Origin of the sequence: Streptomyces sp. NPDC026589 (genome assembly GCF_040638385.1) — a bacterium.
Taxonomy (GTDB): domain Bacteria; phylum Actinomycetota; class Actinomycetes; order Streptomycetales; family Streptomycetaceae; genus Streptomyces.
Genome location: NZ_JBEZYG010000009.1, coordinates 1 through 56983, shown reverse-complemented (window position 1 = coordinate 56983; position 56983 = coordinate 1). Strand labels below are relative to the sequence as shown.

Below are 56983 nucleotides of genomic sequence, written 5' to 3'. Positions count from 1 at the left end.
TAGACGATCGAGCCGTCGTCGATCTCGGGGCCGATCGCTCCGGTGCCCGCGATCACGCCGATCAGCGGCACCATCGTGGCGATGGCGAAACCGCCGAGGACGTCCGAGGCGACCTGGTCATCGGCTCCGGCGAACATGCGCACGGCCGCGGCGATGAGCAGCAGCAGTGCGGGCAGGACGAACAGGATGGCGGCCCGGCGCCGGCCGAGCAGGGCCCGGTAGGTGAGCCGGGCGACTGTGGGGTCGTACATGACGGTGCACAGCTCCTTTCAGGCCACTACTCAGGCCGCTACGAGGTAGGAAAAGACCGATTCGAGGGACTCGTCGGACGGCGAGACGGTCAGCAGCCGGATGGACTGCTCACGGGCCACCCTCGGCAGGAGTTCGGTGAACCGCCCGAAGTCGACGGCCTGGATCCGCAGTGCCTTCTCGGTCACGTCGACCTCGATGCCCGCCGTGGACGGGTCGGCGATGAGCGCGGCCGCGAGGGCCCGGTCGTCGCTGGAGCGCACCAGATAGCGGTGCGGGCGGTCCGTCATCAGCCGGCGGATCTTCCGGAAGTCCCCGGACGCGGCGTGACGTCCGGCCACGATCACCTCGATGTGCGAGGCCAACTGCTCGACCTCTTCGAGGATGTGGGAGGAGAACAGGACCGTGCGCCCCTCGTCCCCCATCCGCCGCAGCAGTTCCATCAGCTGCATCCGCTGGCGCGGGTCCATCCCGTTGAACGGCTCGTCCAGGAGCAGCACCGAGGGCTCGTGGACCAGCGCGGACGCCATCTTCACGCGCTGGCGCATGCCCTTGCTGTACGTGGAGATCTTGCGGTCCTGCGCGTACTCCATCTGGACCGTGGCGAGCGCCTTCTGCGCCTCGGCCCCGCCCAGGCCCTGGAGTTCGGCGTTGGCGACGACGAATTCCTTGCCGGTGAGGAAGTCGTACATCCCCTCCCGCTCCGGGACGATGCCGATCTTCTTGTAGACGGCTTCGTTGCGCCAGATCGGCCGGCCGTCGAGCGTGACCTTCCCCGTCGAGGGGGCGAGGAATCCGCCCATCATGTTGATGAGGGTGGACTTTCCGGCGCCGTTCGGGCCGAGAAGTCCGGTGACGCCGGGCCCCACGGTCATGGAGACGTCGTTGACGGCGACGACGTTGCCGAACCAGCGCGAGGTGTGGTCGATCTCGATGGTGGTCACAGCCCGACCCTCCGGTAGCGGCGCATCAGAACGGCGTACGAGCCGGCGACGAGCGCGAGAACAACGAACAGGTAGACCACGCCGGCGCCGGCACCCGGGCCTTCCCCTCCGGGGAAGGCGGAGGTAGCGCCGAGGAACGCGGTCTGGACGCCGTCGATCAGCGTGATCGGCGAGAAGAGGCCCAGCCACTGCACGGCCCCCTCCGACCCGGTCTCCCAGGCGATGGCCTGGATCGTGGAGACGGCGCCGTAGGTGATGGTCAGGAGGGCGATCACCGCGGCGACGCCGAAGCCGCGCCGCGGGGTCAGGGCTGCCATCACGAGACCGAGGCCGGCGAACAGCACGGACAGCAGCGCCACCGACACCAGTCCCTGGCCGAACCACTTGGTCTGATCCGCGAAGTCGAACTTCGCGAGCAGAGAGCCCACATAGAGGACGAGCAGCGGCGCGCCGGTGAGGATGAAGAGCGCGGCGGCGGTGGCGGCGAACTTCGCCCCCACGTAGTCGGCGCGTTCGATCGGCCGCGAGAAGTACAGGGGGACGCTCTTGAACCGGAGGTCCCTGGACACCGCCTGCGGTGCCTGGGCGGCGATGAACAGGCCGATGACGGCCTGGAGGTAGATCGCGTACGAGGTGTACTCGACGACCAGCTTGCTGGCGTCCGGGGCGGCCATGGAGACCGCCACCAGGATCGCCGCGACCAGCGTCATCACGCCGAACAGCAGCATGGGGAGCACCTTGGACTTGGCGGAACGGCCCAGTCCGAAGGAGCCCCGCAGCGTCTGCGAGAACAGGGAGCGGCGGGCGTAGGCCCGGCCGAGCCGCGGTCCGTCGTAGGAGCGGTAGCCGATGTTGTGGATCCGGGAGGCGTCGCGCCCGGCCGCGGTCCCGGTCTCAGTGCTCATCGCGACCGCTTCCCTTCTGCTGTACGGCCCCGGCGGTGGCGGCCGCGGCCGGGGCGGCGGTGCTGTGCGCCCCGCCCTGTTCGGTACGGAAGACCTCGGCGATGTGGTGGCGGCGCTGTTCCATGCGGACCAGGCCGAGCCCGAGCCCGGCGACGCTGTCGCGGACCAGGTCGTACGTGTCCTCGTCGGCCGCCTCGATCAGCAGGATGTGGCCCGCGCCCGGCAGCCCCTCCGTGTCGATCCCGTCGTGGCCGATGAGGGTGATCCCGGCGTCGGTGAGGATCTCGCGCAGCGCGCCGGTGCCGTCGGGGTGGGTGTCGCTGTCGGTCACCTCGACCGCGAGGGTCGCGGTGGTCTGCGTGAAGTCGCTGGTGGAGCTGGAGCGCAGGAGCGTGCCGCCGTCGATGACGACGACGTGGTCGCAGGTGCGTTCCAGTTCGCCCAGGAGGTGCGAGGTCACCAGCACGGAGATGCCGAAGTCGGTGTGGATGCGGCGGATCAGGCCGAGCATCTCGTCACGGCCGACCGGGTCCAGACCGTTGGTCGGCTCGTCGAGGAGGACCAGCTGGGGGTCGTGGACGAGGGCCTGGGCCAGCTTGACCCGCTGCTTCATGCCGGTCGAGTAGCCGCCGATGGGCCGGTAGCGCTCCTCGTAGAGGCCGACGTGGCGCAGGGTGTCGGCCGTGCGCTCGCGGGCCGCCGTGGGCGGCAGCCCCGACATGCGGGCCATGTGCACGACGAACTCGGTCGCCGACACGTCGGGCGGCAGGCAGTCGTGCTCGGGCATGTACCCCACCCGTTCCCGGATGGCGGCGCCGCTGGTCGCGACATCGAGCCCGAGCACTGCGGCCCGGCCTTCGGTGGCGGGGGAGAGACCCAGCAGGATCTTGATCAGTGTGGACTTGCCGGCTCCGTTGGAACCCACCAGACCGGTCACACCCGGTCCGATGTCCAACGTGAGCCGGTCAAGCGCGGTCACCCGGGGGAACCGCATGCTCAGGGCTTCGGTAGCGATAACGGCTGTCACGGAGACGACGTTAGTGGCGCGGGCCACAGGGGTCGTCAGCCCTGATGGCTGGATCCACGTCAGACTCCAGGCGTACGCGCCCGTAGGGGGACCCCGCGAAGGGCGAGGCCCGGTCTCCGGGACGGGTGGCGCGACCGGGGTCCACCGGGTGCCATCGGCCCGGGCTCCCACGGGCGGGGCGGAGTTTTCCACAGACGGGGCACCCGGGGCCCGTGCTTGTCCACAGGACGTGCAGCCCCCTTGACGCAGCCGCCGGACATGGTCACATTCATCAGTGTCACGTTACGGACGCGTACCGCACACGGCAGGGAACGGACGGTGGCATGACCGGCATGAACACGGCAGTGCAGTATCGAAGCACCCCGGAGCTACGGGGGTTCAGAGAAGTCCAGCGTCTGGCCTATGCCTGCGCGGAGGCGGTCGCCGGTCAGCTGCGGTCGGGGGTAACCGAGCGCGAGGCGGCCCGGATGCAGCGCACGTGGCTGCGCGAGCGGGGCGTGCGCGACTGGTTCCACCTCCCGTTCGCCTGGTTCGGCGACCGTACGGCGTTCGCCGGGTTCAAGGTGCCGCTGCAGTTCTTCCCGACCGACCGGAAGCTGGAGCCGGGGATGCCGTTCATCCTCGACATGGCCCCGGTCCACAAGGGTTTCACCGCCGATGTCGGGTATGCGGGGTGCCTCGGCCTCAATCCACTGCACGACATGCTGCTGGCCGATCTGGAGGCCCACCGCGAGCTGATCCTGCGGGAGGTGCGCGAGCGCCGTTCGCTGCGCGAGATATACGAGGACGTCGAACGCCTCATGACCGCGCAGGGATACGCGAACAGGCACCGGGCCTACCCCTTCGGCGTGATCGCCCACAAGATCGACCGTGTCGCCGAACGCCGGTGGTCGCCCCAGGTGTTCGGCTTCGGCACCCAGGCCCTCAAGGGACTGCTGAGCGACGCGCTGCACGGCCACCGGGACGGCTGGTCGCCGCTGTGGAGCCCCTACCGCTTCTCCGACCACCCGCCGCAGCCGGGCCTGTGGGCGGTCGAACCCCACCTCGGATTCCGGGGTACGGGCGCGAAGTTCGAGGAGATCTTGGTGGTCACCGACTCCAAGGACCCCGAGCAGAGCGCCTTCTGGCTGGACGACGATCTGCCGCACGTGCGGCGCTGGGCCGAGGAGAAGGTGGCGGCGTGAATCTGTCTCAGGCACGTGAGCGACGCGTGGCCACGGGAGGCGTCGAGCTGTGCGTCGCCGAACTGGGCGACGCGGGCCGGCCGACCGTGGTGCTGGTCCACGGCTATCCGGACAGCAAGGAAGTCTGGTCGGACGTCGCCGTCCGGCTGGCCGAGCACTGGCATGTGGTGCTCTACGACGTGCGGGGGCACGGCAGGTCCACCGCCCCGAAGCCGCTGCGCGGCGGCTTCACCCTGGAGAAGCTGACCGACGACTTCCTGGCCGTGATCGACACGGTCAGCCCGGACCGGCCGGTGCACGTGGTCGGTCACGACTGGGGATCCGTTCAGGCCTGGGAGTTCGTCACGGTCGGCAGGACCGAGGGCCGGATCGCCTCCTTCACCTCGATGTCCGGTCCGTCCCTGGACCACTTCGGGCACTGGATCAAGCGCCGGGCCGCCCGCCCCACCCCGCGCCGGGTCGGTCAGCTGCTCGGCCAGGGCGCGAAGTCCTGGTATGTGTACATGCTCCACACCCCGGTCCTGCCGGAGCTCGCCTGGCGCGGCCCGCTCGGGAAGCGGTGGCCCCGGATCCTGGAGCGCCTGGAGAAGGTACCCCCGGGCGATTACCCCACCGCCTCCTTGCCGGACGACGCGGCGCACGGCGCCTGGCTCTACCGCGACAACGTCCGCTCCCGGCTCAGCAGGCCCCGCGCGGACGCCTATGCCCACGCACCCGTCCAGCTGATCACGCCGACCGGCGACTCGTTCCTCTCCGAGCGGCTCTACGACGGGCTGGAGGACTGGGTCCCCACCCTGGTGCGCCGCTCGCTCCCGGCCAAGCACTGGGTGCCCCGCACCCGACCGGACCAGCTGGCCTCCTGGGTCGACGAGTTCGTCACCGTGCACGAGTCCGCCGGGCGGGAGGGCGCGCCCGCGCAGCGGACGGCCGCGCAGGGACCCTACGCGCAGCGGTTCGGCGGTCAGCTGGTCCTGGTGACGGGCGCGGCTTCCGGGATCGGGCGGGCCACCGCGTTCGCGTTCGCCGAGGCGGGCGCCCAGGTCGTGGCCGTGGACCGGGACGCGGAGGGAGCCGCCCGGACCGCGGAGATGGCGCGGCTGATCGGGGCGCCCGCGGCCTGGGGCGAGGCGGTCGACGTCAGCGACGAGGCCGCGATGGAGAAGCTCGCCGCCCGGGTCGCCGCCGAGTACGGCATCGTCGACGTCCTGGTCAACAACGCCGGGATCGGGCTGTCCGGCTCCTTCCTGGAGACCACGAGCGAGGAGTGGAAGAAGGTCCTCGACGTCAATCTGTGGGGGGTCATCCACGGCTGCCGGATCTTCGGCACCCAGATGGCGGACCGGGGCCAGGGCGGCCACATCGTCAACACGGCGTCGGCCGCGGCTTACCAGCCATCCCGGGTGCTGCCCGCGTACAGCACGTCGAAGGCGGCCGTGCTGATGCTCAGCGAATGTCTGCGGGCCGAACTGGCGGAGAAGTCGATCGGGGTGAGCGCGATATGCCCCGGCATCGTCAACACCAACATCACCGCCACCACACGTTTCGCGGGGGCCGACGCGGCGGAGGAGGCGCGGCTCCAGAAGCGGACGAGCCGTCTCTACGGGCGGCGCAACTACCCGCCGGAGAGGGTCGCCGACGCGATCCTCCGGGCGGTCGTGCGCAACCAGGCTGTGGTGCCGGTGACCCCCGAGGCGCGTGGCGCGCGGCTGCTGTCCCGGCTGAGCCCCGGGGCCCTGCGCTCCGTCGCCCGGCTGAAGCCTCCGCTGTGACCGGGGCCGGCGCCCGGGCCGCCGAGTACCGGATCGAGGACCTGGCCCACGCCAGCGGGGCCACGGTGCGCACGATCCGCGCCTACCAGGACCGGGGGCTGCTCCCGACGCCCGAGCGGCGCGGCCGGGCCAATGTGTACCGGGAGACCCATCTGGCCCGGCTGCGGCAGATCGCGGACCTGCTCGACCGGGGATACACCCTTGCCAGCATCAAGGAGTTGCTGGAGGCGTGGGACGCGGGGCGGGGGCTCGGCGGGGTGCTCGGGCTGGTCGCCGAGGTGCACGGCCCGTGGACGGACGAGGAGGCCGACCGGATCACCCGCCGGGAGCTGGACGCGAGGTTCGGCGGCCGACAGGACGACGAGGCCATCGCCGAGGCGGTGGAGCTCGGCGTGCTGGAGCGGGTGCCCGGCCGGGACGACGAATTCCTCGTACCCAGCCCGCAAGAGCTGGCGGTGGCCGTCGAGTTGTACGGGGCCGGGGTCCCGCTGCCCGCGATCTCCGGCCATCTACGGGAACTTCGCGGTCAGGTGGAGCACATAGCCTCCCGCTTCCTTGAGTTCACCACCGAGCACGTCTTCGCCCGCTATCTGGGCCATCGGCCTCCCACCGACTCCGACGCGGCCGAGGCGGCGTCGCTCGTACGGCGTCTGCGTCCCCTCGCCCAGCAGACGGTGGACGCGGAACTGGCCCGTGCCATGCGCACGTTCGCGACACGTCATCTGCACCACCACCTCCGCGCGGAGGAGACGGCGATCTCCGAGGACGCGAAGCGCCCCGTGCTGCTTCCGGCCCGTACAACACGAGCTGTGCAGGAGTTGGTTGGCGCGGAGCGGGTGGCCGCCTTCGTCGCGGCGGCCACCGAACGGGAGCTGCAGGCACGCACCTTGGACTACCTGAGCGCAACTCACCTCAAAGAGCACGAAATCAACGAAAGCACCTAAATCCCAGAGAGGTTGTCCACAGAACCGCCAAATAACCTGTGGATAACCTGAGTTGGCTGTGGATCAAACCTGTCTGAGGAGAATGGCCGAAGAACCGCGGAAGAACGAAGAACCGACGAGACGACGAGGTGAGAAGCCTACGAGCCGAAATGCGGATGCACGGGCAAGCCCGCCACAGGCACTCTGACGCCATGGACGAACGTCGCACCGTCAAGGTGTCCACATACCTCTCGAAGCATCTGCGGCATCAGCCGGAACGTATCGGCCTCACCCTCGACGAGAACGGCTGGGTAGCGGTCGAGGAGCTGCTGCGCGCCGCGGCTCGGCACGGATTCACCCTCTCCCGCGCCGAGCTGGACCACGTCGTCGCCGCCAACGACAAGCGGCGCTTCACCATCGAGAACGGTGCCGGGAGCAGCGTGGCGAGCAGCGTCCAGGGCGGCATCGAAGGCGACCGCATCCGCGCCAATCAGGGCCACACCGTCGCCATCGACCTGGACCTGCCGCCGGCCGAACCGCCCGCGTACCTCTACCACGGCACGATCGCCCGAGTGATGGACGCGATCCGGACCGAGGGCCTGCGCCCCATGGCCCGCCACCACGTCCACCTGTCCTCCGACCGGGAGACGGCCACCCGGGTCGGCGCCCGTCGCGGGCGCCCCCTCGTCCTCACCGTGGACGCGGGCGCGATGCACCGCGCCGGCCATGTCTTCCGGGTCAGCGCCAACGGCGTCTGGCTCGCCGACGCCGTACCCCCTCAGTTCCTGCGCCTGCGCGACTGAAGGTCCCCGGTCGCTACGCCACTACGCCAGCTGCGCGGGCGCCTCGGTCGCGATGCGCTCGAAGACCTTCGGGTCGACGTCGAAGACCGAATCGGGGATCGGGGCGTGGATGACGATCTCGGTGAAGCCCAGTTCGGCGTGGCGCCCCGCGAAGTCGACGAACGCGTCCACGGACTCCAACGGGCCGTTGCGGTCCGGTGTGAAGGCGGTGAGCAGGACCCGGTCCAGCTCGGATGCGTCCCGGCCGATCTCCGCGCAGGCCGCCGTGAGCCTCTCGTTCTGCCCCCGCAGCGCGGCCCGTGACTCCTCCGGGGTGCCGTTCTCGTACAGCTTCGGGTCACCGGTGGTGACCCAGGCCTGCCCGTGCCGGGCGGCGAGCTTCAGGCCGCGCGGTCCGGTCGCGGCGACCGCGAAGGGCAGTCGGGGCCGCTGGACACAGCCGGGGATGTTGCGGGCCTCCTCCGCGGCGTAGTACTTCCCGTGCTGGGTCACCGCGTCCTCGGTGAGAAGCCGGTCCAGGAGCGGGACGAACTCGGCGAAGCGGTCGGCGCGTTCGCGCGGGGTCCAGGCGTCCTGGCCCAGGGCCGTGGCGTCGAAGCCACTGCCGCCGGCGCCGATGCCGAGGGTGACCCGGCCGCCCGAGATGTCGTCCAGGGAGATCAGCTCCTTGGCCAGCGTGACCGGGTGGCGGAAGTTCGGCGAGGTCACGAGGGTGCCCAGCCGCAGGCGTTCGGTGGCCGCCGCCGCGGCGGTGAGCGTGGGCAGCGCCCCGAACCACGGGCCGTCCCGGAACGTCCGCCAGGACAGGTGGTCATAGGTGTAGGCGGTGTTGAAGCCCAGCTCCTCCGCGCGCTGCCAGCGGTCGCGCCCGCCCTCGTGCCAGCGGTGGACGGGGAGGATCACGGTGCTCAGGCGAGGGCTCATGCCCCTGAGCCTACGACCGTGCGCACGCCTGACGGCCACCCGATGGCGTTGGCATATGCCAAAGGACTTTTCCGCAGATCAACGCTTTACCCACTCAGATGTGCGCCCCTCCGCACGCACGTGCACCGTTGTGGGCGAGAATGGACCGGTGACCTCAGTGACCGATACGCCTCTTCCCGCCGTGACCCGGCTGATCGCCACCGACCTCGACGGCACCCTGCTGCGCGACGACAAGACGCTGTCCGCGCGTACGGTCGCGGCCCTCGCGGCGGCCGAGGAGGCCGGGATCGAGGTCTTCTTCGTCACCGGCAGGCCGGCCCGCTGGATGGACGTCGTGCGGGAGCACGTCCAGAGCCACGGTACGGCGATCTGCGCGAACGGCGCCGTGGTCACCGACCTGCGGACGGACGGCGAGCTGCTCTCCGTACGGCCGCTGGAGCGCACAGCCGCCCTGCACGTCGTGCGCGCCGTGCGCGAGACGGCCCCCGGCACCTCCTTCGCCGTCGAGATGACCACCGGCATCAACTACGAACCGGCCTACCCGCCCTTCCACCTGGACCCGGGCGCGGCCGTGGCCGTCGCCGAGAAGCTGCTGCACGAGGACGCCCCGGGCACCGGCGCACCGGTGATCAAGCTGCTGGCCCACCACACCGAGCTGTCCCCCGACGCCTTCCTCACCCTGGCCCGTACGGCCGCCGGCGACCGGGCCGCCATCACCCGATCCAGCCCCTCCGCGCTCCTGGAGGTCAGCGGGCTCGGCGTCTCCAAGGCCACCACGCTCGCCGCCTGTTGCGCCGAGCGCGGCATCTCGCCCGCCGAGGTGGTCGCCTTCGGCGACATGCCCAACGACATCGAGATGCTCAGCTGGGCCGGCGCGTCCTTCGCGATGGGCAACGCCCACCCGGACGCGGTGGCCGCCGCCTCGGGCCGGACCGCGACCAATCAGGAGGACGGGGTGGCGGTCGTCATCGAGCGGATCCTCGCCGCCCGCGCAGAGACTCGCTGAAACCTTTCGGCACACCGGTCCGCCAGCCCGCCGGCACACCAGCACGCCAACACACCGGCCCGCCAGCACACCGGCACACCTCGCGGGCCCGGCACACCGCCTCACGGGCCTGGCAGGCCCATGAGGCCAGCCCCGCCCGCCCCGCCGGGCCACCGTCGCGCCGCCCTCACAGCGGCGCCTCCCACACCACCGTCGTACCGCCGCCGTCCTCCCCGATCCCCGGTTCGATCCGGCTCGATCCGCCCAGGGACTCGGCCCGCCGGGCCAGGTTGCGCAGCCCGCTGCGGCGGCCGCCCTCCGGGATGCCCACCCCGTCGTCGGCGACCGAGAGGCGTACCGCCGCCCGCCCGTCCGGGAGGGTCACCGTCGCGTCGACGACCACATCGATCAGCGACGCCCCCGCGTGCCGGAACGCGTTGGAGAGGGCCTCGCGCAGCGCGGCGACCAGGTTCTTGCCGGTCAGCTCCCCGACGAGCGAGTCCACCGGGCCGAGAAAGCGGTGCGAGGGCTTGAAGCCCAGCGGGACGGCCGCCATGTTGATCTCCCGCAGCACGCGGGTGCGCAGCCCCGACGGGGCTGCGGCCGGTTCCTGCTGGAGCGCGAAGATGGCCGTGCGGATCTCCTGGATCGTCACATCCAGTTCGTCCACAGCCCGGCCGACGCCGGTCCGCACCTCGGGCACCACCGAACGGCGCTGGGCGCTCTCCAGCATCATCCCGGTGGCGAACAGCCGCTGGATCACCAGGTCGTGGAGGTCGCGGGCGATCCGGTCACGGTCCTCGTACACCGCGAGCCGCTCCCGGTCCCGCTGCGCCTCGGCCATCATCAGCGCGAGCGCCGCCTGGGAGGCGAACTGGGTGGCGAGCGTCCGCTCGGTCTCCGTGAACGGGCGCGCGCCCCGCGCCCGGGGAGTGGCCAGCGCACCGAGCACCCTGCCGCCGCTGTGGAGCGGCAGCATCATGCTGGGGCCGAACCGGTCGGCCAGCCTGGTGACCATCCGGCTGTCGGTGGCGGAGTCGTCGATGAACACCGCCTCGCCCGCCAGGAGTTTCGCCACCACCGCGCTCCGGGGCGGGATGATCACGCCGAGCGAGGACGCGGGGTCGTCGGACGAGACGGCGACGATCTCCAGGCCGCCCTCCTCGGCGGGCAGCAGCACGATCCCGGCGGCGGAGTCGGCGAGCCGGCGGGCCTGTTCGGCGACCACGGACAGCGCCTCGTCGGCGTCCCCGCCCGACAGGAGGGCCGTGGTGACCGCGACCGAACCGTCGATCCAGTGCTCCCGCTGCCGCGCCGCCTCGTACAGCCGGGCGTTGCCGATGGCGATCCCGGCCTCGGTGGCGAGCACCCTGACCATGTGAAGGTCGTAGTCGCTGAATTCGGCGCCATCCCGCTTCTCGGCCAGGTAGAGGTTGCCGAAGACATCTCCCTGGACCCGGATGGGCACCCCCAGGAAGGTCCGCATCGAGGGGTGCCCCGGCGGGAAGCCCGCGGACCGCGGATCGGTGGACAGATCGGCCAGCCGGACCGGGGCGGGGTCGTGGATCAGCGCGCCGAGGAGACCCCGGTGGCCGTCGGGGCGTCGCCCGATCGCCTCGGCCACCTCCTGCGGAACGCCGTACGTCACGAAGTCCGACAGCCCCTCACCCAGCTCGTCGACGACGCCGATGGCGGCGTACCGGGCGTGGGCGAGCTCGGCCGCCGTCTCGCAGATCCGGTCCAGGGTGGAGTGCAGTTCCAGCCCCGCGCCGACGGAACGCATCGCCTCCAGGAGCTGCGGCACCCGCGCGGTCAGCTCGGTGGACAGACCCTGGAGGCTGCGGGTGGCCCGGGTGGCGGCGTCCAGGGAGTCCTGCGGGTCGGGCTCTGCCATGGCCTGAGCCTAGTTAGTACCGATAGAGGGCGAAAGTCGAGAATGTACTCGACGGGCGTAGGGCGCCGGGCGCCCGGGGCCGGCTCGGTGTCGCCGCCGCTATCGGGCCCCTGCCCCGACCGTCTCCCGCTCGCGCTCCAGCATGCGGCGCAGCGGCCCGTCCTCGGCGGCGAGTTCGGCGTACGGTCCGCGCTGCACGACCCGGCCCGCGTCCAGCACCAGCACCTCGTCGACGGTGTCGAGGCCGGTCAGCCGATGGGTGATCAGTACGGTCGCACGCCCCCGGGTCGCGTCCAGCAGGTCGGCGGTGAGGGCGTCGGCGGTCGGCAGGTCGAGGTGTTCGGCCGGCTCGTCCAGGACGAGTACGGGGAAGCCCGCCAGCAGCGCGCGGGCCAGCGCGAGGCGCTGGCGCTGACCGCCGGAGAGCCGCGCGCCGTGCTCGCCCACCGGGGTGTCGAGCTCCTCCGGCAGGGCCAGCACCCAGTCCAGGAGCCGGGCCCGGGAGAGCGCGTCACGCAGTTCGGCGTCGGTCGCCCCGGGGCGGGCCAGCCGCAGGTTCTCGCGGATCGTGCTGTCGAAGACGTGCGCGTCCTGGGCGCACAGCCCGACCGAGCGCCGGACCGTCTCCGATTCCAGCGCGGACGCCTCGACGCCGCCCAGCCGGTACGTCCCCGACGAGGCGTCCAGGAAGCGCAGCAGGACCTGGGCGAGCGTCGTCTTGCCCGAGCCGGAGGGGCCCACGACCGCGATGCGCCGACCGGGCGTCAGCGTCAGGTCGAGCGAGGCCAGCGCGTCGTGCCGGGCCCCCGGGTAGCGGGCGCTCAGCCCCCGCACCTCCAGCGGGAAGGGCGACGCGGGCTCCTCGGCGGGGGCCTCGGGCTCCCGTACGGGCACGGGGGCGTCCAGCACCTCGAACACCCGCTCGGCGCTCCGGGCGACGCGCTGGCGGTACTGCACCGCGAGCGGCAGCCCGGTGACGGCCTCGAAGGCGGCGAGCGGGGTCAGCACCACCACGGCGAGCGCGACACCGGACAGTCGTCCGTCCTGCACGGCGGGGACGGCGACCGCCGCGGCGGCCACCACGGTGAGCCCGCAGACCAGGGCGGACAGCCCGCCGCCCAGTGCCGTCGCGGCGGCGGCGCGCGAGGCGATCCGGGTCAGCAGCGTGTCGGCCGCGCGCAGCCGCGTCTGCCGGGCGGGCAGCGCGCCCGCGACGGTCAGTTCGGCGGTGGCGCCCAGGAGGTCGGTGACCCGGGTGGCCAGGGCGGCGCGAGCGGGTGCGAGCTGGCGCTCCGTACGGCGGGCACAGGCGCCGCTGACGAGCGGTACGCCGACCCCGGCGACCAGCAGCCCCACGGCGAGGATCACGCCCGCCTCCGGGAGCAGCCAGCCGGTGAACCCGGCGGCCCCGGCCCCCACCACGACGGCGGTGCCGACGGGCAGCAGCCAGCGCAGCCAGTAGTCCTGGAGCGCGTCCACATCGGCGACGAGCCGGGACAGCAGGTCCCCGCGCCGCGTGGTGCGCAGGCCCCCGGGGGCGATGCGTTCGAGACCCCGGTAGACGGAGACCCGCAGGTCGGCGAGGAGCTTCAGGACGGCGTCGTGCGAGACGAGCCGCTCGGCGTAGCGGAAGACCGCCCGGCCTATGCCGAAGGCGCGGGTCGCGGTGACCGCCATCATCAAGTACATGACCGGCGGCTCTTCGGAAGCGCGGGAGATCAACCAGCCGGAGACCGCCATGAGCCCCACGGCCGACCCGACCGCCAGGCTGCCGAGCAGCAGGGCCAGGGTCAGTCGTCCGCGCTGCGTCCCGGCGGACTCGCGGACCCGGGCGAGCATCCGTCCGGAGCGGGCACCGTTCTTCCGCGGTCCGCCGTCGGCCGCGCGCAGCTCCTCCGCCCGGTGGGAGTCCAGGAGTTCGCCCCCGGCGAGCGGCTGGGGGACGGCAGGTCCGGCGGCGACGGCACGCGTACCCGGGCTCCCGTCCTCGGTCCGCTCCCGCACGTCGGTACGCGGCTCCAGGGTCACCACGCGGTCGGCGACCGCCAGCAGGGCGGGACGGTGGACGACCAGCAGCACGGTCCGCCCGGCGGCCAGCCTCCGTACCGCGTCGACGATGCCCGCCTCGCTCTCGCCGTCCAGGCTCGCGGTCGGCTCGTCCAGCAGCAGGAGCGGCCGGTCGGCGAGGAACGCCCGGGCGAGGGCGAGGCGCTGGCGCTGGCCCGCGGAGAGCCCGGCGCCGTCCTCCCCCAGAACCGTCCGCATCCCGTCGGGCAGTGCCGCGACGAAGTCGTACGCGCCCGCGTCCCGCAGCGCCGCGAGGACCGCCTCGTCGCCGGCGTCGGGCCGCGCGAGGCGCACGTTCTCGGCGATGGTGTCCGCGAAGAGGTGGGGGCGCTGGGGGACCCAGGCGATACGGCTCCGCCAGCGTGCGAGGTCCAGGTCCCCGAGGTCCCGGCCGCCGACCCGGACGCGCCCCTCGTCGGGTACGGCGAACCCGAGGAGCACGTTCAGCAGGGTGGACTTGCCGACCCCGCTCGGGCCGACCAGAGCGACGGTCTCCCCCGGCTCCACGGTGAGCGACGCGGCGTCCAGCGAGGGTTCGACGCGGCCCTCGTGGCGTACGGTCACATCCGCCAGTTCCAGGCGCGGCGCGTCCGGGACGTCCTCGGTGCCCGAGGCCCGGGGCTCGGTCTCCAGGACCGTGAAGATCTCCTCGGCGGCCGACAGCCCCTCGGCCGCCGCGTGGTACTGCGCTCCGACCTGGCGGATCGGCAGATACGCCTCCGGGGCCAGGATCAGGACCACCAGCCCGGTGTAGAGGTCGAGTTCGCCGTGGACGAGCCGCATGCCGATCGTGACGGCGACAAGGGCCACCGACAGGGTCGCCAGCAGCTCCAGGGCGAACGAGGACAGGAAGGCGATCCGCAGGGTGCGGAGGGTGGCCCGCCGGTAGTCGGAGGTGATCGTGCGGATCGATTCGGCCTGAGCCTTGGCCCGCCCGAAGACCTTCAGGGTCGGCAGGCCGGCGACGACGTCCAGGAAGTGCCCGGAGAGCCGGGACAGCAGCTGCCACTGGCGGTCCATCTGCGACTGGGTGGCCCAGCCGATCAGGATCATGAAGAGCGGGATGAGCGGCAGTGTGACAACGATGATCGCCGCCGACACCCAGTCCTCGGTGACGATCCGGGCGAGCACCGCCACGGGCACCACGACGGCGAGTCCGAGCTGCGGGAGATAGCGGGCGAAGTAGTCGTCGAGCGCGTCGATGCCCCGGGTCGCCAGCGCGACGAGCGAACCGGTGCGCTGCCCGCTCAGCCAGTCGGGGCCCAGTCGGGCGGCCCGCTCCAGGAGCCGGCCGCGCAGTTCGGACTTGACGGCCGCGCTGGCGCGATGGGCCGCCAGTTCGGTGAGCCAGGCGACGAAGGCCCGACCGAGGGCGACCGCGGCGAGCAGGAGAAGGGGGGTGCGCAGCGCGGTGACCGTGAGTCCGCCCTCGAAACCGCCCACCACGATCTCGGCGATGAGCATCGCCTGGGCGATCACCAGCAGGGCGCCGACCAGGCCGAGGGCCACCACGGCCGCCAGGAAGAGACGGGTGGCGCGTGCGTGGTGGAGCAGACGCGGATCGATCGGTTTCACGTGAAACATCCCCCCGGCGGGGTCGGTGAACTCTGCGGGACGGTGAGCTGCCGCGGGGCCCGCGGCAGCTCACCGGAGTCAGTGCGGGTCGGCGATGTGCTGGGTGCCGATGCGCTTGCGGAAGACCCAGTAGGTCCAGCCCTGGTAGAGCAGCACGACGGGCGTGGCGATACCCGCACACCAGGTCATGATCTTGAGCGTGTACGGGCTGGACGAGGCGTTGGTGACCGTGAGGTTCCAGGCGTCGTTGAGCGAGGACGGCATGACGTTCGGGAAGAGCGTCAGGAAGAGCATCGCGACCGCCGCCGCGATCGTCACGCCCGAGAACGCGAACGACCAGCCCTCGCGGCCCTTGGCGATGGCCCCGATCGCGGCGAGGAGCGCCACCACCGCCACGATCATGGCCCCCAGGCTCCAGGCGTCCCCGTTGTCCGCCTGCGTCCAGACCAGGAAGCCCAGGGCGAGCACCGCGGTGACCGGCCCGAGCTTCAGCGCCAGTGCGCGGGCCCGGGACCGGATGTCGCCCGCCGTCTTGAGGCCGGCGAAGACCGCCCCGTGGAAGGTGAAGAGCGTGAGGGTGACGAGACCGCCGAGGATCGCGTACGGGTTGAGGAGGTCCCAGAGACTGCCGACGTACTCCATGTCGGCGTCGATCTTCACGCCCCGCACGATGTTCCCGAACGCCACGCCCCACAGCACCGCGGGGATCAGGGAGGTCCAGAAGATCGCGGTCTCCCAGTTCGTCTGCCACCGCTCCTCGGGCCGCTTGGCGCGGTACTCGAAGGCGACGCCTCGGACGATCAGGCAGAACAGGATGATCAGCAGCGGCAGGTAGAAGCCGGAGAAGAGCGTGGCGTACCACTCGGGGAAGGCGGCGAAGGTGGCGCCGCCCGCGCTGAGCAGCCAGACCTCGTTGCCGTCCCAGACGGGCCCGATCGTGTTGATCAGGACCCGGCGCTCCTTGCGGTCACGGGCCAGCAGCTTGGTGAGGACCCCGATGCCGAAGTCGAATCCCTCCAGGAAGAAGTAGCCGGTCCAGAGGACGGCGATGAGCACGAACCAGACGTCGTGGAGTTCCATCTCTCAGCTCCTGTGCTCAGTACGAGAAGGCCATCGGCCGGTCGGCGTCTTCTTCGTCGTGGCCGCCGATCTTGGTGGGCGGGTTGAGGTCGTCCTCGGTGAGTTCCGGGGGGCCTGCCTTGATGTACTTCACGAGCAGCTTCACCTCGATCACGGCGAGCACCGCGTACAGCAGGGTGAAGACGACCATCGAGGTGATGACCTCGCCCTGCGAGACACCGGGGGAGACCCCTGCACGGGTCTGGAGCACCCCGTAGACGACCCACGGCTGGCGGCCCATCTCGGTGAAGATCCAGCCCCAGGAGTTGGCGATCAGCGGGAAGAGCAGCGTCCAGAGCGCGACGACCCAGTAGAGCTTGGTGAGTCTCGGGCTCAGCGCCTTGTTCTTGAAGAGGACCAGATGGGGCACCTCGTCCTCACCGGTCCGCAGCGCCGGTGGCAGCAGGAACTTCCTCCGGGTCAGCCAGAGCCCCAGGAGGCCGAGGCCGAAGGAGGCCATGCCGAAGCCGATCATCCACCGGAAGCTCCAGAACGCGACCGGGATGTTGGGGCGGTAGTCGCCGGGCCCGTACTTCTCCTCCATGCTCTTGTTGATGTCGTTGATGCCGGGGACGTGCGAGTTCGGGTCGTTGTTGGCGAGGAAGGAGAGCACACCGGGGATCGAGATCTCGACCGAGTTGTGGCCCTTGCTGACATCCCCGTACGCGAAGATCGAGAACGGCGCCCCGTCCTGTCCGTCCCAGAGGGCCTCGGCGGCGGCCATCTTCATCGGCTGCTGCCGGAACATGACCTTGGCGAGGCTGTCACCGCTGACGGCGGTGAGCATCCCGGCGACCACGACGGTGATCAGGCCCAGGCGCAGCGAGGTCCGCATCACCGGGATGTGCTTCTTGCGCGCCAGGTGGAACGCGGCGATGCCGACCATGAAGGCTCCGCCGACCAGGAACGCCGCCGTGATGGTGTGGAAGAACTGGGTGACCGCGGTGTCCTGGGTGAGCACCCGCCAGAAGTCGGTGAGCTCGGCGCGGCCGCGCTCCTCGTTGATCCGGTAGCCGACCGGGTGCTGCATCCAGGAGTTGGCCGCCAGGATGAAGTAGGCGGAGAGGACCGTGCCGAGCGAGACCATCCAGATGCAGGCGAGGTGGATCTTCTTCGGCAGCTTGTCCCAGCCGAAGATCCACAGACCGATGAAGGTGGACTCGAAGAAGAAGGCGATCAGCGCCTCGAAGGCGAGCGGAGCGCCGAAGACGTCACCGACGAAGCGCGAGTAGTCGGACCAGTTCATGCCGAACTGGAACTCCTGGACGATGCCCGTGACGACGCCCATGGCGATGTTGATCAGGAACAGCTTGCCCCAGAACTTGGTCGCCCTGAGGTACTTCTCGTTCTCCGTCCGCACCCAGGCGGTCTGCAGGCCCGCGGTGAGCGCGGCGAGCGAGATCGTCAGGGGGACGAAGAGGAAGTGGTAGACGGTGGTGATGCCGAACTGCCATCGCGCCAGGGTCTCCGGCGCCAGAGCGAGGTCCACGTCGTCAGTCTCCTTACATCGCCGTGGTCGTACCGGCACTACGCCCCTTTGATCCCTCCGATTACGGGAGAAAGCAGGCGAGCTTGTGAACGCGTTCACATTCACAAGCAATTATGGCGCACACACTTTCGGACCCTTCGCCGGGGGTACCCCTTTTCGGTCCCCGCCCCACGAACCCGGCCCCCGCCCCACGCAAAAAGGGCCCCGGACCTCGCGATCGAGGTCCGGGGCCGCCCGGCCGCACAGGCGCGTGCGGGTCTACAGCTCCGCGCGGAACGCCTCCGCCGTCTTCAGGAAGAGGTCGTTGCCCTCGTTCTCGCCGATCGAGACCCGGACGCCCTCGCCCTTGAAGGGCCGCACGACCACCCCGGCCCGCTCGCAGGCCCCGGCGAAGTCGAGGGTCCGCTCACCGAGCCGCAGCCAGACGAAGTTCGCCTGCGACTCCGGCACCGTCCAGCCCTGGCGCACCAGCTCCGCGCTCACCCGGGTGCGCTCGGCGACCAGCGAGCCCACCCGGCCCAGCAGCTCGTCCTCCGCGCGGAGCGAGGCCACCGCCGCGTCCTGGGCGAGCTGGCTCACCCCGAAGGGGACCGCGGTCTTGCGCAGCGCCGCGGCCACCGGCTCGTGGGCCACCGCGAAGCCGACCCGCAGCCCGGCCAGACCGTACGCCTTGGAGAAGGTCCGCAGCACCGCCACGTTGGGCCGGTCCCGGTAGATCTCGATGCCGTCCGGCACCTCGGCGTCGCGGATGAACTCCTTGTACGCCTCGTCGAGCACCACCAGCACATCGCTCGGCACCCGGTCGAGGAACCGTTCCAGCTCGGCCCGGCGCACCACCGTGCCGGTGGGGTTGTTGGGATTGCAGACGAAGATCAGCCGGGTCCGGTCGGTGATCGCCTCCGCCATCGCGTCGAGGTCGTGCACCTCGCCGTCGGTCAGCGGGACCTTCACCGAGGTCGCGCCGCTGACCTGCGTGATGATCGGGTACGCCTCGAAGGACCGCCAGGCGTAGATGACCTCGTCGCCGGGTCCGGAGGTGGCCTGAAGCAGCTGCTGGGCCACCCCCACCGACCCGGTGCCGGTGGCGAGATGCGCCAGGGGCACACCGAAGCGGTCGGCCAGCTCGTTCATCAGGCCGGTGCACGCCATGTCCGGGTAGCGGTTGAAGTTCCCCGCGGCGGCGAGCGCCGACTCCAGCACCCCCGGCAGCGGCGGAAAGGGGTTCTCGTTGGAGGACAGCTTGTACGCGACCGGTCCGCCGGCCGCCGCCGGCTTCCCCGGCACATAGGCGGGAACGCCGTCCAGCTCGGCGCGCAGCTTGGGGCTCGTCTCGCTCACCGCAGGTCCTCCTCGACCGTCTGTTCACAGCAATACTGCACACCTTAAGAGGATTGGGCCCCGCTGCGAATGGCCCGAGCGGGAAATCGACCGCAGTGCCCGGGAATGGGGCGTCATGCGGGGCCGGTCCGAGCCCCTCCCGAGGGGGGAGCGTTTCGCGTTCCGGCGCGCGCTGGTGGCTCGCGCCGTGGCGCGCGTCCCCCGAAGTGGTGAGTTGAGACCTCTTCGAGACATCGCACATACAGCAGGCTGCCGCCCTCCAGTACCTGAAACAGCTATGCAAGAGCAGCCAACTCCCTTGCATTACAAGGATTCTGATGGGCTGTGACCTTGCAGAAACGTGCCTGTCAACGTGTGCATATGCGACCGGACCGACCACCCCTCGGAGCCCTACTATCGGCTCGCCATGACAGCAGCAGGGAAGCACCAGGTGAGCCGGACGGAGACCCCCCGGCGCAGCGGCCGGCCAGGACGGGCGGGGATCCGTGATGTGGCCGCCGCGGCCGGAGTCTCGATCACGACCGTCTCCGACGCGCTCAACGGCAAGGGCAGGCTCCCGGACGCCACCCGCCGCCATGTCCGCGAGGTCGCCGAGCGCCTGGGCTACCGCCCTTCCGCCGCGGCCCGAACCCTCCGTACGGGCAAGTCCGGCCTGATCGGCCTGACCGTGACCACGTACGGGAATGAACCTTTCACCTTCACCGAATTCGCGTACTTCGCGGAGATGGCGAGAGCCGCGACCTCCGCGGCGCTCGCCCGCGGCTACGCCCTCGTCATCCTCCCCGCCACCTCCCGGCACGACGTCTGGTCGAACGTCGCGCTCGACGGGACCGTCGTCATCGACCCCTCCGACCAGGACCCGGTCGTCACCGAACTCGTCCGCCAGGGACTGCCCGTGGTCTCGGACGGCCGCCCGGCCGGGACGCTCCCCGTCACCGCCTGGGTCGACAACGACCACCGGGCCGCCGTGCTCGACCTCCTCGACCATCTCGCCGCCGCCGGAGCCCGCCGTATCGGCCTGCTGACCGGCAACACCACCGACACGTACACCCGGTTGTCCACCACCGCCTACCTCCACTGGTGCGAGCGGGTCGGCCAGGATCCCGTCTACGAGTCCTACCCGGCCCACGACCCCTGCGCGGGAGCGGTCGCCGCCGACCGGCTGCTCGCCCGCCCGGACCGCCCCGACGCGGTCTACGGGCTCTTCGACCCCAATGGGACCGACCTCCTCGCCGCGGCCCGCCGCTACGGACTGCGGGTCCCCGAGGACCTGCTGCTGGTCTGCTGCAGCGAGTCCACCGTGTACGCGGCCACCGAGCCGCCCATCACGACGCTCTCGCTGAAGCCCCGCCGCATCGGCACGGCCGTCGTCCAGCTCCTCATCGACGCCATCGAAGGGGTCGAGCACGACGGGCCGGTGGAGCAGGTCATACCGACGGAGCTCATCGTCCGGACCTCCTCGCAACGACGTCCACCGCGCACCACGGTCAGCGCGCCACGCTCCCCCAGCGGGGACTGATCATCTCTTTTCGGACTAATCAGCCGGTGAACCGAGCGTGCGCCCGGATTCACCACCCCTGGTGCGTCACACAGGTCGATCCGCATTCCTATGATGGGCGCACGACACCGCGGACCACCTCTACCAGGCAAGGCCCGTCAGGTGTACGGCGGCGCGACGGTGGTGGAGGGGTCGATGACTCAGGGGGCCGGTCAGGAACCCGTGGTGCGGACGGCGACGTTGCGTGACTTCCGGGTTCCGCCGTATGCGCAGACGCCCGTGCCACCGCAAGCGCAGGCGGCGCCTCCTTCCCCGGTGCCACCGCGGGCGCCGGAACCGAACCCTCCGGCGCCCGGCGCCTCCGTGCCCCCGGCAGTGCCGCCGCGCGCTCCCGCCCCGCCCCGGCCGCCGCATCCCGGCAACGCCGTCGTGGGCGGCGAGCAGCCGGAGGGCTACACCCCGACCGAGCGGGACCTCCCGGTCATCCGTCGCGGCGACACGGTCCAGGTGCAGACCGTTCCCGAGCCGCGCCCCGTGGCCGAGGACAGCCGCGGCCCGCTCTTCGTCGTCGGCGACGTCCACGGCTACCTCGACGAGCTGATCGCCGCCCTCGGCGCGCAGGGCCTCATCGACGCCGACGGGAACTGGGCCGCGGGCAACGCCCGTCTGTGGTTCCTCGGCGACTTCACCGACCGCGGGCCCGACGGCATCGGAGTCATCGACCTCGTCATGCGGCTCTCCGCCGAGGCGGCGGCGGCCGGCGGCTACTGCAAGGCCCTGATGGGCAACCACGAACTGCTGCTGATCGGCGCCAAGCGGTTCGCCGACACTCCCGTCAACTCCGGGGCGGGCACCGCCACCTTCCAGGCCGCCTGGCTGCTCAACGGCGGCCAGAAGACCGACATGGAGCGCCTCCAGGACGTCCACCTCCAGTGGATGTCCCGGCTCGACGCGGTCGTCGAGGAGGACGGCCATCTGCTGATGCACTCCGACACGACGGCCTACCTCGACTACGGGTCCACCATCGAGGACGTCAATGACACGATCACGGCCATTCTCACGCGCAACGACGCCGACGAGTGCTGGGACCTCTTCCGCAAGCTCACCAAGCGGTTCGCCTTCCGGGACGAGGGCGGCGCCCAGGCGGTGCGCGAGCTGCTGACGACGTACGGCGGACAGCGCGTCGTCCATGGTCACAGCCCCATTCCCTACCTCCTGGGCGAGGTCGGCACCGAGGACGGCGAGGACGGCGCGGGGCCCGTGATCAACGGCCCGCACGTGTACGCGGACGACCTCGCCATCGCCATGGACGGCGGAGTGACCATGGCCGGAAAGCTGTTGGTGGTTCAACTCCCGCTGCATGACTGACCGTCGGCGGGGAAGGCGCTTCAGGTTCCGCCTGCGCCGACCTCGCCGATCGACGGGCCCGTCACCGGGCCCAATTCTGGAAACACCCTGTCACCCCGTGCCGTGAGCGCTCTACCATCGGCGTATCAGTGGCAGGCTCTCCTCCGTTTCCGCCCGATCGCCCGGTCTCCACGCGGGCAGCCGGGCACCGACGGAGCATCGGGGGATGCAGATGACAAGCGCTCCGCACCTGCTGGCCGAGGACGGACCCGAGTACGAGCGGATCCTGGGCGACGCACTGCGCCACGCTCATGAACGCCCGGACCTGGAGGGCGTCGGGGACCGGCTCAACACCGAACAACTGCGCACCATGGCGCTCAGCGCCACGGCGCTGATCACCGCGGCCGCGGCCACCGAGTACGAGCACTACGTGAAGGCCCGCGGCGAACTGCGCCGCGCGGCGGCCGCGGAGGGGATCGACGGCGGCCCGGCCACGGACGGGCCGCAGAGCACGGCGGCCGGCTCGGGCGCCGGCATAGGCGCGGTCATCACCGTCCTGACCCCGCTGCTGGCCGGCTCCGCGGCCGTCATCTTCCTGCTCGTCGGCTATCTGGTGAAGGCGGTCGGCCCGTCGGTGACCTTCGGCGGCACGATGGTCGCGGCCGGGTGGTTCTTCGCCGCGGTCGCCGCCGCGGCGATCCTGGTCGCGGCCGTCGGGCTGCTCGTCACCGCGCTCCGCAACGGTGCGACGTCGCTGGCCGCCGAGGACGAGGAGCAGGAGCTACCGGAGGACGTCGCACGGGCCAGGGAGGCGTGGCGCCACGCCCTGCTGGAGCGCGGCATCCTCCCGTTCCTCCGGGACGCCCTGGCCGACCCGACCGCGGGGCCCGCCGCACGGACCCCGCACCGTTCGCCCAACCGCATCCCGAAGGTCGGGTACAGCAGGCCGGACTTCTCCGGCCCGGACGACGGGCCGGCGGCCGGTCCCCGGCCGACCTTCACCAGCCCCGACTTCTCGAGCCCGGACTTCGGCGGACCGGAGCACCGGCCGGAGTGAGGTCCGGGTACGGCGAAGGCCGGGGCGGCTGTGTGCCGCGCCCGGCCTCGCGGTGCTCCGGAACGTACCGGAGCTGTCGGTCAGACGGCCGGAGCCAGCTTCGGGTTGGCACCGTGCTGGTTCGCCTCCGGCTTGCCCTCCGAGGCGAGGAAGACGAGCAGGATGATGGCGCCGACCAGCGGGACGAACGAGATGAAGAACCACCAGCCCGAGCGGCCGGTGTCGTGCAGACGACGCACCATGACCGCCAGCGACGGAACGATGACCGCGGCGAGGTAGAGGTAGTACGGGATCTGCGTGTCGATCGCCATGCCGAGCACCGACAGCACCACGCCGATGATGAAGTTGAAGAGCACGAACATCCAGTACTCCTTGCGGCGCGCGCGTCCGCTGAAGCCTGCGTAGTTCTTGAGTACGTCCAGGTACCAGTTCACTGTGATTCCCTCCCCGGCCCCCGATCCGAGGGGGCGCCAATTTCAAGCCAAGCAAGCCGGAAAGTAAGCCACAGATAAGGAAAGGGTCAAGCGCAGGTGAGCTGCGGGCCAAACGTACATACAGCTGCCACACGACTGTATCCATACTGTCGCTTGACAAGGTAACCAACCGGGGCAAAACAGCCTGAAGTGGCCGTAGTTGCTCGGTAAGCCATAGAACACCCATACGCTCCTGGCCGGATCCGGCCTCGGTCCCGCGGAGAAGCCGACCGCCGGGGAAGGCCCGGCGGCCGGCCCGCGTCAGTCGGCGATGGGCAGGTAGACCCGGTTGCCGGCGGCCGCGAACTCCTTCGACTTCTCGGCCATGCCCTCCTCGATCTCCTCCTGCGAACCACCGTGCTGACGCCGGATGTCCTGGGAGATCTTCATCGAGCAGAACTTCGGCCCGCACATCGAGCAGAAGTGCGCCGTCTTCGCCGGTTCGGCGGGCAGCGTCTCGTCATGGAACTCCCGCGCCGTGTCCGGGTCGAGGGCCAGGTTGAACTGGTCCTCCCAGCGGAACTCGAACCGCGCGTCGGAGAGGGCGTCGTCCCACTCCTGCGCACCCGGGTGCCCCTTGGCCAGGTCGGCCGCGTGGGCAGCGATCTTGTAGGTGATGACGCCCGTCTTCACGTCGTCCCGGTTCGGCAGTCCCAGGTGCTCCTTGGGCGTGACGTAGCAGAGCATCGCCGTGCCCCACCAGGCGATCATCGCGGCGCCGATGCCGGAGGTGATGTGGTCGTAGGCGGGCGCGACGTCCGTGGTCAGCGGGCCGAGCGTGTAGAACGGCGCCTCCTCGCAGATCTCCTGCTGGAGGTCGATGTTCTCCTTGATCTTGTGCATCGGGACATGCCCGGGGCCCTCGATCATGGTCTGGACGCCGAACCGCTTGGCGATCGTGTTCAGCTCGCCCAGCGTGCGCAACTCGGCGAACTGCGCCTCGTCGTTGGCGTCCGCGATCGACCCGGGCCGCAGTCCGTCGCCCAGGGAGTAGGTGACGTCGTACGTCGCGAGGATCTCGCAGAGCTCCTCGAAGTGCTCGTAGAGGAACGACTCCTTGTGGTGGGCGAGACACCAGGCCGCCATGATCGAGCCGCCGCGCGAGACGATGCCGGTCTTACGGCGGGCCGTCAGCGGAACGTACGGCAGGCGCACACCGGCGTGCACCGTCATGTAGTCCACGCCCTGCTCGGCCTGTTCGATGACGGTGTCCTTGTAGATCTCCCAGGTCAGCTCCTCGGCCCGGCCGTCGACCTTCTCCAGGGCCTGGTAGAGCGGGACGGTGCCGATCGGCACGGGGGAGTTGCGCAGCACCCATTCGCGGGTGGTGTGGATATTGCGGCCGGTGGACAGGTCCATGACCGTGTCGGCGCCCCACTTCGTCGCCCAGGTCATCTTGTCCACCTCCTCCTCGATGGAGGAGGTGACGGCCGAGTTGCCGATGTTGGCGTTGACCTTCACCAGGAACCGCTTGCCGATGATCATCGGCTCGATCTCGGGATGGTTGACGTTGGCCGGCAGCACCGCCCGGCCCTGCGCGATCTCCTCGCGGACGACCTCGGGCTCCACGTTCTCCCGGATCGCCACGTACTCCATCTCCGGGGTGATCTCCCCCCGTCGGGCGTACGCGAGCTGGGTGACGGGGCGTCCGTCGCGGCTGCGGCGCGGCTGGCGCGGGCGGCCGGGGAAGACGGCGTCGAGGTTGCGCAGTCCGCCGCGCGGCGAGGTGTGCTTGAGCCCGTCGTCCTCGGGGCGGGCCGGCCGGCCCGCGTACTCCTCGGTGTCGCCGCGGGCGATGATCCAGTTCTCCCGCAGGGGCGCGAGGCCCCGGCGGACATCGGTGTCGATGGAGGGATCGGTGTACGGCCCGGACGTGTCGTACAGCGTCACGTCCTTGCCGTTGGTGAGGTGCACCTGTCGAACCGGCACCCGGAGGTCCGGGCGCGAGCCCTGGACGTACCCCTTGTGCCAGCCGATGGACTTCCCGGCCTCGTTGTTCGGCGTCCCGTCGCCCGGCGTCGTGCCGCCCGGCGTCGTGCCGTCCGGCGTTCCGTCGTTCTGTTTCGAGGCAGGCGTGCGTGCGTCCGCTGTGGTCATGAGACCTACTCCCTACGCCGGCATTACCCGGTAACAGGTTCGGCGGTCGGCGCAGCGTGTTCCCGTACGGATGTACGGCGATCAGCGCCCTCTCAGCCCGGTGCTCCGAGCTCCCGCGTGTGCAAAGGTGCCTCCACGCTAGCGTCCTTTCGGGCGAGCTGACCAGAGGGGCCTCCCGTTCTTGCGATGATCGCCCCGTGACCTCCCCCCAAAGCGACCCCGCACCCCAGCCGCCCCAGGGCCACAGCCACGGCCACACCCACAGCCACGGGCCGGCCGCTCCGGTCTCCCGGCACCTGCGCAAGGTGATCGCCGCCGTGCTGATCCCGTTCGCGACGGCGGTCGTCGTCGGCCTGATCGCGTTCTGGCCCGGCGGCGCGCCCGACCACGAGCGCACCGGCGTCGGATTCGACCGGCAGACCCAGGACGGCAAGGTCGTCCAGGTCGTGAAGGTCGACTGCGCGGACGTCAACGCCGCGCAGGTGCCCCCGACCGGTGACACCTCCACGCCCTCGGGACGCGAGGCCGTCAACGAGCAGGAGGGGGAGTGCGCGAAGGCCACCATCGAGGTGACCAGCGGCGACGACAAGGGCCGGAAGTTCGTCGAGGTGGTCCAGCCGGACGCTCCCCGACAGCTGAAGGAGGGTCAGGGCGTGGTCGTCGCGTACGCCCCCGACGCGCCGCGCGACCTCCAGTACTCGGTGACCGACGTGGACCGGAAGGTCCCGATGGCGGTGCTGGCCGGGATCTTCGCGCTGGCGGTGGTCCTGGTGGGCAGGATGCGCGGAGTGATGGCGCTGGTGGCGCTGGTCGTGTCGTTCGCCGTGCTGACCCTGTTCATCCTGCCGGCGATCCTGCAGGGCTCGAACCCGCTGGTCGTGGCGGTGATCGGGGCCAGCGCGATCATGCTGGCGGCCCTCTATCTGTGCCACGGGGTCACGGCCCGTACGTCGGTCGCGGTCGTCGGCACGCTGATCTCGCTGCTGCTGATCGGGCTGCTGGGCTCCCTGTTCATCGGCTGGGCGAACCTGAGCGGCAACACCGACGACAACACCGGCCTCATCCACGGCCTCTACCCGGACATCGATATGAGCGGTCTGCTGCTGGCCGGTGTCATCATCGGTTCGCTCGGGGTGCTCGACGATGTGACGGTCACCCAGACCTCCGCCGTCTGGGAACTTCACCAGGCGGACCCGCGGATGGGTTGGAAGGGTCTGTACCGGGCAGGTATCCGGATCGGAAGGGACCACATCGCCTCGGTGGTCAACACCCTGGTGCTGGCGTACGCGGGCGCGGCGCTGCCGCTGCTGCTGCTCTTCTCCATCGCCCAGAGCAGTGTGGGGACGGTGGCCAACAGCGAGCTGGTCGCCGAGGAGATCGTCCGCACACTGGTCGGATCGATCGGCCTGGTCGCCTCGGTGCCGGTGACCACGGTGCTCGCCGCGCTGGTCGTCTCCGCGGACCGCCCGGGATCCGGTGGCGCACAGGCGGCTACGGCCGCACCCGCGCGGACGGGTCGGGGCCGTCGTCGTAAGTCGGGGTGACGGGGCATCGGGGGCACGTGCGGTCAGCCCGCGTTCTGCTCCTCGGCGAGGATGCGGCCGAGCGCGTCCTCCAGATTCCCGTCGAAGTCACCCAGAGTGTGCTCCTGGCCGAGCGGCACGAGCTTGTCCGTCCGGTCGAGAAACGCCACCAGTGGCGCCGTCCCCGCCCGGAACAGCGCACGGTCCGCGCCGACCTGGAGCCGGATGTGCACATCGCCGAGGCCCTCGGGCTCGGTCGGGCCGATGTGCACATCTCCGTCGCCGCTCGGGCTGTTGAGCCCGTCCAGCAGCAGTTCACGGCCGAACGCCCAGGTCACAGGGGCATCGCCGGGAAGGTGGAACGTCATCCGGATGGCATACGGATCGCCGACCTCGTACCGGAGCTCCACCGGAATACGAAAAGAGAGCTCCTCGGAGACGAGGAAGCTCATCATGACCTCTGCTTGAACCGACTCGCGCATCGTTCAACCCCGCAGTAGATGAATCTGGCCAGGAATGATCCCCCATGGCCCTATTGACGCCATCGTGGTGCACGCGATAGCAGATCACAAGGAGTGATTTTTCAGATACTGATAGAGAACACGAACGAACGCAAGAGGCTGGCGACTTCGCCACGTAACTGTTCGACTGCGGGCAGCAACCGATCTTCCCGGTCCAGGGGTACGGAAATGGCCATCGCCGCAATGGTGGCACCGGCCGTGACGGGAATCGCGGCGCACACGGTCCCCAGTGCGTACTCCTGGCGTTCGATGACCGGTTCACCTCGACGGAGGGTGCGCAGCCGTTCCAGAAGTGTGGCGCGATCTCGCACTGAGTAACGGGTGAGAGGGCGCACGGGGTGTCGGTCGAGGTGGTCCTCGCGGGCTCGCTCGTCGAGTTGGGCGAGCAGACACTGGCCGATGGCGTGCGCGTGCGCGGTTTCCCGGAACGAGGCCCACTCCTCCACGGCCGGGGTGTCGGGGGCGTCCGCGACCGCGATGAGATCGATCTCGCCGTCGCAGTAGACGGCGCAGTACACCGGGGCTCCGATGACGTCCCGCCAGCGGCCGAGGGAGTCGGCGACGGAGGCGGGGCGCGGGCGGCTCCGGACCCCGGGGGCGACGGTCAGGTTCTCGGCGGCCGCGCCGAAGAGGAAGACACCGTTCTCGCGGCGGAGATAGCCCTCATGGGTGAGGGTGCGCAGCAAGTGGTAGGCGGTCGGGAGCGGAAGCCCCGCCTCACGTGCCAGTTGCTTGGCGGGCGCCCCGTCCCGATGGGTGCCCACAGCCTCCAGCAACCTCAACGCCCGCTGAACCGAACCGATCAAGGTCGGCACAGCGGTGCTAGATGCCGTGGTCAAGGGCCACCCCCAGGCATGGTGACGGGCCGTCGGCCCTCCCGTGGGGGCCGCCCCCACGGGCCTGCCGCGATCCCGAGGACCGGAGATCCGGCCCGTGACCGGCGAGGACCGGTCCGGGCGCCGACGATCGAAGGCCAACGACCGGACTGTCGTACCCAGGACCGATCAGGCGATCGATATGGTGACGGAAGGTCACATTCCGGATGGCGGCAGTGGTTTGTCACTGTATCGGCCGCCTGTGGCAGACGGGTGGTTTCCTCCGGGACTTAGCTCTGCTGGGCTAATCTCGCGCGCCGGCGCTGACCTCACCTCGTCCTGCGGGCCCGGGACGAACAGACCGGACGGCCCCCGTGCCGACCCGTGTTCCGTGTACTACCAGTCACCACGCGAGGGCGACGACGACATGAACTTGCGGACGACGAAGATCAGCCCGCCGACCACGACGACGAAGACCAGTGCCTTGAAGAGCAGGCTGATCACGAAGCCGACGACGCTGGCGATCAGCCCGCCGAACACGAAGATCGCAATGACGGGCACCGCGATCCACTTCACCCACCAGGGCATTCCCGCGAATATCTCCCGCACGGCCATCGCCTCTACCTCGTCTCTCTGAGTCCTTGCCTCGATGCTAAAGGCGCGAAGGCCTCCCGCGGGGGCCGGGCAGCCCTTGAAGACCCCTGATCGAGCCCCTAGGGATCCCTGGCGCGGGCGCATCGGATTCCCGGGGAAGCTCCACTCCCGGGCGCGGGAATCAGCCCTCGGGCGGCGAGAAGACGACCATCACCCGCAGGTCCTCGGTGATGTGGTGGAACTTGTGGGCCACGCCCGCGGGTACGTAGACGACGCTCCCCCTGCCGACCTGCGTCGTCTCCGTCCCCACCGTGATCGACGCCCGCCCGCTGACGACGAAGTAGACCTCGTCCTGCTGGTGCGGCTGCTGCGGATCGAGCTCTCCCGCGTCCAGGGCGTACAGGCCGACCGACATATTGCGTTCCCGCACGAACTGCAGGTAGGCGCCTTCGTTGGCGGCCCGCTCCGCCTCGAGCTCGTCCAGTCTGAATGCCTTCATGGCCCGTCCCGCCCCTTGTACCCACGCTGTCGGCTGTGCCCGCGCTGCCGGTGTCCACCACCGATCATGTCTGCCACGATCAGACACATGAAGAATTTCGTAGTCAAGACGATCGCCAACGCGGGTGCGCTGGCCGTTGCCATCTGGCTCATCGGCAACATCACGTTGGAGGGCGGCAGCACGGGCCGCAAGGCCCTCACCCTGATCCTGGTCGCGCTGATCTTCGGCCTGGTGAACTTCCTGGTGAAGCCGGTGGTCCAGCTGCTGACGTTCCCGTTGTTCATCCTGACGCTGGGGTTGATCACCCTGGTGGTCAACGCCCTGATGCTGATGCTGACCTCCTGGCTGGCCGGCGTGTTCGATCTCAGCTTCCACGTCGAGGGCTTCTGGACGGCGGTGCTCGGCGGGCTGATCATCTCGGTCGTGTCCTGGGCGCTCAACGTCGTCCTGCCCGACGAGAACTGATTCCGGTATTCGGTATCCCGGACCTCCGGGGAAGGCTGCTCCGGGAACTTCTGGAAGAGTGCGGGGGACACCGGTCCACCACCGGGAGAGCAGCGAAGGAGCAGGCATGAGCACCATGGGCGACGGAACGCGCGCGGTACGCGCCGGGCTTCCCGAACCGGAGCAGTTCGGTCCCACCCTCCCCGGCCCGGTCTTCGCCGCGCACTTCCACCTCTCCGGCGAACCGGTGGGTCCCTACACCTACGGCCGGGAGGCCAACCCGACCTGGACCCACCTGGAGCGGGCCATCGGTGAGCTGGAGGCTCCCGGTGAGGACGTGGGCACGACCGTGTTCGCCTCGGGCATGGCGGCGGTCACCGCGGTACTGCTCTCCCAGGTCCGTTCGGGCGACGCCGTGGTCCTGCCCGACGACGGCTACCAGGCACTGCCGCTCGTACGGGAGCAACTGGAGGCGTACGGGGTCGAGGTCCGGACCGCGCCGACCGGCGGCGACGCCCAGTCGGCCCTGCTGGCCGGGGCGAAGCTGCTCTGGATCGAGAGCCCGTCCAACCCGGGCCTGGACGTCTGCGACATCCGGCGGCTGGTCGAGGCCGCGCACGCGGCGGGCGCGCTGGTCGCCGTCGACAACACCCTGGCCACCCCGATCGGTCAGCGCCCGCTGGAGCTGGGCGCCGATTTCTCGGTCGCCAGCGACACCAAGGGCATGACCGGGCACGGCGACATCCTGCTCGGCCACGTGACCTGCCGCGATCCCCGGCTGACGGCGGACGTACGGCGCTGGCGCAAGGTCGTCGGGGCGATTCCGGGGCCGATGGAGGCCTGGCTGGCGCACCGCTCGCTGGCCACACTCCACCTGCGCATCGACCGGCAGTGCACCACCGCTCTCGCTCTCGCCGAGGCGCTGACGAAGCGTGCGGAGGTCACCGGGCTGCGGTATCCGGGACTGCCCACCGACCCGTCGCACGTCGTCGCGGCGCGCCAGATGCGGCGCTTCGGATCCGTGGTGTCCTTCGAGCTGGCCGACCGGGAGACCGCGGAGCGCTTCCTGTCCGCGCTGCGCCTGGTCGACGACGCGACGAGCTTCGGCGGCGTCCGGTCCACCGCGGAGCGCCGGGGCCGCTGGGGCGGCGACGCCGTGGCGGAGGGCTTCATCCGTTTCTCGGTCGGCGCGGAGGACCCCGAGGACCTGCTCGCCGACGTCGAACAGGCGCTGAACACGGCGGTCCGGTAGGCCGGGAGAGTTTCAGACGGTCCCGCACGGGCCACTCTCTTGCCATGACCGAACGTCCTGTGGTCAAGCGCACCGCACGCGCCGTCCTGCTCGACGGCGACGACCTCATTTTGATCAAGCGCACGAAGCCGGGAGTCGATCCTTACTGGCTCACGCCCGGCGGCGGGGTCGAGCCGGAGGACGCCACCGTCGTCGAAGCACTGCACCGCGAGGTCGACGAGGAGCTGGGCGCCAAGATCGTCGACGTGGTCCCGTGCTTCGTCGACACCGTGGAACACATCGCGGACGGCGGCGTGACGGGAGTGAAGGTCCAGCACTTCTTCGTCTGCCGACTGGCGTCGATGGACGTCTCCCTGCGGCACGGCCCGGAGATCGACGAGCCCACCGGGGAGTACGAGATCGTCCGGGTGCCGTTCAGCCGGGTCGGGATCGCGGCCGTGCACCTCGTTCCGCTGTCACTGCGGCACTACCTCGACGGCAACATCGAAGGCGTACGGGCGATGCACGCCCCCGACCTGGGCTGACACCTCCCACCGCGGGCACGCGCCCCGGCCCCGGGGCGCGTACTCCCCAGCGGGTACCCATGGATACTCCCGCTGCCAGACGCCCCGGGAAGCCCCTCGCGCCATCGTGTTTCACGTGAAACCACTCAAGCGCCCCGTACGCCGAGGAATCCTCGTCGCCCATGTCGCCGTCTCCGTCAGCTGGCTCGGCCTGACCGTCGGCCTGCTGACGCTCGGCATCACCGCGTTCGCCACCGGAGATCCGGCCACCGCGTAGGCCGCCACCCGGTCCATGAAGATCTACGGGGACTGGCTGGTGGTCCCGGTGGCCCTGCTCGCCCTGGTGAGCGGCCTGGTGCTGTCGCTGGGCACTCCGTGGGGCCTGGCCCGGCACCGCTGGGTGTGGATCAAGTTCTGGCTGACTCTGGTCACGACAGGCCTGTCGATCTTCTCCCTGCGCCCCGGCATCAACGCCGCGGTCGCCGACGGAGCGGTGGACATCGACCTCGTGATCGCGCCGTCGGTGGCGACGGCGGCCTACCTCTTCATCACCGCGACCTCGGTGCTCAAGCCCTGGGGGCTCACCCGGCGCGGCAGGCGGCTGCGGATCTCGGCCAGTTCCGCGAAATCGGTGGACGCGCGATCATCCCGTCAGACAGCCTGACCCCATGCACAGCCCAACACCCCTCTCCCTCGTCGAGCTGCCCATCCGGCGCCTGAACCGGGGAGACCTGGTCCCGTGCGCCGATCTCTGCGAGGACCGCGGCTGGCCGCGCGACGAACACCGGTGGGGGCTGCTCCTCGCGGCCGGCGCCGGATACGGGATCGACGCCCCGGACGGCAAGGGCCTGGCGGGGACCTGCCTGACCATGCCCTACGGATCCGGCCTCACCGCGGTCGGCATGCTGCTCGTCGCCGACCGCTACGGACGTCGGGGGCTCGCCCGTCGGCTCATGCGCCACGTGATGGAAGCCGTGGGGGACACCCCGCTCGTCCTGTACGCCACCGAACAGGGACAGCCGCTCTACGAGGACCTCGGCTTCTCCGCCGTGGGCCGGACCGAACGCGTCGGCGGCCGTTTCGGAGCGGGCGGCCCCGACGGCTCCCCCTCCGGCTCTCCCTCCCCCTCGGCCTCTCACCCGTCCGTGACCACCCGCCCGGCAGCGGCGGACGACCTGCGGGCGTTGGTCCGGCTCGACCTCCCCGTGTTCGGCGCCGACCGGACGCATCTGCTCGCCCGGCTGCCCGCCTTCTCCGACCGGCTCCAGGTCGCCGAGGAGCACGGTGAGCTGATCGGCTACGCGGCGCTCTGGCCGAGCGGGCAGGCCGAGGTGGTCGGGCCGCTGATCGCCCGGGACACGGCCACAGCGCAGGCCATGGTCACGGCCCTGGCCGCCACGACGGACCGGCCACTGCGCACCGACGTCCACGCCGCGCACAAGGAATTGCTGGGCTGGCTGGTGGAGCGCGGGCTGGAGCCCCTCACCAGGACCACCGTGATGACCTACAACATCACGGACCTGCCCGGCGATGCCGCCCGCAGGTTCGCCCCGCTCACCCTCGCGACGGGCTGACGCGAGGCAGCCGCACCGCCACGAGGACGGTGCCGCTGCTTCGCGATGCGTGGCCCCGGGGAAGGGGCGGCTCAGTGCCGGGCCGCTGCAGCGACGGCCGGCTCGGGGCCGCTCCCGGCGACGATCGCCGGCTCGGGGCCGCTCCCGGCGACGATCCGGCTCCTGCTGGTCTCCCGGCGCTCCAGCAGGCTGGAGAGCACGGCCAGGACCAGGGCCGACGCGGCGAGCGCGGCGCCGACCCAGTTGGGGGCGGTGTAGCCGAGGCCTGCGGCGATCACGAGACCGCCGAGCCAGGCGGAGAGGGCGTTGCCGAGATTGAACGCCCCGATGTTGACCGCGGAGGCCAGCGTCGGCGCACCCGCCGCCTGGTCGAGGACCCGCTTCTGCAGCGGAGGCACGGTCGCGAAGCCCAGGGCGCCGATCAGAACGATGGTGACGGCCGCGGCGATCTTGTTGTGGGCGGTCACGGTGAACAGGCCGAGCACCACGGCGAGCGAGCCGAGCGAGACGTACAGCATGGGCATCAGGTGGCGGTCGGCGAACCGGCCGCCGATCAGGTTGCCCCCCACCATGCCGAGGCCGAAGAGCACGAGCAGCCAGGTGACGGACGAAGCCGAGTAGCCGGCGATCCCGGTCATCATCGGGGTGATGTACGTGATCGCGGCGAAGACTCCGCCGAAGCCCAGGACGGTCATGGCCATGGCCAGTAGCACCTGGACATTGCGGAACGCGGCCAGCTCGTGGCGGATGCGCACGTCTTCCGGCCGGGGCTGGTCCGGTACGAGCTTCGCGACGCCGAGCAGTCCCACGACGCCCAGAACGGCGACGAGGAGGAAGGTGGTCCGCCAGCCCGCGGTCTGTCCGATGAAGGTGCCCAGCGGAACGCCGACGACGTTGGCGACGGTGAGCCCGGTGAACATCATGGCGATGGCCCCGGCCTTCTTCTGCGGGGCGACCAGATCGGCCGCGACCACCGAGCCGATGCCGAAGAAGGCACCGTGCGCGAGGGAGGCGATCACCCGTCCGGCAAGCATGACTCCGAAGACGGGGGCGAGCGCGGACACCACGTTGCCCACGATGAAGAGCCCCATGAGGAGCATCAGCATGCGCTTGCGGGTGACACGCGTGCCGAGCAGCGTCATCAGCGGGGCGCCGAGGACCACACCGAGCGCGTAGCCGGTCACCAGGAAGCCCGCGGTCGGGATCGAGACCTGGAAGTCACCGGCGACCTCGGGGAGCAACCCCATGATCACGAACTCGGTCGTTCCGATCCCGAATGCCCCGATGGCGAGGGCGAGGAGCGCGAGCGGCATGGGTTTCACCTTCCCTGAAGATTGCGTCTGCGCCTTACGAGCGTCCACAATAATTGCAGGCGCTGACTAATTGCAAGCGCGGGCTATTGCAGACGTCCCCTATCCTGGAGTCACGCAGCTCCCGCCCGGAGGAGAGACATGACAGCGACCGACCCCGCCCTGACCGCCATCGCCCAGAGCTGGTGCGCGCTCTCCCTGCTTCACGGGAAGATCGAGGCCCGGATCGAGCGGGCCCTCCAGTCCGGCCACGGACTCAGCGCCCGCGAGTACTCCCTGCTCGACGTGTTGAGCAGGCAGCACAACGGCATCGGCGGACATCTCCAGATGAAGCAGGTCGCCGACGCCGTGGTCCTCAGCCAGAGCGCCACCACCCGGCTCGTCACCCGGCTCGAAGACCGGGGGCTGCTGACCCGCTACCTGTGCGACACCGACCGCCGCGGCATCTACACCGACGTCACCGAGGCCGGGATCACCTTGCTGGAGACGGCCCGGCCGACGAACGAGAACGCGCTGCGGGCGGCACTGGACGAGGCGGCCGAGAACCCTGAGCTCGCCCCTCTGGTCAGGGCCGTCGAAGAGCTCAAGGTCCCGGTCTGACCGAGCCTGATCGGCGCGGCACCCCCGGGGCCGTCCTAGGATGCCGATCATGAGTGATCTCGCCATACGACCCGCCGTCCAGGACGACCTGCCCGCGGTGGTCGCGATGCTCGCCGACGACCCTCTGGGCGCGCAGCGCGAGTCACCGGACGACCTCGCCCCTTACCAGGAGGCGCTCCAGCGGCTGGCCGACGACCCGAACCAGCACGTGGTCGTCGCCGTTCGCGAGGACCGGGTCGTCGGCACACTGCAGCTGACCGTCGTCCCGGGGCTGTCCCGCCGCGGCGCGACCCGCTCCATCATCGAGGGGGTCCGCATCCACGCCGACGAGCGCGGCAGCGGCCTCGGCACCCAGCTCATCCAGTGGGCGGTGGACGAATCCCGCCGCCAGAACTGCCAGTTGGTGCAGCTGACGTCGGACGTCACCCGCGAGGACGCGCACCGTTTCTACGAGCGGCTCGGCTTCACCGCCAGCCATGTGGGCTTCAAGCTGGCGCTCTGACGAGCGCGGACGGGTGGGCGTTTCACATAAACGCAGGTGAGCGTTTCACATAAAACGCGGGTGGGTGTTTCACGTGAAACACCCACCCGCTACCCGGCGGGAAGATCAGCCGGCGAACCCGCGCCAGCCCTCCGCGTCCACGCCGCCGGGCACGGCCGCGCCCGCCTCGTACGGCTCCCGGGTGAAGACGAACGAGCCGAGGTCGAGGTGGTCCACCGAGCCGTCGTCCTTGCGTACGACGCGCAGGGTCTCCCCCGCGTAGTAGTCGTTCTGGCCCGTCCAGGTGCCGTCCGGGCGGTACGTGAAGGCCGCGCCTCGTCCTTTGCCGCCCAGCGGCGTGAGCTGCAGGCCCCGGTCCCCCGTGAGCCTCAGCGTGACCGGGTGGGTGCCCCAGTGCCAGATCCCGGTCAGCGCGAGCAGCTCGTCGTCCACCTCGGGCAGTGGGCGCCAGGGCTCCGGGATCCGCGGCTCGGCCTCGACCACGATCCCCAGGAGTTCGGCGGCCACCATCGCGGCGGGCAGCCCCGAGGTGACGTTGGCAAGAACGACTGCGGCCACGTCGTCCTCTTCGCTGACCCAGAGGCCGGCGACGAACCCGGGAAGCGATCCCGAATGCCCGAAGAGCACGCGCTCCTCGCCCCCGACGATCTGGAGTCCGAGACCGTAACCGCTGCCGCCCGTCTCGGCCGGTGCGGCGGGCGTCCGCATCTCCCGTACGGAGGAGGCCGACAGGACCCGGTCGTCGCCCTCGGTCAGGAAGGCGGCGAACCGCAGCAGGTCCGCCGCGGTGGACCAGAGCTGACCGGCGGGCGCCATGATCCCGAGGTCCTCGGCGGGTTCGCTCAGCATGACATCGGCCCAGGGGTGGACGGCCCAGCCGCCCGCGTGCGGAGCCACGGGCTCGCTCGTCGTGCGGCGCATACCCAGCGGCTCCAGGATCTCGCTGCGCAGCGCCTCCCCCCAGGAGACGCCACGCACCGCTTCCACCAGTGAACCGAGCAGAGTGTAACCAGGGTTGGAGTAGTGATGGCGATGACCGGCCGGATGCCTCTGCGGCCGGTCGCCCAGCACGTCGGCGAGCTCGGGCCGCAGGCCGCCGGGCGTCCGCTCCCACCAGGGGGCGGGTGCTTCGGCGCCCAGCCCCGCGCTGTGGCCCAGCAGCTGAAAGACGGTCACCCCGCCCGCCCCCGTGCCGGGGAGGTGCTTCTCCAAAGGATCGTCCAGGTCGATCAAGCCCTGGTCCCGGAGCCGCAGAACCAGAACGGCGGTGAACGTCTTGGTGATCGAACCGATCCGGTACTGCGTATCGACGTCGGGAGCATGCCCCTCGACGCACGTACGCGCCCCGCTCCAGGCCGTACGCCCCTGCCGCCGCACCGCGGCCACGAGGGACGGCGCGCGGCCGTCCCGCTGGGCGACGGCGATGCGGTGCAGCAGGGCGCGTCGGGTACTGGGAAGCAGGTCTTCGCCGATGGAAGTCATGGTCCAACCCCTACCCGACGGGCAGCCCCCTGACGAATCCTTTTCCACGGAGTCGCGGCCCGGACCAGCACGACCCGCACCAACGACGTTTTCGGTCAGTCGGTGCCGAACTCCATCGCGGCGTGGTCGAGCATCTCGTCGCCACCGGCCACCCTGCCGCGTGAGGCGATGACCTCGGCACCGCCCTGCGGCATCGCGCCGATCAGCCCGGTGGAGGCCGCCTGAGCGGCGCCGATGAGCGCGGGATGGGTCGATCCGACCATGCCGAGGCCGGCGTACTGCTCAAGCTTGGCACGCGAGTCGGCGATGTCGAGGTTGCGCATCGTGAGCTGGCCGATCCGGTCCACCGGACCGAACGCGGAGTCCTCGGTGCGCTCCATCGACAGCTTGTCCGGGTGGTAGCTGAACGCCGGCCCGTCGGTGTCCAGGATCGAGTAGTCGTCACCACGCCGCAGCCGCAGCGTCACCTCTCCGGTGACCGCCGTGCCCACCCAGCGCTGCAGCGACTCGCGGATCATCAGCGCCTGCGGGTCGAGCCAGCGGCCCTCGTACATCAGCCGGCCGAGCCGCCGCCCCTCGTTGTAGTAGGTGTCCAAGGTGCCCTCGTTATGGATCGCGTTGACCAGCCGCTCGTACACCACGTGCAGCAGCGCCATCCCGGGTGCCTCGTAGATGCCGCGGCTCTTGGCCTCGATCACCCGGTTCTCGATCTGGTCGGACATGCCCATACCGTGCCGTCCACCGATCGCGTTCGCCTCCATCACCAGGTCGACCGGGGTGGCGAACTCCTTGCCGTTGATCGTCACCGGGCGGCCCTGGTCGAAGCCGATCGTCACGGTCTCGGCAGCGATCTCCACCGCGGGATCCCAGAACCGCACGCCCATGATCGGCTCCACGGTCTCGATCCCGGCGTCGAGGTGCTCCAGAGTCTTGGCCTCATGGGTGGCGCCCCAGATGTTGGCATCGGTCGAGTACGCCTTCTCGCTGCTGTCGCGGTAGGGCAGCTCGTGGGCGATCAGCCACTCCGACATCTCCTTGCGGCCGCCGAGCTCGGAAACGAAGTCCGCGTCCAGCCACGGCTTGTAGATCCGCAGATGAGGGTTGGCGAGCAGCCCGTAGCGGTAGAACCGCTCGATGTCGTTGCCCTTGAACGTCGACCCGTCGCCCCAGATCTGTACGTCGTCCTCCAGCATCGCCCGGACCAGCAGGGTGCCCGTGACGGCACGGCCGAGCGGCGTGGTGTTGAAGTAGGCGCGCCCACCCGACCGAATATGGAACGCGCCGCAGGTGAGCGCGGCCAGCCCCTCCTCGACCAGCGCCGCACGGCAGTCGACCAGGCGGGCGATCTCGGCACCGTACGTCGCCGCGCGCCCGGGCACCGAGGCGATGTCGGGCTCGTCGTACTGGCCGATGTCGGCGGTGTAGGTGCACGGGACGGCACCCTTGTCGCGCATCCACGCGACGGCGACCGAGGTGTCGAGACCGCCGGAGAAGGCGATGCCGACACGCTCGCCGATGGGCAGGGAGGTGAGAACCTTAGACATAGTAAGAGTATGCATCCGAACGCATGATCATTCAACGTGGCGAGCCCGGGGAACTTCCGCACCGCCCCGAGGACGCCCCGTCGGCGTGGAAGAGATGTGTCCTCGACGATCAGCGCATCCGCTCAGCCCTGGGCGCGCCGGACCGTGCTCGCCGGCCCGAGGCCGATCTGTCATGAGGTCAGGACGGGCCGGCGTGGTGGTCCAGCAGGCGGGCGAGCAACCGGACGAGCTGGTCGCGTTCGGACGGGCTCAGCGGCGCGAGCAGTTCACCCTCCAGGACGTCCAGGGTCTCGTCCAGGAGGCTCAGGCGCCGGCGGCCCGGTGTGGAGATCGTGATGACGTTGCGGCGCCGGTCCGCGGGATCGGGCGCCCGCTCGACGAGCCCGCGCTCCGCGAGTTCGTTGAGCACACCGACCATGTCGCTCCGGTGGATGCCGGAGCGCTTGCTCAGCTCGGCCTGGCTGCCGGGTCCGTACTCCTGCAGCGAGGCGAGCACGGCGTAGTGCCACTTGCGCGCATCGACCCGTACCAGTCCGTCGTTGATCAGCCGGTCCGACCGCCCGGTCAGTTGCGACAGCAAGCGGCTCGGCCGACGGCGCAGCCGTTCGGGTGTTCTGGGAGAGCCGTCGTCGGGACTGTCCACGGTTTCGGCTCCGTCGGATCCGTCCATGACGTCCACTCTCCTTGCGTCGGGCCGACCGGCGCTGTACGTTCGCTCGCACCAAAACGTTAGTGCCACCAACGTTAGCGCCATGAACGGTAGCGCCTTGACCGTCAACGGCGAACTCCCAGGAAGGAAGAGCCGCCATTCCCAGCAAGACCGTGCAGATCTCCACCGCGGACGGTCTGGCCGATGCCTTCGCCGTCCATCCCGAACACGGCGACCGGTATCCAGGGGTGCTGATGTACGCGGACGCCTTCGGCATCCGTCCCGTACTGCGCGAGATGGCCCGCGAACTGGCCGGGCACGGCTACTACGTGCTCGTCCCCAACTTCTTCTACCGGAACGGGCCGACACCGGTCGTCGATCTTCCCGATCACATCGGAGAAGAGGACCGAGACGCACTCATCGGCCGGCTGATGCCCTTGATCGAGGCACACACCGCCGAACGCGTCGCGCGCGACGCCGACGCCTACCTCTCGTTCCTCTCGGCCCAGCCCGAGGTGGCCGCCGGACCGGTCGCGGTGACGGGTTACTGCATCGGCGGCCTGCTGGCGACCCGTACCGCCGCGGCCCGCCCCGCACAGGTGGCCGCCGTCGCCGCGTTCCACGCCCCCGTCTCCGCCGACGGGCCCGACAGTCTGCGCCGCCTCACCGCCGAGGTCCACTTCGGCCACGCGGCGACGGACCTCACACCCGAGGCGCTCGGCGAGCTCAACGGGTTCCTGGACACCGCGGGCGTCGGCTACACCTCCGAGATCTACCCCGGCACCGTCCACGGCTTCACCATGTCCGACACCGACGCCTTCGACCCGGCCGGACTGCGGCGCCACTGGGACCGCCTGCTTCCCCTGCTCGCCCGCACCCTGACGGACGCCTGAGGTCCGGAGGCCCCCGGCGCCCCGCTCGTCGCGCCCGGGTCTCCGCAGACCGCGCCTGCTCGGCGCCCCGGCTCCGCCCTCGACCGGGGCCGGACCGAACCCCTTGCCTCGTCCTCTGCCTGAGCCGGGGGCCCGGGTGAGTCCTGCGCGGGCGGGCGAGCCGTCAGGTCTGCGCCATGTCCACGAAACGGGAGTAGTGGCCCTGGAACGCCACGGTGATCGTGGCCGTCGGGCCGTTACGGTGCTTGCCGACGATGATGTCCGCCTCGCCCGCGCGCGGTGACTCCTTCTCGTAGGCGTCCTCGCGGTGGAGCAGGATGACCATGTCGGCGTCCTGCTCGATGGAACCGGACTCACGCAGGTCGGACACCATCGGCTTCTTGTCCGTGCGCTGCTCGGGGCCACGGTTCAGCTGCGAGAGCGCGATCACCGGGACTTCCAGCTCCTTGGCCAGCAGCTTGAGGTTTCGGGACATGTCCGAGACCTCCTGCTGACGGCTCTCGGAACGCTTCGATCCACCGGCCTGCATCAGCTGCAGGTAGTCGATGATCACGAGCTTGATGTCGTTGCGCTGCTTGAGTCGGCGGCACTTCGCGCGGATCTCCATCATCGACAGGTTGGGGGAGTCGTCGATGTACAGCGGAGCGGCCGAGACCTCGGGCATCCGGCGGGCGAGCCGCGTCCAGTCCTCGTCCGTCATCGTGCCGGACCGCATGTGGTGCAGGGCCACCCGTGCCTCGGCCGACAGCAGACGCATGGCGATCTCGTTGCGCCCCATTTCGAGGGAGAAGATGACGCTGGGCAGGTTGTTCTTGATCGACGCGGCACGCGCGAAGTCCAGCGCCAGTGTGGACTTACCCATGGCGGGGCGGGCCGCGATGACGATCATCTGGCCGGGGTGCATGCCGTTCGTCAGGGCGTCGAGGTCCGTGAAGCCCGTCGGCACACCGGTCATCTCGCCGCTGCGCGACCCGATGGCCTCGATCTCGTCGAGCGCGCCCTCCATGATGTCGCCGAGGGGGAGGTAGTCCTCACTGGTGCGCTGCTCGGTGACCGCGTAGATCTCGGCCTGCGCGGAGTTGACGATCTCGTCGACGTCCCCGTCGGCCGCGTATCCCATTTGCGTGATCTTCGTGCCCGCCTCGACCAGCCGGCGGAGCACCGCCCGCTCGTGGACGATCTCCGCGTAGTACGAGGCGTTGGCCGCGGTGGGCACGGACTGCACCAGGGTGTGCAGATACGGTGCTCCGCCGACCTTGGTGATCTCTCCGCGCTTGACCAGCTCGGCGGCGACCGTGATCGGGTCGGCGGGCTCGCCCTTGGCGTAGAGGTCGAGGATCGCCGTGTAGACGGTCTCGTGGGCGGGGCGGTAGAAGTCGTGCCCCTTGATGATCTCCACGACGTCCGCGATGGCGTCCTTGGACAGCAGCATGCCGCCGAGGACGGACTGCTCGGCGTCCAGATCCTGGGGCGGCACCCGCTCGAACCCGGGGGAACCGCCTTCCCAGGCCTCGTCCGAGCCGCGGTCGTGGCGGTCCTCACGTCCCTTGCGGTCCCCCCGACGCTGGCGGGAGACGGGCAGACGGTCCCCGGGGCCGGTCTCGGTCCAGGGGTCGTCCAAAGGCTCGGGAATGCTCACCGGGCCGCCTCCTCCCGTCCGCATCGCGGACCTAGCCGTGCCACTCTTTCTTACGGCACGGCACCGACAAACAGGTCGCCCGACTCCACTTCCGGCGCATCTGGTTCGGTGGATTCCGGTGCCGGAACGGAGTGCGGGCGCCGCACCACGGTAGGCCCCTCCGCACCGTCAGCCAATCTGGTTATCCACAGGGCATGTGGACGACGGACCAGATGCTGTGGAGAACCCTGCCGAACCTGTGCACGGACCGGGGGACAGCACTGTGGACAAACTCATAGCGATAGCGGCGTGACCACTCTGACCTGCACATTCTCCGTCCACTGACTGTGGGGGAGAAAAACTTTCGCCCTCATTTCAAGATCACCGCAAACGGCGCGGGAAGGAAGGTCCCACCGGTCCACAAGTAAGGGCCGTAGGCCGATTGCATGTCTTACCTGTGGAAGATTAGATTGACCCCCATGACCAAGGCCCCCGCGACACCGAAGAACGGCCGCAGACGGCACGACCGCGAGATCATCGCCCTTGCCGTACCGGCGTTCGGCGCACTCGTCGCCGAGCCCCTGTTCGTGATGGTCGACAGCGCCGTCGTAGGCCACCTCGGCACCCCGCAACTGGCCGGCCTCGGCATCGCCGCAGCCCTCCTGATGACGGCCGTGAGCATCTTCGTCTTCCTCGCCTACGCGACCACGGCTGCCGTCGCCCGCCGCGTGGGGGCGGGCGATCTCCCCGCCGCCATCCGCCAGGGCATGGACGGCATCTGGCTCGCCCTGCTTCTCGGAGCAGCCGTCGTCGCCCTCGCGGTACCGACGGCCCCATGGCTCGTCGGCATCTTCGGCGCGTCCGACACCGCGGCTCCGTACGCCATCACGTACCTGAGGATCTCCATCCTCGGCATTCCGGCCATGCTCGTCGTGCTCGCCGCCACCGGCGTACTGCGCGGCCTCCAGGACACGCGCACCCCGCTGTACGTGGCCATCGGCGGTTTCACGGTGAACGCCGCCCTCAATGTGACCCTCGTCTACGGTGCCGGGCTCGGGATCGCCGGTTCCGCCTGGGGAACGGTGATCGCCCAAGTCGGTATGGCCGCCGCCTATCTCGTCGTGGTGGTCCGCGGAGCCCGAAGGCACAACGCCTCTCTGCGCCCCGACGCGGCCGGCATCAGGGCCAGCGCACGGGCCGGAGTGCCGCTGCTGATCCGGACCCTGTCTCTGCGCGCCGTCCTGATGATCGCCACAGCCGTCGCCGCCCGGCTCGGGGACGTCGACATCGCCGCGCACCAGATCATCCTCTCCCTCTGGAGTCTGACCGCGTTCGCACTCGACGCCATCGCCATCGCCGGGCAGGCGATCATCGGACGCTATCTGGGGGCGAACGACGAGAAGGGCGCCCGCGAGGCCTGCCGCCGCATGGTCGAGTGGGGTATCGGTTGCGGCATCCTGCTCGGCGTCCTGATCGTGCTCGCCCGGCCTCTGTTCATCCCGCTGTTCACCAGCGACCCCTCGGTGCAGGACACCCTGCTCCCCGCGCTCCTGGTCGTGGCGGTCTCCCAGCCGATCGCCGGCGTGGTCTTCGTGCTGGACGGCGTCCTGATGGGAGCCGGCGACGGACGCTATCTCGCCTGGGCGATGCTGGTGACGCTCGCCGTCTTCGCACCCGTCGCGCTCCTGGTGCCCTCCCTCGGCGGCGGGCTCACCGCGCTCTGGTGGGCAATGACGCTGATGATGGCGGTCCGCCTCGTCACACTCTGGCTGCGTACCCGGTCGGGCCGGTGGATCGTCACCGGAGCCACGCGCTGACCCGTACGCTTCGCGGCCTGTTTCACGTGAAACAGGCCGCCGGTGTTTCACGTGAAACACCACGCATCACAGCAGACAGAAAGGGCCGCACCCATGGGGTGCGGCCCTTCACTGACTCAGCTGAGCTCTGCCCTTAGGCAGCAACGACCTCGACGCCGAGCTTCGCTGCGACCTCGGGGTGCAGACGGACGGACACCTGGTGTCCGCCGAGCGTCTTGATCGGCGAGCCGAGCTCGACGCGACGCTTGTCGACGTCGGGACCACCGGCGGCCTTGATCGCCGCAGCGACGTCGGCCGGGGTGACCGAGCCGAAGAGACGGCCGGCGTCGCCGGAGCGAACAGCCAGACGAACCTTCACGCCCTCGAGCTTGGCCTTGATCTCGTTGGCCTGCTCGATCGTCGCGATCTCGTGGATCTTGCGGGCGCGGCGGATCTGCGCCACGTCCTTCTCGCCGCCCTTGGTCCAGCGAATGGCGAAGCCACGCGGAACCAGGTAGTTACGGGCGTACCCGTCCTTGACGTCGACGACGTCGCCGGCGGTGCCGAGGCCGGAGACCTCGTGGGTGAGGATGATCTTCATGCTCTTGTCACCCTTCCCTTATCGCGCGGTGGACGTGTAGGGCAGCAGCGCCATCTCACGGCTGTTCTTCACAGCCGTGGCGACGTCACGCTGGTGCTGCGTGCAGTTGCCGGTGACGCGGCGGGCACGGATCTTGCCACGGTCGGAAATGAACTTCCGCAGCATGTTCGTGTCCTTGTAGTCCACGTACTGGGTCTTGTCCTTGCAGAACGCGCAGACCTTCTTCTTAGGCTTGCGCACAGGCGGCTTCGCCATGGTGTTTCTCCTGTGTGATCAAGAAGTGGGGGTACGAGCAGCCCTAGAAGGGAGGCTCGTCCGAGTAGCCGCCGCCAGAGGAACCGCCGGAGCCGCCGGAACCGCCGGAGCTTCCGCCCCAGCCGCCTCCGCCGCCCTGCTGTCCCCCGCCGCCCTGGCCGCCTGCCGGCGCGCCGGTCGCCCACGGGTCGTCGGCGGGTGCACCGCCGCCGCCCTGCTGGCCACCGCCACCGGGACCGCCGCCCCAGTTGCCGCCGCCCTGCTGGCCGCCGCCGTATCCACCCTGGCCGCCCTGACCACCGCGACCGGTGGTCTTGGTGACCTTGGCCGTGGCGTTCTTGAGGCTGGGGCCGACTTCCTCGACGTCCAGCTCGTAGACCGTGCGCTTGACGCCCTCACGGTCCTCGTAGGACCGCTGCTTCAGCCGGCCCTGCACGACGACGCGCATGCCTCGCTGAAGCGACTCCGCGACGTTCTCCGCCGCCTGACGCCAGACCGAGCAGGTGAGGAACAGGCCTTCGCCGTCCTTCCACTCATTGGTCTGCCGGTCGAAGATGCGGGGAGTGGACGCGACACGGAACTTCGCGACCGCCGCACCGGACGGGGTGAAGCGCAGCTCGGGGTCGTCGACGAGATTGCCGACGACCGTGATGACGGTCTCGCCTGCCATGGGTGAACCTCTCGGCGGGGATTGCTTCTGGCTGCTTGCTGCTACTCGGACCCGAAAACCGCTGAGCTAGAAGCTCAGTGGATCTCGGGACGGAGGACCTTGGTCCGGAGGACCGACTCGTTCAGGTTCATCTGGCGGTCGAGCTCCTTGACGACCGCAGGCTCGGCCTGCAGGTCGATGACCGAGTAGATGCCCTCGGGCTTCTTCTTGATCTCGTAGGCGAGCCGACGACGGCCCCAGGTGTCGACCTTCTCCACCTTTCCATCGCCCTCACGGACGACGGAGAGGAAGTTCTCGATCAGCGGGGAGACTGCTCGCTCCTCGAGATCGGGGTCGAGGATGACCATCACCTCGTAGTGACGCATGTGGAACCCACCTCCTTTGGACTCAGCGGCCACGGTCGTTCCGTGGCAGGAGGGTCGTGATGCGTGTTGCAACGGCGTTCCCGAGGAGAACACCCAGCACTGACAATCCGCTCCCGAACGATCCCGGAGACGGGGTTCGGGGGAGGCTCGCCGTGCTGGCCTGGGCAGACACCGGTGCAGACCGTACAGACTACCCGTAGACCGGCTTCCGGTTGAAATCAGGAGCTCAGAGGGCACAATCGAGACAGATGCGGTGTGAAAGGCGCTACACCCGCCACGGTGCGCGGGGCCCTGGATCCACCGCCCATCCGTCCGGCCAGGAGGTACTCCATGGCACAGACCATCCGACCCGCAGGCTCCCGGTCCCCGACCGGCCGCCGCGCCACCGGTTCACTCTTCGCGACGGACGGCAGACCGCATCCCGTCCAGGACGTCCTGATGGTGGTGACCGGGGTGCTCGGCGTCCTCGCGTTCGTCACGGCGATGTTCCACCATCTGCATCTGATCAGCTCCTGGGCGGGGCTCGTCGGGATCCTGACCGGCGCCTACGGCCAGTACATCTCGAAGACCACCTGGGAGCGGTTCGGCCTGATCATGGGCATCGGGGCCTCCGCGGTCGGCTTCTACCTCGGCATGGCCCACGGCGGTCTCTTCGGCGGCGTGATCACCTGACCGGAGCACCGGCCGGAGCACGGACCGGCGCGGGGCGCCCAGGCGCCCGCGCCGGTCCGCCGTACGTTCCGGGCCCCCGGGGCCAGGCCGGGCGCCCCTGGGTCACAGTAGGCTTCGGCGCGAGAGCCGGAGCCCCTGACCGATGGGGACACACCTGCCGAGGAGCGCCCCGCATGAGCCTGACCCTGAGGACCATCAGCCGAGAGCAGCATCTGGCGTACATCCAGAGCCTGCCCTCGGCCAGTCACTGCCAGGTCCCGGCGTGGGCTGACGTGAAGACCGAATGGCGCTCGGAGAGCCTGGGCTGGTTCGACAAGAACGGCGAGATCGTCGGCGCCGGCCTCGTCCTGTACCGCCAGCTGCCCAAGATCAAGCGCTACCTGGCGTACCTCCCCGAGGGCCCGGTCATCAACTGGTACGCACCGAATCTGGACGACTGGCTCCAGCCGATGCTCGCGCACCTCAAGCAGCAGGGCGCCTTCTCCGTGAAGATGGGCCCGCCGGTGGTCATCCGCCGCTGGGACTCGGCGGCCATCAAGTCCGGCATCCAGGACCCCGACGTGAAGCGCCTGCGCGACGTCGAGGCCACGCACATCGAGCCGCGCGCCTTCGAGGTCTCCGACCGGCTGCGGAAGATGGGCTGGCAGCAGGGCGAGGACGGCGGCGCCGGCTTCGGTGACGTACAGCCGCGCTACGTCTTCCAGGTGCCGCTGGCCAACCGTTCGCTCGAGGACGTCCTCAAGGGCTTCAACCAGCTGTGGCGCCGCAACATCAAGAAGGCCGACAAGGCCGGCGTCGAGGTCGTCCAGGGCGGCTACGAGGACCTGGCCGAGTGGCAACGGCTGTACGAGATCACCGCCGTGCGCGACCGCTTCCGGCCGCGCCCGCTCTCGTACTTCCAGCGCATGTGGACCGTCCTCAACTCCGAGGACCCCAACCGGATGCGCCTCTACTTCGCCCGGCACAACGGCGTGAACCTCTCCGCGGCCACGATGCTCGTCGTCGGCGGCCACGTCTGGTACTCCTACGGCGCCTCCGACAACATCGGGCGCGAGGTCCGGCCGTCGAACGCGATGCAGTGGCGCATGCTGCGCGACAGTTACGCGATGGGCGCGACCGTCTACGACCTGCGCGGGATCAGCGACTCACTGGACGAGACCGACCATCTCTTCGGCCTGATCCAGTTCAAGGTCGGCACCGGCGGCGAGGCCGTCGAGTACGTCGGCGAGTGGGACTTCCCGCTCAACAAGCTGCTCCACAAGGCGCTCGACATCTATATGTCGCGCCGCTGATCCGCTCCACCGCACATCTGGGCACACACCGTTCGTTCCTGATTCATCGCAGCCACCAGAAAGGTTCCGGGCCGGCCATGGCGCTCTCCCTCTACGTCGACACCGCGCGCTGGCGGGCGCACCAGAAGTCCGTGATCGACCAGTTCCCCGGTCTCGTACCCGTCTGCAAGGGCAACGGCTACGGCTTTGGTCACGAGCGCCTCGCCGACGAGACGATCCGCTTCGGATCCGACACCCTCGCCGTCGGGACGACCTACGAAGCGGCCCGGATCAAGGACTGGTTCAGCGGCGACCTGCTCGTCCTGACCCCGTTCCGGCGCGGTGAGGAGCCCGTGCCCCTGCCGGACCGCGTCATCCGGTCCGTCTCCTCCGTCGACGGGGTGCACGCCCTGGTGGGCGCCCGGGTCGTCATCGAGTGCATGAGCTCGATGAAGCGCCACGGCGTCAAGGAGGAGGAGCTCGGGCAGCTGCACGCGGCGATCGAGGACGTACGGCTCGAAGGCTTCGCCCTGCATCTGCCCCTGGACCGCACCGACGGCTCCGACGCCGTCGAGGAGGTCATCGGCTGGATGGACCGGCTGCGCGCGGCCCGGCTGCCGCTGCACACCATGTTCGTCAGCCATCTGCGCGCCGAGGAGCTGGCCCGGCTCCAGCAGCAGTTCCCCCAGACCCGGTTCCGCGCCCGTATCGGCACCCGGCTCTGGCTCGGCGACCACGAGGCCACCGAGTACCGGGGGGCCGTCCTGGACGTCACCCCCGTCGTCAAGGGCGACCGGTTCGGCTACCGCCAGCAGAAGGCCGCCTCCGACGGCTGGCTGGTCGTCGTGGCCGGCGGTACGTCCCACGGGGTCGGCCTGGAGGCGCCCAAGGCGCTGCACGGCGTGATGCCGCGGGCCAAGGGCGTCGCCCGCGCGGGGCTGGCCACGGTCAACCGCAACCTGTCGCCGTTCGTCTGGGCGGGCAAGCAACGGTGGTTCGCCGAGCCGCCGCACATGCAGGTATCGATCCTGTTCGTGCCCTCGGACGCCCAGGAACCGCGGGTCGGTGACGAGCTGGTCGCCCATCTGCGCCACACCACCACGCAGTACGACCGGCTCGTCGACCGCTGAGCCCGCCGGGCGCGGCCTGAACGGACGCCCCCGGCCCCGGGTCAGCTGTCCCGGCCGGGTGCGGCGCCCCGCTCCACCTGTGGTCCCGTGACCGTCGGGGCCTTGTGCCCGGACGGACGGGGCTCGGGCGCCAGCACGAACGCGTCCGGAGCCCCGTCGAGGACTCCGCCCGACGGGTCGTCCGACCCGTCCCCGCGCACCGGGTCCTTCTCCGGCTGCAGGATGTCCCGGACGATCAGCGCGCACAGATACAGCGTGCCCAGCAGATGCAGGGCGATCGCGACCTGGTAGCCCTCCTGCGGCAGCCCCTGGTGCTTGTCCCCGCCGCTGGTGTAGGCGAGGTAGAACCAGATCCCGAGGAAGTACATGACCTCGCAGGCCTGCCAGATGAGGAAGTCGCGCCAGCGCGGCCGGGCCAGGACGGCCAGCGGGATCAACCAGAGCACGTACTGCGGTGAGTAGACCTTGTTCGTCAGGATGAACGCGGCCACCACCAGGAACGCCAGCTGGGCGAAGCGCGGCCGGCGGGCCGCGGAGAGCGCCAGGCCCGCGATGCCCGCGCAGAACACGACCATCAGGACGACCGACGCGGTGTTGACCGTCTCCACCTCGATGGGCTTGCCGGTGCGCTGGGTGATGATCAGCCAGAACGAACCGAAGTCGATGGGCCGCTCCTGGCTGAACGTGTAGAACTTCCGCCACCCCTCGGGGGCGAAGAGCATCACCGGCAGATTCACCACCAGCCAGGCCGCTCCCGCGCCCAGCAGCGCCGTCCCGAACTCGCGCCACCTGCCCGCCCGCCAGCAGAGCACCAGGAGCGGGCCGAGCAGCAGGACGGGGTAGAGCTTGGCCGCGGTCGCCAGGCCGATGAGGATGCCGAACGCGAGCACCCGGCCCCGGGACCACATGAGCATCGCCGCGGCCGTCAGGGCGACGGCCAGCAGGTCCCAGTTGATGGTCGCGGTGAGGACGAACGCGGGGGCCAGCGCGACCAGGAGTCCGTCCCAGGGGCGACGGCGGTGCGTACGGACGGTGCACACGGCGACGACGACCGCGCAGATCATCAGCATGCCCGCGTTGACCATCCAGTACATCTGCTCGCGCTGCTGGATGGGGTCGCTGTCCGGCGTCAGCGTCAGCCAGGACGCCACCTGCATGAACACCCCGGTCAGCACCGGGTACTCCAGGTACTGCATATCGCCGCTCAGCCGGTCGAAGTACGGCACGAGGCCGTCGGCGAACCCGCGCCCCATGAAGAGGTGCGGAATGTCGGAGTAGCAGGCGTGGGTGTACTGCGAGGTGGCGCCGCGGAACCAGGCCCATTCGTAACAGGGGATCTTCTGCACCATGCCGAGGGCGAACATCCCGATCATGACCAGCGCGACGACGCGCACGGGCGTGAGCGGGCCGTCGCCGAGCCGCGCCCAGCGTCCCACCCGGCCGCCGAACAGCTCGCTGCCGGCCGCCGCGACCTCGTCCTGATCGGTGGGCCGCACGACGGGCCGCTCCTGGTGCACGCTCGTGTCTTCTGCGCTGGGGCTTGGCATGCCGCACATCCTGCCGTACGGGGCTGTGCCCGGGGCAAGGACCGCCCGGGGGACACGGGCACAGATCCGGGTTGCCGCGTGCCGCCGCCGGGAACGCGGCGAGGGCCGCCGTACCCGGGTGGGTACGGCGGCCCTCGCCGCTGTGACGGGCCGGCCCTGAGGCTCGGCAGGGGCGTCCGGCTATCCGTTGTTGCCCCAGATGGAGCCGGTCCCGCCCGGGTTGCCATTGGCTCCCTGAGCTCCGCCGTTGTCGGCGTCGCCGTTGGCTCCGGTGTTGTCGCCCCCGTCGGTCGTCCCGGTGTTGTCGCCCCCGTCGGTCGTCCCGGTGTTGTCGCCCCCGCCGTCCGCTCCGGCGTTCGCCCCGCCGTTGGCCTCCTGGCAGTTCGGGTCCCAGATGCCGCAGGTCCTGCTCGGCGACGGCGTCGGCGGACTCGGGGTGGTCTGGGTCGGCTTCGGACTCGGCGACGGCTTCTCCTCTTCCTCCTCGGAGGGCGTCGGCGAAGGCGTGGGGCTGGGCGTGGGGCTGGGGCTCTCCGCGCCACCGCCCCACACCTTTTTGCCCAGCTCCTTCGGTTCCGGGAAGGAGACGACCTTCTTGCCCTTCATCGCACCGGTCATGTAGTCGTGCCAGATGGAGGCCGGGAACGAGTTTCCGTGGATCTTCGCCTCACCACCGGTGCCGAACATCTTCAAGAACTCGCGCTCTTCGTTCGTCTCGTCGTCGTCGAGCCGGAACATGCTGATGGCGGTCGAGATCTGCGGCGTGTACCCGACGAACCAGGCGGACCGGTTGCCGTCCGTCGTACCGGTCTTGCCCGCGGCTTCACGGCCCTCAAGGCGGGCGGGCTCGCCCGTTCCCTTCTCCACGACGTTCTTCAGCACGTCGGTCACGTTGTCGGCGATGACCGGGCTGAAGGCACGCTTGGGCTTCTTCTCGTGCTGGAAGACGACCTCGCCCCCCTTCTTCACCTCGGTCACCGAGTACGTGTCGTTCTGCTGACCACTCGTGGCGAAGGTGGCGTAGGAGCCGGCCATCCGGATGGCGCTGGGCGACGAGGTGCCGATGGAGAACGAGGGAACGCTGGAGTCCGCCATAAAGGTGTCGTCCTTCAGACCGGACGCGACGGCGACGTCCTTGACCTTGTCCGTACCGACGTCCATGCCGAGCTGCACGAACGGGGAGTTGGCGGACTTCTCCATGGCCGTCCGCAGGTCGATGTCTCCGTAGTCATAGTTGCCGTCGTTGGTCTGGCGCCATTCCTTGTCGTCCTCGTTCAGCCAGATCTTGCCGGTGTAGTCCCTGATCCGCAGGCCGTCGTCGCCGTTGTACTTGCTCTCCGGGGAGACCTGGGTGCGCTCGGAGTTGCTCTGCTCCGGCCCGCCGGACGGGTTACGCACGCCGTACTGCATGGCCGCGGCCAGGACGAACGGCTTCCACGTCGAACCGACCTGGGCACCGGTGGCGTCCGCGTTGTTCGTGAAGTGCGTGGTGGCGTTCTGGCCGCCGTACGTGGCGATGATGGCGCCGGTCTTCGCGTCGACGGACGCACCGCCGAACTCGACGTGCGTGTCCGTCTTGGGGCGGTCCTTGGGCCGGATCTTGGCCTTGTAGACCTTGTTCACCGCTGCTTCGAGCTCCTTCACCCTCTTCTTCTGGAAGGTGGTGTGGATCTCGTAGCCGCCCAGTTCGAGCTTCTTGGCGTCGATGTTCTGCTTGTTGTTGGCAAGGAAGTACTTCTTGGAGAGTTCCACCAGGTAGCCGGTCTGGCCGCCCAGCTTGGCGTCCTTCTTCTTCGGCAGCGGCATGGGGAACTTCGTGTACTTGGCGCGGTCCTCCGCCGTCATGCGCCCGTCCTTGACCTGCTCGTCAAGGATCCACTTCCAACGGTCCTTGGCCCGCTCGGTGTTCTTCTCCGGGGTCGCGTTGGCCTTGTCGATGTCGGGGGCGCCGGCGGGGTCGTAGTAGCTCGCGCCCTTGAGCAGGGTGGCCAGGAAGGCGCACTCGCTCGCGTTCAGTTCGTCGGCGTCCTTGTTGTAGTAGGTGCGGGCCGCCGCCTGCAGCCCCGAGGCCCCACGTCCGTAGTAGGAGACGTTGAGGTAGCCCGCCATCACCTTTTCCTTGCTGTCCTCACCGGCGACCTTGAGCGTGATGAAGAGTTCCTGGAACTTCCGCTTGAGCGTCTGGTCCTGGGTGAGCATGGAGTTCTTCACGTACTGCTGGGTGATGGTCGAGCCACCCTGGGTCTCACCGCCCGTGGCCATGTTCAACACCGCACGGCCGATGCCCACCGGGTCGATGCCCTTGTCCGTCTCGAAGCTCTTGTTCTCGGCCGAGATGACGGCGTTGCGCATCTCTTCCGGGATCTGCTCGTACTTGAGGATCTGGCGGTTGACCGCGCCACCGGTCGCCACCATCTGCGTGCCGTCGGCCCAGTAGTAGACGTTGTTCTGCGCCTCGGCCGCTTCGTTGATGTTCGGCTTGGACACCCAGGCGTACGAGATACCCCCGACGCCCATCAGCACGCCGAGGAAGCCCAGACAGAGACCCGACACCAGCTTCCACGAGGGCACCCAGCGGCGGAACCCGTACCTGCCGTGGCGCGGGTAGTCGATGATGCGCTTCTCGCCGGAGTCACCGTGGTCGTGCCCCCGGCCCCCCGGACCGTCGGAACCGCCGCCACCGCGGCGTCGGCCGCCGCCGCCCGCGCCGTGGCCCCCGGCGTCGGCACCCCGGCGCCGACCGCCCTTCTGGGCCGCGCGGCGGGCCTCGGCGCGGCTGCCGAACTGGCGCTCCTCGCCGTGGGACTCGGACGGAGATTCGGAAGGTGATGCCGACGTGGCTCTGCGTGACGGGACTGCTCGGCGTCCGGTCGACTGCTGGGCGGCTCGTCTGGCCGCTGCACGCCCGCCACCCTGTGGCTGAGACGTTTTGCGACGGTGCTCGCTCATGGAACGACTACTCCTCGGGCAGGCGAGAGCGCCTGGAAGCGGCAGTTGAGATCCGGTCCCCCCGAATTACGGACAAGCCACTGCGGAAGGCTCATCCGCGGTACATCCGGCAGTCCGCGATGACTGACGCGCGAAAGCGCCTCGCGGTTCCCGGTGGTCTGCATGCCGCACAGACTACGCACGGTCAAAACCCGCCTAGGGCCGAACTTCACCCCAAACAACGCAAGTCGAACCCTGGGAATTGCTGATGTGACGCCGTTCACGAAGGTCACCCTTGTCGAACAGGTCGGAGCGATCTATCGTGCTGATGTATCGAGTCGATACATCAGCGCGGCATAAGTACGCCGGTGGTACCGGTGGGCCGTGCCGACGGAAGCAGCGGGAGAAGGAGGAGGCACCGGTGAGCAGACGCTCCGGCATCCTCGAGTTCGCTGTCCTCGGCCTGCTCCGCGAATCGCCGATGCACGGCTACGAGCTGCGCAAACGCCTCAACACCTCGCTGGGGATCTTCCGCGCGTTCAGCTACGGAACCCTCTATCCCTGCCTCAAGACGCTGGTAGCCAGCGGCTGGTTGATCGAGGAGCCCGCCGGTGATCCGGCGGACACCGCGCCGGCCACCGGACGCCCGACCGCCGCGTCCTCCTCACTGACGGGACGCCGGGCGAAGATCGTCTACCGGCTGACGGCAGAAGGTAAGGAGCACTTCGAGGAGCTGCTGTCGCACACCGGTCCGGACGCCTGGGAGGACGAGCACTTCGCAGCGCGCTTCGCCTTCTTCGGGCAGACCGAGCGCGAGGTGCGGATGCGGGTCCTCGAAGGCCGGCGCAGCCGGCTGGAGGAGCGCCTGGAGAAGATGCGCGCCTCTCTCGCCCGCACCCGTGAACGACTCGACGACTACACACTTGAGCTGCAGCGACACGGCATGGAGTCCGTGGAGCGCGAAGTGCGCTGGCTGAACGAGCTCATCGAGAGCGAGCGGTCGGGACGGGATCAGCGACGATCCTCGCCCGAGGGCTCTGCTCAGCAGGACACACCTGGAGAGACGGGCGGCCTGCCCCGGCACCGGGACACCACCCGGCCGGATCCGTCCGACGACACCGCCAAGTGAAGTCATCGCACTCCGCGGCGACTTCATCGGAAACACCGATTACACAGGGAGCAACCGGAATGGGTTCGGTTCGCGTAGCCATCGTAGGCGTGGGCAACTGCGCCGCCTCGCTGGTGCAGGGCGTCGAGTACTACAAGGACGCCGATCCGGCCGGCAAGGTGCCCGGTCTGATGCACGTCCAGTTCGGCGAGTACCACGTCAGTGACGTCGAGTTCGTCGCCGCCTTCGACGTCGACGCGAAGAAGGTCGGCCTCGACCTCGCGGACGCCATCGGCGCCAGCGAGAACAACACCATCAAGATCGCGGACGTGCCGAACACGGGCGTGACCGTCCAGCGCGGCCACACCCACGACGGCCTGGGCAAGTACTACCGCGAGACGATCGAGGAGTCCGCGGACGCCCCGGTCGACATCGTCCAGATCCTCAAGGACAAGCAGGTCGACGTTCTCGTCTGCTACCTGCCCGTCGGTTCCGAGGTCGCTGCGAAGTTCTACGCGCAGTGCGCCATCGACGCCAAGGTCGCGTTCGTCAACGCTCTCCCGGTGTTCATCGCGGGCACCAAGGAGTGGGCGGACAAGTTCACCGAGGCCGGTGTCCCGATCGTCGGCGACGACATCAAGTCCCAGGTGGGCGCCACCATCACGCACCGCGTGATGGCGAAGCTCTTCGAGGACCGGGGCGTCATCCTGGACCGCACGATGCAGCTGAACGTCGGCGGCAACATGGACTTCAAGAACATGCTCGAGCGTGAGCGCCTGGAGTCCAAGAAGATCTCCAAGACGCAGGCCGTCACCTCGCAGATCCGTGACCGCGAGCTCGGTGCGGACAACGTCCACATCGGCCCCTCGGACTACGTGGCCTGGCTGGACGACCGCAAGTGGGCGTACGTGCGCCTCGAGGGCCGCGCGTTCGGCGACGTTCCGCTGAACCTGGAGTACAAGCTCGAGGTGTGGGACTCCCCGAACTCGGCCGGTGTCATCATCGACGCCGTCCGTGCGGCGAAGATCGCCAAGGACCGCGGCATCGGTGGCCCGATCCTCTCGGCTTCCAGCTACTTCATGAAGAGCCCGCCCGTGCAGTACTTCGACGACGAGGCGCGCGAGAACGTCGAGCGGTTCATCAACGGCGACACCGAGAGCTGAACCGGCCCTCTCGGCCGAGAAGCCTCACCGGAGCACTGAGCGGAGACGCTCACCTCTTCCTGCCGCACGTCGGGGGTCCCCGGGCAATCCGCCCGCGGACCCCCGACGTGTGTGACGCTTGCTCCCATGTCTGTCGCGCGTGATCTGCGCACCCTGCTGCGGCTGCGGAATTTTCGCCGCCTGCTCACCGTGCGGCTGCTGTCCCAGTCCGCCGACGGCGTCTACCAGGTCGCCCTCGCCGCGTACGTCGTCTTCTCCCCCGAGAAGCAGGCGTCGGCCGCCGCCATCGCTTCCGCGATGGCCGTGCTCCTCCTGCCCTACTCCCTGATCGGCCCCTTCGCGGGGGTTCTGCTGGACCGCTGGCCCCGACGCCAGGTCTTCCTCTACGGGAACCTCCTGCGGGCCGCTCTGGCCTGCTCCACGGCCCTGCTGATTCTCGCCTCGGTGCCCGACTGGCTCTTCTACGCCTCGGCTCTCTGCGTCACCGCCGTCAACCGTTTCGTGCTGGCCGGTCTCTCCGCCGCCCTGCCCCGGGTGGTCGACACCGATCGCCTCGTCGTCGCCAACTCCCTGTCTCCCACCGCCGGCACTCTGGCGGCCACCGCGGGAGGCGGTCTCGCTTTCGCCGTACGGCTGGTGGCCGACGGGTCCGACGCGGCGGTCGTGCTGTTGGGATCGATGCTCTACCTGCTCTCCGCGCTGGCGTCCCTGAGCCTGCCCCGCGCCCTGCTGGGACCGGATACCGACGGGAGCCCCCTGCGACTGCGAGCCGCTCTGGCCGCCACCGCGCGCGGGCTCGTCGCCGGGCTGCACCATCTGGCGCAGCGGAGACACGCGGCCGGGGCGCTGGCCGCGATGACCGTGATCCGCTTCTGTTACGGCGCCCTCACCGTGATGGTGCTCATGCTGTGCCGCTACGCCTGGTCGGACACCGAGTCCGACGGTCTGGCCCTGCTCGGCCTGGCGGTCGGGGTGTCCGGTGCGGGATTCTTCGTCGCCGCCGTCCTCACCCCCTGGGCGGTGGGCCGGCTCGGCCGGTACGGGTGGATCGTGGGCTGCGCCGGTGCGGCGGCGATCCTGGTACCCGCCCTGGGCCTCTCCTTCGCCCTTCTCCCGATGCTGATCGCCGCGTTCGTGCTCGGCGTCGTCACCCAGGGGTCGAAGATCGCGACCGACACGGTGGTGCAGACCTCGGTCGACGACTCCTTCCGCGGCCGGGTCTTCTCGCTCTACGACGTGCTCTTCAACGTCGCGTTCGTGAGCGCCGCGGGGGTGGCGGCTCTCATGCTCCCGCCCGACGGCAGATCGGTCGCCGTCGTGGTGGTCGTATCGGTGCTGTACGCGGTGGTCGCGATGACGATGTTCCGCCGGCGACGGATCGACGGTTACCGGTAGCCGGTCATGGATGTGGCGAGGGGCGTTGTTTCACGTGAAACAACACCCCACGCCCCAAACCGTGGGTGTTTTTTTTAGTGTAAAAAAATACC

General features: G+C 69.9%; 50 protein-coding genes, 1 pseudogene and 1 riboswitch (1 of these 52 cut by a window edge). Of the genes and pseudogenes, 24 read left to right on the top strand and 27 right to left on the bottom strand.

Features of this window, described 5'->3' with window-relative positions; all coding sequences use genetic code 11:
• The 4 genes in view from AB0F29_RS17230 to AB0F29_RS17215 are tightly spaced (at most 30 nt apart) and all read right to left on the bottom strand, a layout consistent with a single transcriptional unit that may run on beyond the window.
• Positions 1–251, bottom strand: partial view of an ABC transporter permease gene (locus AB0F29_RS17230; RefSeq protein WP_018957378.1) — the start only. 469 nt of this gene lie to the left of the window's left edge; only the first 251 of its 720 coding nucleotides appear in the window; its start codon is at positions 249–251; its stop codon lies beyond the left edge, outside the window.
• 30 nt (positions 252–281) lie between these two features.
• Positions 282–1193: an ABC transporter ATP-binding protein gene (locus tag AB0F29_RS17225; protein ID WP_361872827.1), complete on the bottom strand. Its 912-nt coding sequence runs from the start codon at positions 1191–1193 to the stop codon at positions 282–284.
• Positions 1190–2098: an ABC transporter permease gene (locus tag AB0F29_RS17220; protein WP_361872824.1), complete on the bottom strand. Its 909-nt coding sequence runs from the start codon at positions 2096–2098 to the stop codon at positions 1190–1192. Before AB0F29_RS17220 ends, AB0F29_RS17225 begins: the two co-directional genes overlap by 4 nt.
• A complete protein-coding gene (locus AB0F29_RS17215) occupies positions 2088–3092 on the bottom strand; it encodes an ABC transporter ATP-binding protein (RefSeq protein WP_361873256.1) in 1005 nt (334 codons plus the stop codon). Before AB0F29_RS17215 ends, AB0F29_RS17220 begins: the two co-directional genes overlap by 11 nt.
• Positions 3093–3448: 356 nt before the next feature.
• Here AB0F29_RS17215 and AB0F29_RS17210 point away from each other — a divergent pair, with 356 nt between their 5' ends.
• The 4 genes from AB0F29_RS17210 (at position 3449) to AB0F29_RS17195 (ending at position 7804) form a co-directional block, all read left to right on the top strand.
• Complete coding sequence (locus AB0F29_RS17210) at positions 3449–4309, top strand: M24 family metallopeptidase (RefSeq protein WP_361872822.1); 861 nt, start codon at positions 3449–3451, stop codon at positions 4307–4309.
• Positions 4306–6078: an SDR family oxidoreductase gene (locus AB0F29_RS17205; RefSeq protein WP_361872819.1), complete on the top strand. Its 1773-nt coding sequence runs from the start codon at positions 4306–4308 to the stop codon at positions 6076–6078. The genes AB0F29_RS17210 and AB0F29_RS17205 overlap by 4 nt, the downstream gene beginning before the upstream one ends.
• Positions 6075–7022, top strand: a complete 948-nt coding sequence (locus tag AB0F29_RS17200) for a MerR family transcriptional regulator (protein ID WP_361872817.1) — start codon at positions 6075–6077, stop codon at positions 7020–7022. Before AB0F29_RS17205 ends, AB0F29_RS17200 begins: the two co-directional genes overlap by 4 nt.
• A 191-nt stretch (positions 7023–7213) precedes the next feature.
• Positions 7214–7804, top strand: a complete 591-nt coding sequence (locus AB0F29_RS17195; protein ID WP_361872815.1) for an RNA 2'-phosphotransferase — start codon at positions 7214–7216, stop codon at positions 7802–7804.
• Positions 7805–7825: 21 nt separating this feature from the next.
• Here AB0F29_RS17195 and AB0F29_RS17190 read toward each other — a convergent pair whose 3' ends face one another.
• Entirely contained in the window at positions 7826–8728 is a 903-nt protein-coding gene (locus tag AB0F29_RS17190) for an LLM class flavin-dependent oxidoreductase (protein ID WP_361872813.1), read from the bottom strand.
• A gap of 148 nt (positions 8729–8876) precedes the next feature.
• On the opposite strand from AB0F29_RS17190, the gene AB0F29_RS17185 reads away from it, so the two are divergent.
• The gene (locus tag AB0F29_RS17185) at positions 8877–9734 is read left to right on the top strand and encodes a Cof-type HAD-IIB family hydrolase (RefSeq protein ID WP_361872811.1); all 858 of its coding nucleotides are present in this window, start codon (positions 8877–8879) and stop codon (positions 9732–9734) included.
• Between the two features lie 166 nt (positions 9735–9900).
• On the opposite strand, the gene AB0F29_RS17180 is transcribed toward AB0F29_RS17185, so the two are convergent.
• The 5 genes from AB0F29_RS17180 to hisC all read right to left on the bottom strand — a co-directional run bounded on the left by AB0F29_RS17180 (position 9901) and on the right by hisC (position 19195).
• The gene (locus AB0F29_RS17180) at positions 9901–11607 is read right to left on the bottom strand and encodes a GAF domain-containing protein (RefSeq protein WP_361872808.1); all 1707 of its coding nucleotides are present in this window, start codon (positions 11605–11607) and stop codon (positions 9901–9903) included.
• A gap of 99 nt (positions 11608–11706) precedes the next feature.
• Positions 11707–15249: a thiol reductant ABC exporter subunit CydD gene (gene cydD / locus AB0F29_RS17175; protein WP_361872806.1), complete on the bottom strand. Its 3543-nt coding sequence runs from the start codon at positions 15247–15249 to the stop codon at positions 11707–11709.
• Positions 15250–15327: 78 nt separating this feature from the next.
• Positions 15328–16329 (bottom strand): cytochrome d ubiquinol oxidase subunit II, encoded by a 1002-nt coding sequence (gene cydB / locus AB0F29_RS17170; protein WP_361872803.1) that lies wholly within the window; start codon positions 16327–16329, stop codon positions 15328–15330.
• Positions 16330–16345: 16 nt separating this feature from the next.
• Positions 16346–17857, bottom strand: coding sequence for a cytochrome ubiquinol oxidase subunit I (locus tag AB0F29_RS17165; RefSeq protein ID WP_361872801.1), 1512 nt, complete (start codon positions 17855–17857; stop codon positions 16346–16348).
• A 258-nt stretch (positions 17858–18115) separates the two neighbouring features.
• On the bottom strand, positions 18116–19195 hold the full coding sequence (gene hisC / locus AB0F29_RS17160) for a histidinol-phosphate transaminase (RefSeq protein ID WP_018957364.1): 1080 nt from the start codon (positions 19193–19195) through the stop codon (positions 18116–18118).
• A 406-nt stretch (positions 19196–19601) separates the two neighbouring features.
• Here hisC and AB0F29_RS17155 point away from each other — a divergent pair, with 406 nt between their 5' ends.
• The 3 genes from AB0F29_RS17155 to AB0F29_RS17145 all read left to right on the top strand — a co-directional run bounded on the left by AB0F29_RS17155 (position 19602) and on the right by AB0F29_RS17145 (position 23097).
• Positions 19602–20714: a LacI family DNA-binding transcriptional regulator gene (locus AB0F29_RS17155; protein ID WP_006126041.1), complete on the top strand. Its 1113-nt coding sequence runs from the start codon at positions 19602–19604 to the stop codon at positions 20712–20714.
• 174 nt (positions 20715–20888) lie between these two features.
• Entirely contained in the window at positions 20889–22061 is a 1173-nt protein-coding gene (locus tag AB0F29_RS17150; RefSeq protein ID WP_361872798.1) for a metallophosphoesterase, read from the top strand.
• Positions 22062–22266: 205 nt separating this feature from the next.
• On the top strand, positions 22267–23097 hold the full coding sequence (locus tag AB0F29_RS17145) for a hypothetical protein (protein WP_361872795.1): 831 nt from the start codon (positions 22267–22269) through the stop codon (positions 23095–23097).
• An 80-nt stretch (positions 23098–23177) separates the two neighbouring features.
• Here the strand turns inward: AB0F29_RS17145 and AB0F29_RS17140 are convergent, their stop codons facing one another.
• Both AB0F29_RS17140 and thiC read right to left on the bottom strand, forming a co-directional pair.
• Positions 23178–23531 carry a DUF805 domain-containing protein gene (locus tag AB0F29_RS17140; protein ID WP_361872793.1) on the bottom strand — a complete coding sequence of 118 codons (354 nt, stop codon included), beginning with the start codon at positions 23529–23531 and terminating at the stop codon, positions 23178–23180.
• 300 nt (positions 23532–23831) lie between these two features.
• Positions 23832–25667, bottom strand: a complete 1836-nt coding sequence (gene thiC, locus AB0F29_RS17135) for a phosphomethylpyrimidine synthase ThiC (protein ID WP_361872790.1) — start codon at positions 25665–25667, stop codon at positions 23832–23834.
• A riboswitch (TPP riboswitch) is annotated at positions 25660–25794 on the bottom strand. It overlaps the preceding gene by 8 nt.
• Positions 25795–25864: 70 nt before the next feature.
• Between thiC and AB0F29_RS17130 the strand changes: the two genes are divergently transcribed.
• Positions 25865–27211: a YibE/F family protein gene (locus AB0F29_RS17130; protein ID WP_361872787.1), complete on the top strand. Its 1347-nt coding sequence runs from the start codon at positions 25865–25867 to the stop codon at positions 27209–27211.
• Between the two features lie 23 nt (positions 27212–27234).
• Here AB0F29_RS17130 and AB0F29_RS17125 read toward each other — a convergent pair whose 3' ends face one another.
• The 4 genes from AB0F29_RS17125 to AB0F29_RS17110 all read right to left on the bottom strand — a co-directional run bounded on the left by AB0F29_RS17125 (position 27235) and on the right by AB0F29_RS17110 (position 29619).
• Positions 27235–27672 carry an SsgA family sporulation/cell division regulator gene (locus AB0F29_RS17125; protein WP_024263706.1) on the bottom strand — a complete coding sequence of 146 codons (438 nt, stop codon included), beginning with the start codon at positions 27670–27672 and terminating at the stop codon, positions 27235–27237.
• Positions 27673–27773: 101 nt separating this feature from the next.
• Positions 27774–28550: a helix-turn-helix domain-containing protein gene (locus AB0F29_RS17120; RefSeq protein WP_361872785.1), complete on the bottom strand. Its 777-nt coding sequence runs from the start codon at positions 28548–28550 to the stop codon at positions 27774–27776.
• Between the two features lie 372 nt (positions 28551–28922).
• Entirely contained in the window at positions 28923–29135 is a 213-nt protein-coding gene (locus tag AB0F29_RS17115; protein WP_361873254.1) for a DUF5326 family protein, read from the bottom strand.
• A gap of 166 nt (positions 29136–29301) precedes the next feature.
• On the bottom strand, positions 29302–29619 hold the full coding sequence (locus tag AB0F29_RS17110) for a cupin domain-containing protein (RefSeq protein ID WP_361872782.1): 318 nt from the start codon (positions 29617–29619) through the stop codon (positions 29302–29304).
• Between the two features lie 87 nt (positions 29620–29706).
• Here AB0F29_RS17110 and AB0F29_RS17105 point away from each other — a divergent pair, with 87 nt between their 5' ends.
• The 5 genes and pseudogenes from AB0F29_RS17105 (at position 29707) to AB0F29_RS17085 (ending at position 33392) form a co-directional block, all read left to right on the top strand.
• Entirely contained in the window at positions 29707–30084 is a 378-nt protein-coding gene (locus AB0F29_RS17105; protein WP_007453829.1) for a phage holin family protein, read from the top strand.
• Positions 30085–30190: 106 nt separating this feature from the next.
• On the top strand, positions 30191–31315 hold the full coding sequence (locus AB0F29_RS17100) for a cystathionine gamma-lyase (protein ID WP_361872779.1): 1125 nt from the start codon (positions 30191–30193) through the stop codon (positions 31313–31315).
• 44 nt (positions 31316–31359) lie between these two features.
• A complete protein-coding gene (locus tag AB0F29_RS17095; RefSeq protein ID WP_003967847.1) occupies positions 31360–31839 on the top strand; it encodes an NUDIX hydrolase in 480 nt (159 codons plus the stop codon).
• A gap of 115 nt (positions 31840–31954) precedes the next feature.
• Positions 31955–32482 (top strand): annotated as a pseudogene (locus tag AB0F29_RS17090) (DUF2269 domain-containing protein).
• A gap of 4 nt (positions 32483–32486) precedes the next feature.
• Entirely contained in the window at positions 32487–33392 is a 906-nt protein-coding gene (locus AB0F29_RS17085) for a GNAT family N-acetyltransferase (protein ID WP_361872777.1), read from the top strand.
• 71 nt (positions 33393–33463) lie between these two features.
• On the opposite strand, the gene AB0F29_RS17080 is transcribed toward AB0F29_RS17085, so the two are convergent.
• On the bottom strand, positions 33464–34705 hold the full coding sequence (locus tag AB0F29_RS17080; RefSeq protein WP_361872774.1) for an MFS transporter: 1242 nt from the start codon (positions 34703–34705) through the stop codon (positions 33464–33466).
• 138 nt (positions 34706–34843) lie between these two features.
• Between AB0F29_RS17080 and AB0F29_RS17075 the strand changes: the two genes are divergently transcribed.
• Together AB0F29_RS17075 and AB0F29_RS17070 are read left to right on the top strand one after the other, a co-directional pair.
• Entirely contained in the window at positions 34844–35302 is a 459-nt protein-coding gene (locus tag AB0F29_RS17075) for a MarR family transcriptional regulator (protein WP_361872771.1), read from the top strand.
• 49 nt (positions 35303–35351) lie between these two features.
• Positions 35352–35804, top strand: coding sequence for a GNAT family N-acetyltransferase (locus AB0F29_RS17070; protein ID WP_361872768.1), 453 nt, complete (start codon positions 35352–35354; stop codon positions 35802–35804).
• Between the two features lie 105 nt (positions 35805–35909).
• Here the strand turns inward: AB0F29_RS17070 and AB0F29_RS17065 are convergent, their stop codons facing one another.
• The 3 genes from AB0F29_RS17065 to AB0F29_RS17055 form a co-directional block, all read right to left on the bottom strand.
• Entirely contained in the window at positions 35910–37286 is a 1377-nt protein-coding gene (locus tag AB0F29_RS17065; RefSeq protein ID WP_361872765.1) for a serine hydrolase domain-containing protein, read from the bottom strand.
• A gap of 95 nt (positions 37287–37381) precedes the next feature.
• On the bottom strand, positions 37382–38830 hold the full coding sequence (gene argG / locus AB0F29_RS17060; protein ID WP_361872762.1) for an argininosuccinate synthase: 1449 nt from the start codon (positions 38828–38830) through the stop codon (positions 37382–37384).
• Between the two features lie 178 nt (positions 38831–39008).
• Positions 39009–39500, bottom strand: a complete 492-nt coding sequence (locus AB0F29_RS17055) for a MarR family transcriptional regulator (RefSeq protein WP_361872760.1) — start codon at positions 39498–39500, stop codon at positions 39009–39011.
• Positions 39501–39637: 137 nt separating this feature from the next.
• Between AB0F29_RS17055 and AB0F29_RS17050 the strand changes: the two genes are divergently transcribed.
• Positions 39638–40372 (top strand): dienelactone hydrolase family protein, encoded by a 735-nt coding sequence (locus tag AB0F29_RS17050; protein WP_361873252.1) that lies wholly within the window; start codon positions 39638–39640, stop codon positions 40370–40372.
• Positions 40373–40535: 163 nt separating this feature from the next.
• Here AB0F29_RS17050 and dnaB read toward each other — a convergent pair whose 3' ends face one another.
• A complete protein-coding gene (gene dnaB / locus AB0F29_RS17045; protein WP_026290418.1) occupies positions 40536–42011 on the bottom strand; it encodes a replicative DNA helicase in 1476 nt (491 codons plus the stop codon).
• Positions 42012–42469: 458 nt separating this feature from the next.
• On the opposite strand from dnaB, the gene AB0F29_RS17040 reads away from it, so the two are divergent.
• Positions 42470–43807, top strand: a complete 1338-nt coding sequence (locus tag AB0F29_RS17040; protein WP_361872756.1) for an MATE family efflux transporter — start codon at positions 42470–42472, stop codon at positions 43805–43807.
• A 133-nt stretch (positions 43808–43940) separates the two neighbouring features.
• Here the strand turns inward: AB0F29_RS17040 and rplI are convergent, their stop codons facing one another.
• From rplI to rpsF, 4 genes are all read right to left on the bottom strand, one after another.
• Positions 43941–44387, bottom strand: a complete 447-nt coding sequence (gene rplI / locus AB0F29_RS17035) for a 50S ribosomal protein L9 (RefSeq protein WP_003967856.1) — start codon at positions 44385–44387, stop codon at positions 43941–43943.
• An 18-nt stretch (positions 44388–44405) separates the two neighbouring features.
• Complete coding sequence (gene rpsR / locus AB0F29_RS17030) at positions 44406–44642, bottom strand: 30S ribosomal protein S18 (protein ID WP_003967857.1); 237 nt, start codon at positions 44640–44642, stop codon at positions 44406–44408.
• A 43-nt stretch (positions 44643–44685) separates the two neighbouring features.
• Positions 44686–45312 carry a single-stranded DNA-binding protein gene (locus AB0F29_RS17025; RefSeq protein WP_073867202.1) on the bottom strand — a complete coding sequence of 209 codons (627 nt, stop codon included), beginning with the start codon at positions 45310–45312 and terminating at the stop codon, positions 44686–44688.
• A 74-nt stretch (positions 45313–45386) separates the two neighbouring features.
• Positions 45387–45677, bottom strand: a complete 291-nt coding sequence (gene rpsF, locus AB0F29_RS17020; protein WP_018957345.1) for a 30S ribosomal protein S6 — start codon at positions 45675–45677, stop codon at positions 45387–45389.
• 330 nt (positions 45678–46007) lie between these two features.
• Between rpsF and AB0F29_RS17015 the strand changes: the two genes are divergently transcribed.
• The 3 genes from AB0F29_RS17015 to AB0F29_RS17005 all read left to right on the top strand — a co-directional run bounded on the left by AB0F29_RS17015 (position 46008) and on the right by AB0F29_RS17005 (position 48750).
• The gene (locus tag AB0F29_RS17015; RefSeq protein ID WP_361872750.1) at positions 46008–46349 is read left to right on the top strand and encodes a hypothetical protein; all 342 of its coding nucleotides are present in this window, start codon (positions 46008–46010) and stop codon (positions 46347–46349) included.
• A gap of 173 nt (positions 46350–46522) precedes the next feature.
• A complete protein-coding gene (locus AB0F29_RS17010; protein WP_018957343.1) occupies positions 46523–47641 on the top strand; it encodes a peptidoglycan bridge formation glycyltransferase FemA/FemB family protein in 1119 nt (372 codons plus the stop codon).
• Between the two features lie 77 nt (positions 47642–47718).
• Positions 47719–48750 carry an alanine racemase gene (locus AB0F29_RS17005; RefSeq protein WP_003967862.1) on the top strand — a complete coding sequence of 344 codons (1032 nt, stop codon included), beginning with the start codon at positions 47719–47721 and terminating at the stop codon, positions 48748–48750.
• Positions 48751–48791: 41 nt separating this feature from the next.
• Here the strand turns inward: AB0F29_RS17005 and AB0F29_RS17000 are convergent, their stop codons facing one another.
• Together AB0F29_RS17000 and AB0F29_RS16995 are read right to left on the bottom strand one after the other, a co-directional pair.
• The gene (locus tag AB0F29_RS17000; protein WP_361872746.1) at positions 48792–50306 is read right to left on the bottom strand and encodes a glycosyltransferase 87 family protein; all 1515 of its coding nucleotides are present in this window, start codon (positions 50304–50306) and stop codon (positions 48792–48794) included.
• A 171-nt stretch (positions 50307–50477) separates the two neighbouring features.
• On the bottom strand, positions 50478–53246 hold the full coding sequence (locus AB0F29_RS16995; RefSeq protein ID WP_361872744.1) for a transglycosylase domain-containing protein: 2769 nt from the start codon (positions 53244–53246) through the stop codon (positions 50478–50480).
• Between the two features lie 400 nt (positions 53247–53646).
• On the opposite strand from AB0F29_RS16995, the gene AB0F29_RS16990 reads away from it, so the two are divergent.
• The 3 genes from AB0F29_RS16990 to AB0F29_RS16980 all read left to right on the top strand — a co-directional run bounded on the left by AB0F29_RS16990 (position 53647) and on the right by AB0F29_RS16980 (position 56891).
• On the top strand, positions 53647–54354 hold the full coding sequence (locus AB0F29_RS16990; RefSeq protein ID WP_361872742.1) for a helix-turn-helix transcriptional regulator: 708 nt from the start codon (positions 53647–53649) through the stop codon (positions 54352–54354).
• A 59-nt stretch (positions 54355–54413) separates the two neighbouring features.
• The gene (locus AB0F29_RS16985; protein ID WP_361872739.1) at positions 54414–55496 is read left to right on the top strand and encodes an inositol-3-phosphate synthase; all 1083 of its coding nucleotides are present in this window, start codon (positions 54414–54416) and stop codon (positions 55494–55496) included.
• 126 nt (positions 55497–55622) lie between these two features.
• Complete coding sequence (locus AB0F29_RS16980; protein ID WP_361872736.1) at positions 55623–56891, top strand: MFS transporter; 1269 nt, start codon at positions 55623–55625, stop codon at positions 56889–56891.
• Positions 56892–56983 lie beyond the last annotated feature (92 nt).

Excerpts from the sequence above, each read along its gene's own strand:
- AB0F29_RS17220 (WP_361872824.1), bottom strand. The coding sequence starts at position 2,098 with ATGAGCACTGAGACCGGGACCGCGGCCGGGCGCGACGCCTCCCGGATC.
- AB0F29_RS17215 (WP_361873256.1), bottom strand. The coding sequence starts at position 3,092 with ATGCGGTTCCCCCGGGTGACCGCGCTTGACCGGCTCACGTTGGACATC.
- AB0F29_RS17210 (WP_361872822.1), top strand. The coding sequence starts at position 3,449 with ATGACCGGCATGAACACGGCAGTGCAGTATCGAAGCACCCCGGAGCTA.
- AB0F29_RS17195 (WP_361872815.1), top strand. The coding sequence starts at position 7,214 with ATGGACGAACGTCGCACCGTCAAGGTGTCCACATACCTCTCGAAGCAT.
- AB0F29_RS17190 (WP_361872813.1), bottom strand. The coding sequence starts at position 8,728 with ATGAGCCCTCGCCTGAGCACCGTGATCCTCCCCGTCCACCGCTGGCAC.
- AB0F29_RS17180 (WP_361872808.1), bottom strand. The coding sequence starts at position 11,607 with ATGGCAGAGCCCGACCCGCAGGACTCCCTGGACGCCGCCACCCGGGCC.
- cydB (WP_361872803.1), bottom strand. The coding sequence starts at position 16,329 with ATGGAACTCCACGACGTCTGGTTCGTGCTCATCGCCGTCCTCTGGACC.
- AB0F29_RS17155 (WP_006126041.1), top strand. The coding sequence starts at position 19,602 with ATGACAGCAGCAGGGAAGCACCAGGTGAGCCGGACGGAGACCCCCCGG.
- AB0F29_RS17150 (WP_361872798.1), top strand. The coding sequence starts at position 20,889 with ATGACTCAGGGGGCCGGTCAGGAACCCGTGGTGCGGACGGCGACGTTG.
- AB0F29_RS17145 (WP_361872795.1), top strand. The coding sequence starts at position 22,267 with ATGCAGATGACAAGCGCTCCGCACCTGCTGGCCGAGGACGGACCCGAG.
- thiC (WP_361872790.1), bottom strand. The coding sequence starts at position 25,667 with ATGACCACAGCGGACGCACGCACGCCTGCCTCGAAACAGAACGACGGA.
- AB0F29_RS17125 (WP_024263706.1), bottom strand. The coding sequence starts at position 27,672 with ATGCGCGAGTCGGTTCAAGCAGAGGTCATGATGAGCTTCCTCGTCTCC.
- AB0F29_RS17110 (WP_361872782.1), bottom strand. The coding sequence starts at position 29,619 with ATGAAGGCATTCAGACTGGACGAGCTCGAGGCGGAGCGGGCCGCCAAC.
- AB0F29_RS17105 (WP_007453829.1), top strand. The coding sequence starts at position 29,707 with ATGAAGAATTTCGTAGTCAAGACGATCGCCAACGCGGGTGCGCTGGCC.
- AB0F29_RS17100 (WP_361872779.1), top strand. The coding sequence starts at position 30,191 with ATGAGCACCATGGGCGACGGAACGCGCGCGGTACGCGCCGGGCTTCCC.
- AB0F29_RS17095 (WP_003967847.1), top strand. The coding sequence starts at position 31,360 with ATGACCGAACGTCCTGTGGTCAAGCGCACCGCACGCGCCGTCCTGCTC.
- AB0F29_RS17085 (WP_361872777.1), top strand. The coding sequence starts at position 32,487 with ATGCACAGCCCAACACCCCTCTCCCTCGTCGAGCTGCCCATCCGGCGC.
- AB0F29_RS17080 (WP_361872774.1), bottom strand. The coding sequence starts at position 34,705 with ATGCCGCTCGCGCTCCTCGCCCTCGCCATCGGGGCATTCGGGATCGGA.
- AB0F29_RS17075 (WP_361872771.1), top strand. The coding sequence starts at position 34,844 with ATGACAGCGACCGACCCCGCCCTGACCGCCATCGCCCAGAGCTGGTGC.
- AB0F29_RS17070 (WP_361872768.1), top strand. The coding sequence starts at position 35,352 with ATGAGTGATCTCGCCATACGACCCGCCGTCCAGGACGACCTGCCCGCG.
- AB0F29_RS17065 (WP_361872765.1), bottom strand. The coding sequence starts at position 37,286 with ATGACTTCCATCGGCGAAGACCTGCTTCCCAGTACCCGACGCGCCCTG.
- argG (WP_361872762.1), bottom strand. The coding sequence starts at position 38,830 with ATGTCTAAGGTTCTCACCTCCCTGCCCATCGGCGAGCGTGTCGGCATC.
- AB0F29_RS17055 (WP_361872760.1), bottom strand. The coding sequence starts at position 39,500 with ATGGACGGATCCGACGGAGCCGAAACCGTGGACAGTCCCGACGACGGC.
- AB0F29_RS17040 (WP_361872756.1), top strand. The coding sequence starts at position 42,470 with ATGACCAAGGCCCCCGCGACACCGAAGAACGGCCGCAGACGGCACGAC.
- rplI (WP_003967856.1), bottom strand. The coding sequence starts at position 44,387 with ATGAAGATCATCCTCACCCACGAGGTCTCCGGCCTCGGCACCGCCGGC.
- rpsR (WP_003967857.1), bottom strand. The coding sequence starts at position 44,642 with ATGGCGAAGCCGCCTGTGCGCAAGCCTAAGAAGAAGGTCTGCGCGTTC.
- AB0F29_RS17025 (WP_073867202.1), bottom strand. The coding sequence starts at position 45,312 with ATGGCAGGCGAGACCGTCATCACGGTCGTCGGCAATCTCGTCGACGAC.
- rpsF (WP_018957345.1), bottom strand. The coding sequence starts at position 45,677 with ATGCGTCACTACGAGGTGATGGTCATCCTCGACCCCGATCTCGAGGAG.
- AB0F29_RS17015 (WP_361872750.1), top strand. The coding sequence starts at position 46,008 with ATGGCACAGACCATCCGACCCGCAGGCTCCCGGTCCCCGACCGGCCGC.
- AB0F29_RS17010 (WP_018957343.1), top strand. The coding sequence starts at position 46,523 with ATGAGCCTGACCCTGAGGACCATCAGCCGAGAGCAGCATCTGGCGTAC.
- AB0F29_RS17005 (WP_003967862.1), top strand. The coding sequence starts at position 47,719 with ATGGCGCTCTCCCTCTACGTCGACACCGCGCGCTGGCGGGCGCACCAG.
- AB0F29_RS17000 (WP_361872746.1), bottom strand. The coding sequence starts at position 50,306 with ATGTGCGGCATGCCAAGCCCCAGCGCAGAAGACACGAGCGTGCACCAG.
- AB0F29_RS16995 (WP_361872744.1), bottom strand. The coding sequence starts at position 53,246 with ATGAGCGAGCACCGTCGCAAAACGTCTCAGCCACAGGGTGGCGGGCGT.
- AB0F29_RS16985 (WP_361872739.1), top strand. The coding sequence starts at position 54,414 with ATGGGTTCGGTTCGCGTAGCCATCGTAGGCGTGGGCAACTGCGCCGCC.
- AB0F29_RS16980 (WP_361872736.1), top strand. The coding sequence starts at position 55,623 with ATGTCTGTCGCGCGTGATCTGCGCACCCTGCTGCGGCTGCGGAATTTT.